Origin of the sequence: Ruegeria sp. Alg231-54 (assembly GCF_900143525.1) — a bacterium.
Classification (GTDB): domain Bacteria; phylum Pseudomonadota; class Alphaproteobacteria; order Rhodobacterales; family Rhodobacteraceae; genus Ruegeria.
Window position 1 is genome coordinate 57672 of the sequence record NZ_FREZ01000004.1, and the last position, 56633, is coordinate 114304.

Annotated in this window: 55 protein-coding genes (2 of these 55 cut by a window edge); 34 read left to right on the top strand and 21 right to left on the bottom strand. The window is 59.0% G+C overall.

All coding sequences use genetic code 11. The annotated features are described in order from the left end of the window. From DHN12_RS09415 to DHN12_RS09440, 6 genes are all read left to right on the top strand, one after another. Positions 1-84, top strand: the final stretch of a protein-coding gene (locus tag DHN12_RS09415) for a hypothetical protein (protein ID WP_234416604.1). Its footprint begins 351 nt before the window's first position; the window shows 84 of its 435 coding nt (coding positions 352-435); the start codon falls outside the window, past its left edge; its stop codon occupies positions 82-84. Beyond that, the gene (locus DHN12_RS09420; protein ID WP_108859969.1) at positions 81-746 is read left to right on the top strand and encodes a MotA/TolQ/ExbB proton channel family protein; all 666 of its coding nucleotides are present in this window, start codon (positions 81-83) and stop codon (positions 744-746) included. The genes DHN12_RS09415 and DHN12_RS09420 overlap by 4 nt, the downstream gene beginning before the upstream one ends. Then, positions 739-1104: a biopolymer transporter ExbD gene (locus tag DHN12_RS09425; protein WP_234416605.1), complete on the top strand. Its 366-nt coding sequence runs from the start codon at positions 739-741 to the stop codon at positions 1102-1104. Before DHN12_RS09420 ends, DHN12_RS09425 begins: the two co-directional genes overlap by 8 nt. Next, entirely contained in the window at positions 1101-1478 is a 378-nt protein-coding gene (locus tag DHN12_RS09430) for a biopolymer transporter ExbD (protein WP_108859970.1), read from the top strand. The genes DHN12_RS09425 and DHN12_RS09430 overlap by 4 nt, the downstream gene beginning before the upstream one ends. After that, positions 1475-2611, top strand: a complete 1137-nt coding sequence (locus DHN12_RS09435; RefSeq protein ID WP_108859971.1) for an energy transducer TonB — start codon at positions 1475-1477, stop codon at positions 2609-2611. The genes DHN12_RS09430 and DHN12_RS09435 overlap by 4 nt, the downstream gene beginning before the upstream one ends. A gap of 378 nt (positions 2612-2989) precedes the next feature. Then, positions 2990-4018, top strand: a complete 1029-nt coding sequence (locus DHN12_RS09440) for a porin (RefSeq protein ID WP_058272854.1) — start codon at positions 2990-2992, stop codon at positions 4016-4018. A 64-nt stretch (positions 4019-4082) separates the two neighbouring features. Here the strand turns inward: DHN12_RS09440 and DHN12_RS09445 are convergent, their stop codons facing one another. Genes DHN12_RS09445 through DHN12_RS09465 form a run of 5 tightly spaced genes read right to left on the bottom strand, consistent with a single transcriptional unit; the run spans position 4083 to position 8289 of the window. Then, on the bottom strand, positions 4083-4625 hold the full coding sequence (locus DHN12_RS09445; RefSeq protein WP_108859972.1) for a DUF3833 family protein: 543 nt from the start codon (positions 4623-4625) through the stop codon (positions 4083-4085). Beyond that, positions 4622-5239 carry a DUF3833 domain-containing protein gene (locus tag DHN12_RS09450; protein WP_108859973.1) on the bottom strand — a complete coding sequence of 206 codons (618 nt, stop codon included), beginning with the start codon at positions 5237-5239 and terminating at the stop codon, positions 4622-4624. The genes DHN12_RS09445 and DHN12_RS09450 overlap by 4 nt, the downstream gene beginning before the upstream one ends. Then, positions 5236-6459: an MFS transporter gene (locus DHN12_RS09455; protein ID WP_108859974.1), complete on the bottom strand. Its 1224-nt coding sequence runs from the start codon at positions 6457-6459 to the stop codon at positions 5236-5238. The genes DHN12_RS09450 and DHN12_RS09455 overlap by 4 nt, the downstream gene beginning before the upstream one ends. Continuing rightward, positions 6459-7004: a hypothetical protein gene (locus DHN12_RS09460; protein ID WP_234416606.1), complete on the bottom strand. Its 546-nt coding sequence runs from the start codon at positions 7002-7004 to the stop codon at positions 6459-6461. The genes DHN12_RS09455 and DHN12_RS09460 overlap by 1 nt, the downstream gene beginning before the upstream one ends. Next, positions 6958-8289: an NAD(P)/FAD-dependent oxidoreductase gene (locus DHN12_RS09465; RefSeq protein WP_108859976.1), complete on the bottom strand. Its 1332-nt coding sequence runs from the start codon at positions 8287-8289 to the stop codon at positions 6958-6960. Before DHN12_RS09465 ends, DHN12_RS09460 begins: the two co-directional genes overlap by 47 nt. Before the next feature lie 228 nt (positions 8290-8517). Between DHN12_RS09465 and DHN12_RS09470 the strand changes: the two genes are divergently transcribed. Further along, complete coding sequence (locus DHN12_RS09470) at positions 8518-9243, top strand: SDR family oxidoreductase (RefSeq protein ID WP_108859977.1); 726 nt, start codon at positions 8518-8520, stop codon at positions 9241-9243. Between the two features lie 16 nt (positions 9244-9259). Here DHN12_RS09470 and DHN12_RS09475 read toward each other — a convergent pair whose 3' ends face one another. After that, positions 9260-10912, bottom strand: a complete 1653-nt coding sequence (locus DHN12_RS09475; protein ID WP_108859978.1) for a DUF6504 family protein — start codon at positions 10910-10912, stop codon at positions 9260-9262. Between the two features lie 61 nt (positions 10913-10973). Continuing rightward, the gene (locus tag DHN12_RS09480) at positions 10974-11258 is read right to left on the bottom strand and encodes an I78 family peptidase inhibitor (RefSeq protein WP_108859979.1); all 285 of its coding nucleotides are present in this window, start codon (positions 11256-11258) and stop codon (positions 10974-10976) included. A gap of 130 nt (positions 11259-11388) precedes the next feature. On the opposite strand from DHN12_RS09480, the gene DHN12_RS09485 reads away from it, so the two are divergent. Next, positions 11389-12501 (top strand): S-(hydroxymethyl)glutathione dehydrogenase/class III alcohol dehydrogenase, encoded by a 1113-nt coding sequence (locus tag DHN12_RS09485; RefSeq protein WP_058272862.1) that lies wholly within the window; start codon positions 11389-11391, stop codon positions 12499-12501. Positions 12502-12578: 77 nt separating this feature from the next. Here DHN12_RS09485 and DHN12_RS09490 read toward each other — a convergent pair whose 3' ends face one another. The 3 genes from DHN12_RS09490 to DHN12_RS09500 all read right to left on the bottom strand — a co-directional run bounded on the left by DHN12_RS09490 (position 12579) and on the right by DHN12_RS09500 (position 17048). Next, the gene (locus DHN12_RS09490; RefSeq protein WP_108859980.1) at positions 12579-13517 is read right to left on the bottom strand and encodes a DMT family transporter; all 939 of its coding nucleotides are present in this window, start codon (positions 13515-13517) and stop codon (positions 12579-12581) included. A gap of 148 nt (positions 13518-13665) precedes the next feature. Beyond that, complete coding sequence (locus DHN12_RS09495) at positions 13666-14079, bottom strand: group III truncated hemoglobin (RefSeq protein WP_108859981.1); 414 nt, start codon at positions 14077-14079, stop codon at positions 13666-13668. A gap of 50 nt (positions 14080-14129) precedes the next feature. After that, a complete protein-coding gene (locus DHN12_RS09500) occupies positions 14130-17048 on the bottom strand; it encodes an error-prone DNA polymerase (protein WP_108859982.1) in 2919 nt (972 codons plus the stop codon). Between the two features lie 109 nt (positions 17049-17157). Between DHN12_RS09500 and DHN12_RS09505 the strand changes: the two genes are divergently transcribed. Then, positions 17158-17622, top strand: coding sequence for a DUF1203 domain-containing protein (locus DHN12_RS09505; protein WP_108859983.1), 465 nt, complete (start codon positions 17158-17160; stop codon positions 17620-17622). On the opposite strand, the gene DHN12_RS09510 is transcribed toward DHN12_RS09505, so the two are convergent. After that, complete coding sequence (locus DHN12_RS09510) at positions 17619-18611, bottom strand: ABC transporter ATP-binding protein (RefSeq protein WP_108859984.1); 993 nt, start codon at positions 18609-18611, stop codon at positions 17619-17621. The two genes, DHN12_RS09505 and DHN12_RS09510, sit on opposite strands and share 4 nt — an antisense overlap. An 87-nt stretch (positions 18612-18698) precedes the next feature. Here DHN12_RS09510 and DHN12_RS09515 point away from each other — a divergent pair, with 87 nt between their 5' ends. The 3 genes from DHN12_RS09515 to polA all read left to right on the top strand — a co-directional run bounded on the left by DHN12_RS09515 (position 18699) and on the right by polA (position 22474). After that, a complete protein-coding gene (locus DHN12_RS09515) occupies positions 18699-18875 on the top strand; it encodes a zinc-finger domain-containing protein (protein ID WP_108859985.1) in 177 nt (58 codons plus the stop codon). 13 nt (positions 18876-18888) lie between these two features. Then, positions 18889-19551, top strand: a complete 663-nt coding sequence (locus DHN12_RS09520) for a YrbL family protein (protein WP_108859986.1) — start codon at positions 18889-18891, stop codon at positions 19549-19551. Positions 19552-19675: 124 nt separating this feature from the next. Beyond that, complete coding sequence (gene polA / locus DHN12_RS09525) at positions 19676-22474, top strand: DNA polymerase I (protein ID WP_108859987.1); 2799 nt, start codon at positions 19676-19678, stop codon at positions 22472-22474. Between the two features lie 58 nt (positions 22475-22532). Here the strand turns inward: polA and DHN12_RS09530 are convergent, their stop codons facing one another. Together DHN12_RS09530 and DHN12_RS09535 are read right to left on the bottom strand one after the other, a co-directional pair. Next, positions 22533-22763 (bottom strand): DUF2798 domain-containing protein, encoded by a 231-nt coding sequence (locus DHN12_RS09530; RefSeq protein ID WP_108859988.1) that lies wholly within the window; start codon positions 22761-22763, stop codon positions 22533-22535. A gap of 79 nt (positions 22764-22842) precedes the next feature. Then, positions 22843-23592, bottom strand: a complete 750-nt coding sequence (locus tag DHN12_RS09535; protein WP_108859989.1) for a hydroxypyruvate isomerase family protein — start codon at positions 23590-23592, stop codon at positions 22843-22845. A gap of 175 nt (positions 23593-23767) precedes the next feature. On the opposite strand from DHN12_RS09535, the gene DHN12_RS09540 reads away from it, so the two are divergent. Further along, the gene (locus DHN12_RS09540; RefSeq protein WP_234416607.1) at positions 23768-24712 is read left to right on the top strand and encodes a DMT family transporter; all 945 of its coding nucleotides are present in this window, start codon (positions 23768-23770) and stop codon (positions 24710-24712) included. On the opposite strand, the gene DHN12_RS09545 is transcribed toward DHN12_RS09540, so the two are convergent. Next, entirely contained in the window at positions 24709-25287 is a 579-nt protein-coding gene (locus DHN12_RS09545) for a DUF1285 domain-containing protein (RefSeq protein WP_199913491.1), read from the bottom strand. The two genes, DHN12_RS09540 and DHN12_RS09545, sit on opposite strands and share 4 nt — an antisense overlap. Positions 25288-25351: 64 nt before the next feature. On the opposite strand from DHN12_RS09545, the gene DHN12_RS09550 reads away from it, so the two are divergent. Genes DHN12_RS09550 through DHN12_RS09565 form a run of 4 tightly spaced genes read left to right on the top strand, consistent with a single transcriptional unit; the run spans position 25352 to position 32026 of the window. After that, on the top strand, positions 25352-26359 hold the full coding sequence (locus tag DHN12_RS09550) for a MoxR family ATPase (protein ID WP_108859991.1): 1008 nt from the start codon (positions 25352-25354) through the stop codon (positions 26357-26359). Continuing rightward, the gene (locus DHN12_RS09555) at positions 26356-27231 is read left to right on the top strand and encodes a DUF58 domain-containing protein (protein ID WP_108859992.1); all 876 of its coding nucleotides are present in this window, start codon (positions 26356-26358) and stop codon (positions 27229-27231) included. Before DHN12_RS09550 ends, DHN12_RS09555 begins: the two co-directional genes overlap by 4 nt. After that, positions 27228-29990, top strand: a complete 2763-nt coding sequence (locus tag DHN12_RS09560) for a DUF4159 domain-containing protein (protein ID WP_108859993.1) — start codon at positions 27228-27230, stop codon at positions 29988-29990. Before DHN12_RS09555 ends, DHN12_RS09560 begins: the two co-directional genes overlap by 4 nt. Continuing rightward, positions 29987-32026 carry a hypothetical protein gene (locus DHN12_RS09565; RefSeq protein WP_108859994.1) on the top strand — a complete coding sequence of 680 codons (2040 nt, stop codon included), beginning with the start codon at positions 29987-29989 and terminating at the stop codon, positions 32024-32026. The genes DHN12_RS09560 and DHN12_RS09565 overlap by 4 nt, the downstream gene beginning before the upstream one ends. Before the next feature lie 4 nt (positions 32027-32030). Here DHN12_RS09565 and DHN12_RS09570 read toward each other — a convergent pair whose 3' ends face one another. Then, positions 32031-32876 carry a 2-keto-4-pentenoate hydratase gene (locus DHN12_RS09570; protein WP_108859995.1) on the bottom strand — a complete coding sequence of 282 codons (846 nt, stop codon included), beginning with the start codon at positions 32874-32876 and terminating at the stop codon, positions 32031-32033. Between the two features lie 115 nt (positions 32877-32991). Here DHN12_RS09570 and DHN12_RS09575 point away from each other — a divergent pair, with 115 nt between their 5' ends. Beyond that, on the top strand, positions 32992-35208 hold the full coding sequence (locus DHN12_RS09575) for a response regulator (RefSeq protein ID WP_108859996.1): 2217 nt from the start codon (positions 32992-32994) through the stop codon (positions 35206-35208). Positions 35209-35217: 9 nt separating this feature from the next. Next, complete coding sequence (locus DHN12_RS09580; protein WP_108859997.1) at positions 35218-35679, top strand: VOC family protein; 462 nt, start codon at positions 35218-35220, stop codon at positions 35677-35679. Here DHN12_RS09580 and yaaA read toward each other — a convergent pair. The 3 genes from yaaA to DHN12_RS09595 form a co-directional block, all read right to left on the bottom strand. Then, the gene (yaaA, locus tag DHN12_RS09585; RefSeq protein WP_108859998.1) at positions 35670-36440 is read right to left on the bottom strand and encodes a peroxide stress protein YaaA; all 771 of its coding nucleotides are present in this window, start codon (positions 36438-36440) and stop codon (positions 35670-35672) included. The two genes, DHN12_RS09580 and yaaA, sit on opposite strands and share 10 nt — an antisense overlap. 35 nt (positions 36441-36475) lie before the next feature. Further along, positions 36476-38515, bottom strand: a complete 2040-nt coding sequence (gene recQ / locus DHN12_RS09590; protein ID WP_108859999.1) for a DNA helicase RecQ — start codon at positions 38513-38515, stop codon at positions 36476-36478. An 86-nt stretch (positions 38516-38601) separates the two neighbouring features. Beyond that, positions 38602-38892: a YggT family protein gene (locus DHN12_RS09595; protein ID WP_108860000.1), complete on the bottom strand. Its 291-nt coding sequence runs from the start codon at positions 38890-38892 to the stop codon at positions 38602-38604. 132 nt (positions 38893-39024) lie between these two features. Between DHN12_RS09595 and DHN12_RS09600 the strand changes: the two genes are divergently transcribed. The 10 genes from DHN12_RS09600 to smpB all read left to right on the top strand — a co-directional run bounded on the left by DHN12_RS09600 (position 39025) and on the right by smpB (position 47232). Continuing rightward, entirely contained in the window at positions 39025-40392 is a 1368-nt protein-coding gene (locus tag DHN12_RS09600) for an MFS transporter (RefSeq protein WP_108860001.1), read from the top strand. Continuing rightward, complete coding sequence (mepA, locus tag DHN12_RS09605; RefSeq protein ID WP_108860002.1) at positions 40389-41252, top strand: penicillin-insensitive murein endopeptidase; 864 nt, start codon at positions 40389-40391, stop codon at positions 41250-41252. The genes DHN12_RS09600 and mepA overlap by 4 nt, the downstream gene beginning before the upstream one ends. Next, entirely contained in the window at positions 41225-42109 is an 885-nt protein-coding gene (locus tag DHN12_RS09610; RefSeq protein WP_108860003.1) for an esterase-like activity of phytase family protein, read from the top strand. The genes mepA and DHN12_RS09610 overlap by 28 nt, the downstream gene beginning before the upstream one ends. Positions 42110-42200: 91 nt before the next feature. Next, positions 42201-42845, top strand: coding sequence for a queuosine precursor transporter (locus tag DHN12_RS09615; protein ID WP_108860004.1), 645 nt, complete (start codon positions 42201-42203; stop codon positions 42843-42845). Positions 42846-43108: 263 nt separating this feature from the next. After that, positions 43109-43528, top strand: coding sequence for an alternative ribosome rescue aminoacyl-tRNA hydrolase ArfB (gene arfB, locus DHN12_RS09620; protein ID WP_108860005.1), 420 nt, complete (start codon positions 43109-43111; stop codon positions 43526-43528). A gap of 60 nt (positions 43529-43588) precedes the next feature. Continuing rightward, on the top strand, positions 43589-44335 hold the full coding sequence (locus DHN12_RS09625) for an SDR family oxidoreductase (protein ID WP_058279346.1): 747 nt from the start codon (positions 43589-43591) through the stop codon (positions 44333-44335). Positions 44336-44416: 81 nt separating this feature from the next. Next, complete coding sequence (locus DHN12_RS09630; RefSeq protein WP_108860006.1) at positions 44417-45430, top strand: P1 family peptidase; 1014 nt, start codon at positions 44417-44419, stop codon at positions 45428-45430. Positions 45431-45543: 113 nt separating this feature from the next. Next, positions 45544-45957, top strand: coding sequence for a cytochrome c family protein (locus DHN12_RS09635; RefSeq protein ID WP_058272885.1), 414 nt, complete (start codon positions 45544-45546; stop codon positions 45955-45957). 208 nt (positions 45958-46165) lie between these two features. Continuing rightward, positions 46166-46708, top strand: coding sequence for an isopentenyl-diphosphate Delta-isomerase (idi, locus tag DHN12_RS09640; protein WP_058272886.1), 543 nt, complete (start codon positions 46166-46168; stop codon positions 46706-46708). A 47-nt stretch (positions 46709-46755) separates the two neighbouring features. After that, positions 46756-47232, top strand: a complete 477-nt coding sequence (smpB, locus tag DHN12_RS09645) for an SsrA-binding protein SmpB (RefSeq protein ID WP_058272887.1) — start codon at positions 46756-46758, stop codon at positions 47230-47232. A 13-nt stretch (positions 47233-47245) separates the two neighbouring features. Here the strand turns inward: smpB and glpK are convergent, their stop codons facing one another. The 3 genes from glpK to panB form a co-directional block, all read right to left on the bottom strand. Further along, positions 47246-48724, bottom strand: coding sequence for a glycerol kinase GlpK (glpK, locus tag DHN12_RS09650; protein WP_108860007.1), 1479 nt, complete (start codon positions 48722-48724; stop codon positions 47246-47248). Between the two features lie 67 nt (positions 48725-48791). Beyond that, complete coding sequence (panC, locus tag DHN12_RS09655; protein ID WP_108860008.1) at positions 48792-49634, bottom strand: pantoate--beta-alanine ligase; 843 nt, start codon at positions 49632-49634, stop codon at positions 48792-48794. Continuing rightward, positions 49631-50470, bottom strand: coding sequence for a 3-methyl-2-oxobutanoate hydroxymethyltransferase (gene panB, locus DHN12_RS09660; RefSeq protein WP_108860009.1), 840 nt, complete (start codon positions 50468-50470; stop codon positions 49631-49633). The genes panC and panB overlap by 4 nt, the downstream gene beginning before the upstream one ends. Before the next feature lie 169 nt (positions 50471-50639). Here panB and DHN12_RS09665 point away from each other — a divergent pair, with 169 nt between their 5' ends. The 5 genes in view from DHN12_RS09665 to DHN12_RS09685 are tightly spaced (at most 60 nt apart) and all read left to right on the top strand, a layout consistent with a single transcriptional unit that may run on beyond the window. After that, positions 50640-52127, top strand: coding sequence for an ABC transporter substrate-binding protein (locus DHN12_RS09665; protein ID WP_108860010.1), 1488 nt, complete (start codon positions 50640-50642; stop codon positions 52125-52127). A 60-nt stretch (positions 52128-52187) separates the two neighbouring features. After that, positions 52188-53258 (top strand): hypothetical protein, encoded by a 1071-nt coding sequence (locus tag DHN12_RS09670; protein WP_108860011.1) that lies wholly within the window; start codon positions 52188-52190, stop codon positions 53256-53258. Positions 53259-53298: 40 nt separating this feature from the next. After that, on the top strand, positions 53299-54246 hold the full coding sequence (locus tag DHN12_RS09675) for an ABC transporter permease (protein ID WP_108860012.1): 948 nt from the start codon (positions 53299-53301) through the stop codon (positions 54244-54246). Further along, positions 54243-55058 carry an ABC transporter permease gene (locus DHN12_RS09680; RefSeq protein WP_108860013.1) on the top strand — a complete coding sequence of 272 codons (816 nt, stop codon included), beginning with the start codon at positions 54243-54245 and terminating at the stop codon, positions 55056-55058. The genes DHN12_RS09675 and DHN12_RS09680 overlap by 4 nt, the downstream gene beginning before the upstream one ends. Then, positions 55055-56633: the 5' portion of an ABC transporter ATP-binding protein gene (locus DHN12_RS09685; RefSeq protein WP_108860014.1), read on the top strand. 20 nt of this gene lie beyond the right edge of the window; the window shows 1579 of its 1599 coding nt (coding positions 1-1579); it begins with the start codon at positions 55055-55057; its stop codon lies beyond the right edge, outside the window. Before DHN12_RS09680 ends, DHN12_RS09685 begins: the two co-directional genes overlap by 4 nt.

Sequence of the window (56633 nt, forward strand, 5' to 3'; positions counted from 1 at the left end):
TGCAAGGTGGCCGGGGCGGAGAGTTCGATATGTGAAGACGGGCTGAAACTGCAAAGCCGAACAGATGTGGAGTTGATTGGATGAGCCCCTTTGAAGCATTGCGCGAAATCCTTGATCTGGGCGGGCCTGTTGTTGCGATCCTGATCGCGATGTCGGTGGTGACTGTTGCGGTCACGCTTTACAAGCTTTGGCAATTCGCAGCATCTGGGGTCGGGCGTCACCGGGTGTTGTCCGAGGCGTTGGCTGCCTGGGATGCGGGCGATCCGCAAACCGCCCACGCCCGTCTGGACAAAAGCCGCAGTTACCTTGCCCCTCTGGTACGGGTCGCGATGAATGCCTCAGATACGCCGGGTCTGGAACAACGGCTGGATGCAGAGGCCGGTCTGGCGCTTGCCGGGCTTGAACGCGGCTTCCGACTGTTGGACACCGTGGCGCAGCTTGCGCCGCTGCTGGGTCTGTTTGGCACGGTCCTGGGGATGATTGAGGCATTCCGCAGCCTGCAATCCGCCGGGTCGTCGGTCGACCCATCATTGCTTGCCGGTGGCATCTGGGTTGCCCTGCTGACAACGGCAGTGGGGCTTGCCGTGGCGATGCCGACCTCGATGCTGTTGTCCTGGTTCGAAAGTCGCACAGCGCGTGAACGGGTCTTTGCGGACAAGGCGCTGCGCACAATTCTGGTGCCGGGGCAGGCCGTTCCGCAGGCCGACGATGTGCGGGCTGTGGCGACCGCCCCCGGACATGCGTAACACCGCACCCTTCGTACGGCGTCCCATGTCGATGACTCCGCTCATCGACGTGATTTTCCTGCTGTTGCTGTTCTTCATGTTGACCTCGACCTTTGCCAAATATGGCGAGATCGAGCTGAGCAATGCATTGGCCGGCAGCGCGACATCGGATGCACCGACCGAGCGGTTGTTCCTGCAGTTGGGGTCAGAGCGGCTGGTGCTGAACGGGCAATCGGTCTCTCTTAGTGATCTGGAAACGCAATTGGAGGCCGGGCAGGTTCTGGTCAGTTTGGACCCGGATACAACGGCGCAGCGCGTCATCGACGTTCTGGTCCGGCTGCGCGGGCGTGACGGGTTAAGCGTTCTGGTGCTGGAATGATCAAGTACAGGCGCCCCAAACGCAAACGCGACTCGACAATTGCGCTGATCAACGTCGTTTTCCTGATGCTGATCTTTTTCCTCCTCACCGGCACATTGGCTCCGCCGCTTGATCCGGATCTCGAGCTGGTGAACACCGCAGACCTTGAAGGGCGCGAGCCACCCGATGCGCTGATCCTGCACGCCGACGGCACGCTTAGCTATCGTGGAATTCCAACCGACCCTGAAACGCATATGCGTGACCAAGGGGCCGAGGCCGTGCGCATCGTCCCCGACCGAAACGCACCGGGCCCGCGTCTGATCGAGGTGACCGGCGCGCTACGCCGTCTGGGCGCGTCATCCGTCTTTGTTGTGACCGAGAAGGCGCTGGAATGATCCGCCGGTCTGTTATGATCGCGGCGGCAGCCATTCTGGTGTCGCTGTTTTTGCACCTGATAGGGTTAAGCGTCACTGGGCAGCGGCTTGCAGAAGACGCGCCAGGCGGCCAAGCGACTGAATCAATTGAGCTAAGCACGACATTCGAGGATCTTGCCGAGGTTGTCGCCGAGCCGGTTGAACCCGAACCGGCCGAGGCACCAGAGCCACCGGTTGAAACGCTGCCTGAGGAACCGGAAATCCCGGTCAGTGAGGCGCTTGTGGCGTCGGAAAACCCGCAGGAGGTTTACGCGCCTGATATCGGCGAAGCCGAAGTGGTCCAGCCGACTGCCACGGAACCGGTTGAGCCTGATGTGGCAGAGACCGAAAACACATCCGAAGGCGATGCCGCCGCCAGCGAAGATGTCAATGAAACTCCGCCGGTTGAGGCGGAAACAGCAACCGATGTGCCCGAAGAAATCCCCGAGGCAGTCGCGGTCGAGCCAGAGGTCGCGACCGAAGTCCAGCCCGTATCACCCCAACCGCAAGAGCTGGCGGCGCTGCCGGTCACCCCGTCGCCCGAGGCCGCGATTCCCGTTGTCCCGTTGGAGACCGAGGCGATTGAGCCGGATGATCCGGTTGAACCGACCGACCAGGATGCGACGGAGGACGTGACAGAACTGGCCGTGACGTCTTCGATCCGACCGCAGCGCCCCGACCGGCAACCAACGCCCGAAAGGCGGGGCACCCTGAACGGCGCGCGCGACTTTAGCGAGTTGCAGTTCCCGTCAGAGGTGGTTGAATCGCCCCTTTACGCCTACAGGCGCGAAGGGCTGGATGCCTTCACGTCTGGCAGCAGTGGCAGCCGTTCGGGCGGGCGTGGCCCCGGCAATTCGGACACCACCAATTATGCGGGTGAAGTCTTGGTCCACCTGAACCGCGCGCCCCCGGTATTTGTTGCTGCCCGGGGATTTGCCAAGGTATTTTTCGAAATCAATCCCGATGGTACGCTGGCCTGGGTCGATGTCATCGACAGTTCTGGGTCGTCCGATGTTGACCGGGCCGCAAGGGCGCAAGTGCAGGCGGCCTCGCCCTTTCCGCTGCCGCCGGGTGGGGTCAGCCGCAAGCTGTCCTTCTTCTACACCAGCAATTGATTGGCAGGATTGAGTCCCTCACCCGTGCAATACAGAACCAGTTTTGGGCGGGATTTCGCCCGAATCCACCATTTCCGATGTGCGGGCACACGACACAGGAAGTCTCATTTGCAAACCTGAATTATTTTTGCCATTTAAAGAGGTGTCGCCGCATTTCTGTGATCAAATCTTTGTAACGAAGTACGACTGAATACGAAAACACACGTAAATGCTCGGGAAATTGGACTGTCGGCATTTTCTGCATTTGCAAAGATGCAACAAGTGCCCAGTGCGCGCCACGAGAAATGCTGCGAATTCGTTGCGTGTGCTCGGAAATTGTTCGAATAGGCCAACAGTCGCTTTGGCGGCTACACTCCTCTCAAATCTTATGGGTTTACCATGAAAAATCTCCTCATTGCATCGACCGCGTTGATCGCAACCGCAAGCGTTGCTGCCGCGGATGTTAAATTCAGCGGCTACGGCCGTTTTGGTATTGGATATCAGGAAGACCGTACCGGTACTGTTGACAACTTCACCGTTGATCCGGCAACCGGCGCAGTTACCAGCGCCGGCACCGCGACCGTCGACACCGACAACACCATCCTGGTCTCGCGCTTCCGTCTGAACATCGACGGCACCGCAGAAACCGATGGCGGCGTTGAGTTCCAGGCACGTGTTCGTCTGCAGGCTGATGACGATTCCGGCAACGGCGAACAGAACAGCGCGGGCCTGAACGGCGCACGCTTCTCTGTCATCTACGGTGGTCTGCGTGTTGACGCCGGCAACGTTGCGGGTTCCTTTGACAATCTGGCAAACTACTTCGGTAACGAACCGGGCCTGGAAGAGTTTCTGGGTCAGTATTCGGGCGTGAACTATAGCTTCCTAGAGTACACCTCGACCGGTTCGGGCGCGAATGCCGTGTTCTTCCAGTACGCAGTTGGCGATTTCGCATTTGGCGCGTCATATGACCAGGCAACTGTTGCTCTGGACGGTGTTCCGCAAGACGCAGACCGTTGGGACATCAGCGCAACCTACACCTTCAACAACATCACTGCCGCTCTGGCTTATGGTCAGACCAAGGCGAACGTGAACAGCAGCAGCGAAAAGCAGTCGCTGACCGTTCTGACCCTGGGTGCAGAATTCGGTGACTTCTCGGGTACTCTGTTTGTTGCGGACGATGACGTTGTTGATGATGCCGAGAACGGTACCGCATACGGTCTGTCGCTGGCATACAACCTCGGCGCCGCAACCACCCTGCAGTTTGCTTACGGTGACGGTTCGGCTGACAACGATACCCGCAATATCGGTATTGGCGCCATCTACGACCTGGGCGGCGGTGCATCGCTGCGTGGTGGTATCGGCGAAATCAAAACGGGTGACGAAGACGGGCGCATCCGCGCTGACTTCGGTGCTCAGTTCAACTTCTAAGTTGAGCTAAACCACAAAGTTTAAGGGCAGGTCTTCGGAGCTGCCCTTATCTTTTGCTGCTGGTCTATTTCTTCTCAAAAAACAGAATGACCTCGCCCAACCGGACGCCATAGCGCGACACATAGGCTCGGTTCAGCAGACGGTCATCGTCCAGCAGCCACATCCAGTCGTCAAAGTTGACCCGCATGGTGCCCTCTTTGACCGGCAGGTCGATCTTGTATGTCCAATTGAATGTATCGCCGCGCTCGACCCCGGTGGCGGTTCCCAAAACGCCGGGCGCCGTGCCGGTCCAGGTGTCCTCGCCCGTTTTGGTCAGCGTCCAGACACGCTGCTCGGTGGCGCTGTCATCATAGACAAAATCCTCAACCAGAGTCAGGGTTTCACCATCCCACGTTCCGTCGATATCCACCGTAAAGCGGCGCGGGATATTGCCCAGAACATCCTGAAATTGGCCATAGGCGACGGTCTTGCCCTCAAAAAACTCTTCAAGGTTCAACTGCCGATCAGACAGAAAGGTCTTGGGAACGCGCGGTTTAGCCGAACAGGCAGTCAGAACGGCCAGTCCGGCGACTGCCAGGCCCGCAACAAGGACCCGACGCGAGATCATTGCAGCGGCCTTTGTTCTGCGTCCGCATCATAGCCGTTTGAACTGGGGACATGTGCGGATTTAGCCTCGGGCGCAGGGCGCATCGTGGCAATCAGCTCTGCGACCTTGATGCCGAATTTGCGCATCTCGGACCGGTTCATGATTACACCGTTTTCAGTCAGGTACATCCAGTCGGTGACGTCTAAAGTGTGCCCGCCGGCATCCTCAGGCAAAATGATCCGGTAGGTCAGTTTGACCGTCGAACCCGAAATCGTGCCTTTGCCTTCACCGACGATGTCATCCGCCGTGGCGATGAACGTATTGCCGGTGCCCAGCGTCAGATACCATTTACGTGTCATCTGTTTGCCGTTGGAATAGGTGAAATGCTCGGACAACGTGCCGGTGTTGCCATCCCAGTTCCCAACCATACGGGCGACAAAGCTGTTCGACATCTTGCCGTTCGGCCCATAGATCAGCCCTTCGGACAGGATCTCTCCGTTCAGAACCTCTTTCATTTTGAATGCAGGCCCAGTGCCGGTGTAGTCGGCCGGTGTTTGTGACCGGAAGCTCAGGAACCGGTTCTTGGCTATAAACAAAGCGAGAGCGGCGAACAGTAAAACAACAAGCGTTTTCATTTGGCTGAGACCTCCGTGGGCAACGTCAGGACCATGCCAAACGCGCCAAGTTTCAGGATGCAGGGTAGTACCGCATAAGCCAGATTGAGTGTTTCCAGGGCTTGGGCGGAATTCGATTGGCCAGGTGAAAAGCCGCTGCGTTCCAGCAGGGGCAATGTAAAGAAGGCGGCAAGCGCGAGGCCCAGTTTGCCCGCAAAGGACCAGATGCCGAACGCGGCTGAGGCGTTCAGGCCGGCGCGGGTCAAAACGACCGAGAACATGGCCGGCAGGACCACCATATCGGCCCCAAGTGCCGCACCCGAGGCAAGGCAGATCAGAGCAAAGCCCAAAAGCTCACCCGCCGGCAACATCGCAGCCCCAATAAAGCCGGCTATGGACAGCGGCATTGCGATGATCAGTGTCTGTTTCGGACCAATGCGATTGCTGAGCTTGGCCCAAAGCGGCACACTGGCGCCGGCGCTGAGGAAAAACAGGATCAACAAGGGACCCGCCTTGCCCGGCAATTGCAGCCTGTCTTCGACGAAGAACAGAAACAGGGTTGAGGTGATGGCTACCGGCAAACTGTTTACCAACGCCAGCGCCAATAGTCGCAATGCCCCGGCCTGACCCAGCCCTGCGAAAGACAGGCCCTCGCCAGTAATCGGCGTGCGCCGCCACATCGGGAATGTCAGCGCGATGGTTACAATCGACAGGACGCCCAGAAACAACCCAAAGGCGGGGTATCCCTGTGCGCTCGCCCCTAAAGCGACGAACAGGGCGGGTGCGCTGGCAGCAATGACAACCCCCGCCAATTGTCCACCTTCACGGAAGGCTGCCAGCGACATCAGCTCTTTTGAGTCTGGTGTTTTGGCCAGCGTGGCGCTGCGCCCGTAAAGCAGGATGGTCCCGAGGCTGTAGGCCGAGAACAGCAGGATCAGGATCAAGATCAGCGATGTCACGCTTGCGCCCTGTGGCAAGGCAAAGAGCAGCGGAAAGCCAACCGCCAGCCCAACGGCGGCCATAGCGGCGAACGCCAACTGACCCTTCGGCCATCGGTCAATCGCCCAGCCTATCAGCGGGTCTTGCACAAGATCCACAAGCCGGATCAACAGCAGTACCGTTCCAATCACCCCAAGGCTAATCCCAAGGTTAACCGCAGCAAAACGCGGCAGGTGGATGTAGAGGGGAATACCCGCCGCTGCGAGCATCAGCGCATAGAGGCTGACCCGGGGATACAGCATCACTGTCCCTTCAACTGGCGTGTAAAACTTGCGGATCTGGTATTGTCTCCCAGAAAGATCGACATGAATGTCTTTTTGACGCCTGGCCCGGACAGGGTGCAGGTTTTGCGCCCGTTCCGCCAGAAACCAACCTTGTTCGGCCCTTCCGAGATGGCCAGATAGCTGTCGCCTTTGCTGACAGCCTGAAAGCACTGTTCAAGCTGGACTTGTGTCAGCCCGCTGTTTCCTTGCCGTGTCATCTCATCCAGCGTGGATTCAACCAGAGCCTTCTGCTTGAGGTTTTTTCGGTAGGTCAACTGCAACCCGAAATCGTCGCTCCAACTGAACGGGGCACCGCCGGGCGTGAACAGCTTTGCGATATAGATGGGAAGGCCCAGATACCGGAAAGTCGCGGATCCGCGCAGTTCGGCATTCGGCAATTCGTTCGACACAGGTGGCGCTGCCAGCCCGGCTGGGGCCAGCAAGGTCAGCGACAGCAGAGCGACGCACCAGACCGAGCTATTCGGCCGCGACAGGGATGACCGGGTCATTTTTGGCAACGCCATTGTCAGCTCCGATGGTTTGCGGGGTGCCATTCAACTGCGCGACAACATGCATCGCGCTGGCAATCCCGTCTTCGTGAAAACCATGCCGGTTATATGCACCGGCAAACCACGTTTTGTTCTGTCCCTGCATGTCGCGAATTTGCCCCTGGGCCTTCAATGCGGCTTGATCGAAAACCGGATGGGCGAATTCTACTACGTCATAGATTTTGTCCGCGGGAATGTCCGCCGCAACATTGAGCGTTACAAACATCGGATCACTGTCGGGGATGTTCTGCAACCGGTTCATCCAGTAGGTGACGCCGACATTTCCGGCCTGTGAACGATAGGTCCAGCTGGACCAGCAGGCCCGTCTTTTGGGCATTTGGCCGGGATCGCAATGCAAAACAGCCTTGTTGGGCTGGTACTTTATCGCGCTAAGGGCAGCAATTTCTTCGGGTGTGGCGCTGTCACCCAAAATGGCCAGCGACTGGTCCGAGTGTGTGGCGAGAATGATCTCATCATAAAGGTCAACCTGACCTTCGCTGAGTACGGTTACGCCCAGTTCGTTCCGCTGGACGTGCTGTACAGGCGACGCGACGCGGATTTCGCAACCGCGGGCGCGCAATGCAGCCTCGATCCGGCGGACATATTCAATGCTGCCACCTTTGACCGTCCACCACTGATGCTGCTTTGACCGATCACCGGCCAGCAAGGCATGGTTTTGGAAGAACTGTACCAGCGAACGTGCGGGAAAGCGGTCAATGAATTCGACGGGGGTGGACCAGATCGCCCCGCACATGGGCATCAGATAGTTGTGGCGGAACCAGTGGCCCAAACGCAGTTCGTCGATCAGCTCACCGATCGTAGTGTCATTGTTCTTGGCGGCCTCAGGAGCCTGTTTGCCAAAGCGTAGGATGTCCGAAATCATCTTGTAATAGGCTGGGCGCATCAGGTTGCGCTTTTGAGCCGTCAAGGTGCGCAGATTGTTCAGACCGTATTCAAGGCGGCCATTGTCGATCGTTGCCCCAAAGCTCATCTCGCTTTTGGTGACCGGGACGTTCAGTTCGTCGAACAGTTTGGTCAGGTTGGGGTAAGTGGCATAGTTGAACACGATGAACCCGGTGTCGACCGGTTGATCGCCGTTTTTGCCCGCCATCACCGTTCGGGCATGGCCTCCCAATCTGGGCTCGGCCTCATAGATCGTTACATCATTGTCTTCTGATAGATAGTAAGCTGCGGATAGGCCTGAGATTCCTGCACCTACAATTGCGATTTTCTTGCGTGCGCCCCTTGGTTCGTCGAACATGTGATCCTCTTAGTTCGGCAATTTAAAAGGATTACGCATCAGATGCGGGTACGGATCAATCACGTTGGACTTTTTTTGAACGTGCGTTACATCATGAAGTCTTTCCCGGTTTTTGGCGCGTTCACGTGATCCAACTTTGTCGCTGATCCGTAAAATCCCTAACATGTCTGAATCAACACGAAACCAATGTCCGGGCCATGTGTACCTGACAGTCCGGATGGCCCAAGCATGAGCAGTTTTGACGGAAAAACCTATTGGATCGTTGGTGCCAGTGAGGGGCTAGGCCGATCTTTGGCCCAGGCGCTCAGCCGCCAGGGCGCAAAACTGATCCTGTCGGCACGCAATGCGGCGCGGCTGGCCGAGATCTGCAAGACCCTTCCGAACGCGCGGGCGGTGCCGTTTGATGTGACCGACTTGAAGGCCGTGCGCCGCGCCGTGGCAGAGGTCGGGGATGTGGATGGGCTGGTTTACAATGCCGGCGCCTATGAGCCTATGAAATCGGCCGATTGGGATACAGAAGCTGTTCTGTCTATGACAGACGTGAACTATCTAGGCGCGCTGCGCGTATTGGGTGAGACGGTGCCCGGGTTTGTGCGCGCAGGTCAGGGCGATATCACGCTGATCGGGTCTTTGTCTGGCTATCGCGGGCTTCCGGCTGCGGTCGGATACGCGGCCAGCAAAGCTGCGCTTATCTCGCTGGCGGAAACGATGCGATTTGATCTGGCATGCACGGGGGTAACTGTTCGGATCGTCAATCCAGGTTTCATTAAGACCCGCCTGACCGAAAAGAACACGTTCAAGATGCCGATGCTGATGACGCCCGAGGACGCGGCGGACCGGGTGGTCAGGGCGATGTCGCGCCGCCGGTTCCGCACCGATTTCCCGGCACCGTTCTCTTGGGTGATCCGTTTGCTGGATTACCTGCCGGATTGGCTGATTTACCGCGGGAAATAGACTCTAATCAGGCGTTTTAACCAAACTGCCCCTGACAGAACCAGCCTGCCGACATCGTGCCGCCATGGCCGTAAAACAGCCACAGCCGCTCACCTTGTTCGGTGACCACCACCCAATAGTCACGCACGCCGCTGCGCCAGTTGGGGTCATCCAGCCACCATTCGGGTGCGATCCGTTCCGGGCCGGTGGCCTGGGCCAACTGCCAGTCGCGCCCGCGCCAGCGAAAGGCGGCTGGAACATCCGGGGCTTCAGCGGCCATCACCGGCTCGGGCTGCCACATCTGCAACGGACGCGGGCGCGACGGGGCGGGCCAGTCACGGGCGGGTTCCGACCACGCCGCCGCCAACGTCTGCGCGGTTTTTTCGGGGATATGTGAGGCTGCCGGGTGCCGCCGGGTGATCACGTCCAACCCGACCCGGGCGCCCAGTTTGCCGATCAGGTCATCCACGGCTGTATTGCCCTCCAGCCGCGCGCGGGCCACACGGCGCGCCTCGGCGTGACCGGCCACGGTGCGGGCATGGATGGGCTCGGTCTGGATCGCCTCAAGCCGCAGCATGTCGATGCCATAGCCTGCGTCTATTTTATCGATTTTCATCTCTAACAAAGGGCGAATGCGGTGTTTGTCATAGGTTGGGCGGGCCAGACCAACCTCGATGATCTCGGCCGCCTGATCGGCGCGATGCGCCTCGAGCCGTAGGGTACGAACGCCGCGCGCCTTCTCTTCCAGCTTCGTGCACAGCGTGGGCAACACCCGGTCGATGGCGGCCATCACATCCTCGATCAACCCGATCGGATTGGGCAGGGTCATCCGCACCGCAAAGTGATGCGGCGGACGCGCGGGGGATACCGGTTCGGGCGCGCTGCCCATCGCTTGGTCCAGTCTCATCACCAGCCCGCGCCCGAACCGTCGGGCGAGAGAAGCCCGGGGTTGGCCCAAAAGATCGCCGATCCGGCGTAGGCCCAGCCGGTTCAGTTGTGCCACAACCTGATCTTCCAGCCGCAGCGCCGCAATCGGCAGAGGGCTGAGCGCGCCATAAGATTGCCCTGGTGCTGCGATCCGCGCGCCACCGCCCAGAGCCATCACTTGCGGCGCGGCCCCGCCCTTGGTCCAGTGCCGCCGTTTCCCTGCGCGCGCGCGGGTGGCGCGTGCCTCTTGGCTTATGGCGTCGCCGTTGCGGTCAGACGTGGCCTCTTGCCCCGCATAACGCGCCAGCGCCCAGGCTGCGCCCAACGTGTCGGCAATACCCATCTGAACGCTCAGCCCCATATCGGCGCAATCGGTTTCAATGACGCTCAGCAGCGCCTCCTCCCCGCCGAACAGATGCGTGCAGCCCGACAGGTCGACGATCAGACCATCGGGGATCTCTTCAGCCACCCATGGGCTGAACTTGCCGGCCCAGCGGCGCAGCGCGGTCAGAAACGCGGCCTCGGCCGGGGCGTTGCGGTGTCGCGTGATCAGGGCCGAGCACATGGCATGGGCATCACGCACGGGCTGGCCCACACGCAGACCTGCGGCCTGCGCTTCTGCGTTCAATGAGGTGATCACCTGCATGTTCGACTGTTCCGCAACCACCGCCAAAGGGCCAACATGCAGCCCCCGCGCGGCACGGATCAGCCGTTCAGCCCCCAGACGGGGGAACCACAGTGAGAGTATTCGGCGTTTTGGCATTGGCAGACATCAAAATGTTCCCATTTTGTTCTTACCGTAGAATCATGCCTCGAGTCCACGCTTACCCGCAGGTCAGGCGCTGAATGATTCCGGCTCCGTTCACGAAAACATTCAGCCGGTCGATGCGATAATCCTGTGTGGCAATGTCATCGGGACCCAGAACACGCGACCGCTCGGGCAACTGGGCTTGAATAGTCGAAACCGGTTGGCCGATGGAATCGGAAAAATCGTCGCCCAGGCAAAAGGCCAGATCAACCGGCGCGTCCGTTGAGGCGGGTGTTTCCACAGGTGCAGTCGTCTCGGCACAGCCTGCCAGCAGGACCAGCGCGGGAATAAATCGGTGCATTGGCGTTTCTCCTTCTGACAATGTCGTTACTGCAATATCAAACATTTAGCCAACCTGCCACCAAAGCGCAGTTGAAAACACCCTGCAATTGACGCAGGGTCGGGGCAAATAAGACAGGGAGACAACGATCATGCGCACCCGTGCCGCCGTCGCCATTCAGGCGGGCAAACCTTTGGAAGTGATGGATGTGAACCTCGAAGGCCCCAAGGCGGGCGAGGTTCTGGTCGAAATCAAGGCCACCGGCCTTTGCCACACCGACGAATTCACCCGGTCGGGTGCTGACCCCGAAGGCCTGTTCCCGGCCATTCTGGGCCACGAGGGCGCGGGTGTGGTTGTCGATGTCGGTCCGGGCGTCACCAGCCTGAAGCCGGGCGATCACGTGATCCCGCTCTACACCCCTGAATGTCGTGAGTGCGAATACTGTCTGCACCCCAAGACCAACCTGTGTCAGGCGATCCGCGAAACCCAGGGCCGGGGCCTGATGCCCGACGGAACCTCGCGGTTTACGACTTTGGATGGTGACCCGATCCTGCACTACATGGGCTGCTCGACCTTTGCCAACCACACGGTTCTGCCCGAGATCGCGCTGGCCAAAGTGCGCGAGGACGCGCCTTTCGACAAGATCTGCTACATCGGTTGTGGCGTGACCACCGGCATCGGTGCCGTCATCAACACCGCCAAGGTCGAGATTGGCAGCCGTGCCATCGTGTTCGGTCTGGGCGGCATTGGCCTGAATGTCATTCAGGGCCTACGTCTGGCCGGAGCGGACCAGATAGTTGGCGTCGACCTGAACCCTTCAAAGGTCGAAATGGCGACCAGGTTCGGCATGACCGATTTCGTCAACCCATCCGAAGTTGAGGGCGACTTGGTGCCCTATCTGGTGAACCTGACCAAAGGCGGCGCGGATTACACATTTGACGCCACGGGTAATGTCGGCGTGATGCGCACGGCTCTGGAAGCGGCGCACAAAGGCTGGGGTGAATCGATCATCATCGGCGTGGCACCTGCGGGGGCCGAAATCTCGACCCGCCCATTCCAGCTGGTCACCGGTCGTTCGTGGCGCGGCACCGCCTTTGGCGGCGCGCGGGGTCGGACCGATGTGCCCAAGATCGTCGACTGGTACATGGACGGCAAGATCGAGATCGACCCGATGATCACCCACACCATGGGTCTGGACGATATCAATCACGGCTTCGACCTGATGCATAAAGGCGAAAGCATTCGGTCGGTCGTCGTTTACTAAGACTCTAATACGAGACAATCCGCGTAATGCGGTTGAAAACGGCGCGCGGAATAGTGCGCCGTTTTTTAGTTTGACGTTTACTCCCCTGGCCGTGACGCCCCGGTATCCGACCGAGGTGACCGCACCCGCAGAACCGGTGTGTTGGCTGAGGTCGTGTTTGTCCGGCTTTCGCGCCACACCACGTAGACGCCGGATGCGATAATGACGCTTGCACCGACTGCAACCCAGACGTCCGGGCGTTCGCCAAAGAAAGCCATGCCGAAAATCGTGGCCCAGATGATCTGGCTATATTGACTGGGGGCAATAACCCCGGCGGGTGCCGCACGATAGGCCAGAATGATCAGGTGCTGGGCGATGACCGAGAAAACGCCTACCAATGCCATCATTGCAAGATGCAGCAGGGATGGTGGTTGATAGACGGCAGGCTGTGCAAGGCTCATCACCGCGATGGCCAACAACATGGGGTACAGGATCAGCACGGCCGATCGTTCCTCATTCCCGATCTTGCGCACCAACACGGATGCAAAGGCGCTGCAGAACGCCGCCGTCAATGCAGCCAGATGGCCTAGGGTGATGTCGGTCGCCCCCGGACGAAGGACAATCAGCACACCGATCAGACCAACACCGACTGCGGCCCAGCGCTGGGCGCGGACTACCTCGCCAAGGATGGGGATCGACAGGACTGTCACGATCAGCGGGAAGGAGAACAGCAGCGAATAAACCTCGGCCAGCGGCAAAACCGAAAACGCATAGAACGCGCAGGACATCGCGGTGACCATCAGGCCAGATCGCAGCAACACCAGCCATGGGTGATGGGGCAGAAAGTTCCCGGTTGTCCGGTCGGTCAGAATCGTGACGGCCATCGGCACAAACGAGAACAGCGTGGCGAAAAAGATGATCTGCATCACCGAGTAGACGCCGCCAAGCGCTTTGATCAATGCATCATGGCTGGCAAAGACCGCAAAGCCCAAAAACGCATAGCCAAGTCCCCGAAGGGTGGAGTTCTGAGTGCTCATCGTTGTGGCCTCGGGTGATGTTTCGGTGTTGTGACTGTGCCATCACACCGCGTATGTTGCGGGTGGCTTGCCTTTGAGTAAACCCATTTTGGTGGCGCGCATAGCCCTTAATTTACCGCTAACATTGCATGGCCGCTATGACGCGGGATCACCGCAGGATCGGGGGTGCATCCTTGGGTTGACGTGCGGATTGAACACCGGCCTTCATTCCCACACCAATGCGGCGCGCCAGCGCGACCCACGGTATCGCGGTTTCAGGGGGCAGCGTCTGCGTCGCGACCTCTTCGAACAGATCCAGCCAATGGGCGAAGAACTCGGGCTTTACGTCGGGACGTTCGATATGAACCCGCTGCGGATTGCCGTCATAACTGCGCTCGAACAAAATCGCGTTGCGCCAGAAGGCGGCGATCTTTTCCTCATGGGCGGGCCAGTTGTGGACATGTTTGTTGAAGACAGGTCCCAGTACCGTGTCCTCGCGCACGCGGGCGTAAAAGGCGCGGACCTGCGCGTTGATCTGGTCCGGCGTTGCAGGAAAGCGTGGGGGCAGGGTGGGTCTGGTCATTGGGATGGTCCGATTTCGACTCTGTTCTGCGGCAATATCCCGTTCTGCGGTCATGCGACAGGCGTGGTTTTGTCGCGCGGGTCCGGTGTCAGAATATGCCGCAACAGGGCCACCGGATGCGCCCGTAGGCTGAGGCGGGTGGCGACGTAGTCCTCGACCACCTGCTCGCCCAAGGTCATTTTCGGCAGGTAGGCCTCGGGTTCATCCAGCGCCTCCCCCTCCAGATCTTGCGAAAACAGCGGCAGGGGTTTGGCTGTGGCGATCGCTTTGGCCTGCCACAATGCCTCGCGCCGTGTCAGGTCGCAGGCGGCGAAGGCATCCGCCTCGGCCAGCCGTTCGATCACCGATGGTCCCAAACCGGCACGGCGCCAGACATCGTCGACCTGATGGTAGCCATTGCCGCGCGCCGCTGTCAGCCAGCTGGCATCTTCCTCGCTGAGGCCCTTGATCTGGCGGAAGCCCAGCCGCAGCGCCAGCCCGCCCTGACCGTCAGGTTCCATCACATTGTCCCAAAAGCTGGCATTGATGCAGACCGGGCGCACTTGAACCTCATGCTCGCGCGCATCACGGACGATCTGGGCGGGGGCATAGAACCCCATTGGCTGCGAATTCAGCAGGGCGCAGGCAAATATCCCCGGATGGTGGCATTTGATCCAGGCCGAGGCATAGACCAGCAGCGCAAAGCTGGCCGCGTGGCTTTCGGGGAAGCCGTAAGAGCCGAAGCCTTCGATCTGCGAAAAACAGCGTTCGGCGAAGTCCTGTTCATACCCGTTGCGTTTCATCCCGCGCAGGAACAGCGCGCGGAATTCGCTGACATTGCCGTGCTTCTTGAAGGTTGCCAGAGACCGGCGTAGCCGGTCGGCCTGTTCCGGGGTAAAGCCTGCGCCGACAATGGCAATCTGCATCGCCTGTTCCTGAAACAGCGGCACGCCCAGCGTTTTGCCCAGCACCTCGCCCAACTCGTCCGAGGGGAAGCTGACCTCCTCCTCTCCGTTCCGGCGGCGGATATAGGGGTGGACCATGTCGCCCTGAATGGGGCCGGGGCGGATGATGGCGACCTCAATCACCAGATCATAGAAATTGCGGGGCCGCATCCGGGGCAGAAAGTTCATCTGTGCTCGTGATTCCACCTGAAACACGCCAATCGAGTCCGCCTTGCACAGCATGTCGTAGACGACAGGGTCCTCGGGCGGCAGGGTGGCGAGTGTATAGCTGGTCTGATGGTGCTGACCGATCAGGTCAAAGGCCTTGCGAATGCAGGTCAGCATCCCGAGGCTGAGGACATCGACCTTGAGGATGCCCAGCGTGTCGATATCGTCCTTGTCCCAGCAGATGACCGTGCGGTCCTCCATCGTGGCGTTCTCGATAGGAACAAGCTCGTCCAGACGCCCCTCGGTGATGATGAAGCCGCCGACATGCTGAGACAGGTGACGGGGGAACCCGTCGATCTCATATACCAGCATTAGAGTCTGTTTTAGACGGCGATCTTCGGGGTCGAGGCCAATCTCGCGCATCCGTTCCGCCTCAAGCCCCGCGGCGGAGAAGAAGCCCCAAAGCTGAGATGAGAGCGCTGAGATCGTATCTTCGGTCAGGCCCATCGCGCGGCCAACCTCGCGGATGGCGCGTTTGCCGCGATAATGCACGACCGTTGCGCAAAGGCCGGCGCGATGGCGGCCATAGCGGTCATAGATGTGCTGGATCACCTCTTCGCGGCGCTCATGTTCGAAATCGACGTCGATATCGGGGGGCTCATCCCGCGCCTCGGAGACAAAGCGTTCGAAGACCATCGTGCCCATCTCAGGGCTGACCTCGGTGATGCCGAGGCAGAAGCAGACCACCGAATTGGCCGCCGAGCCGCGTCCCTGGCAGAGGATGTCGCGCGAGCGGGCGAAATGAACGATATCGCGGACTGTCAGAAAGTAGGGTTCGTATTTCAGCTTGCCGATCAGGGCGAGCTCATGCGCCAGCATCTTTTTCGCCTTCTCGGACGCGCCTGCCGGATAGCGCCATTGCAACCCTTCATGCGCCAGACGATGCAGGCGTTGGGTCGGGGTTTCCTGCTCGCTGCCCTCGCTGGGGTACTCATAACGCAGCTCGTCCAGCGAGAATGTGAGCTGTTCGCTGAGTTCATGCGCGCGGGCGACAGTCCCCTCATAGCCTTTGAAGATGCGCAGCATCTCACCCTCGGACCGCAGGCGTTGTTCGCCATTTGCAAGTGCGTCTCGACCCAGCTCATCAACCTTGCGGCGCAGGCGGATGGCGGTCAACACATCCCCCAGCTTGCGACGCGTGCCGTGATGCATCATCGGCGTGGAACTGGCGAGGGTGGGGATGTCGAGTTGCCTTGATTCAGTCTCTAATAAAGAGAAATATACACCATCTGCGCCGTCATACCGGGGGTGCATTAACAGATGTATCCGCCCGGCAAAGCGGCGCGACAGCTGTTGCGCTTGTGTCCGCCAGCCGTCCGCGCCGCCCTGAGACCGGGCCGTTTGTGGCCACAGCAGCAGGTGGAGACCGTCGTAAAACTCCAGCAGGTCGGACAGGTGCAGGATGCAGTCGCCCTTTTCGGCGCGCAGACGGCCCTTGGACAGAATGCGGCACAGATTGGCCCAGCCCTGCCGGTTCAGGGGCAGGGCGGTAACCGTGGGCGCATCGGTAAAGATCAGCCGTGCCGCCGGTATCAGGCGGGGCACCGCGTGGATCGGGTACGAGGGCGGTTTGGGGATGTGATCGGGGCAGGGTGGGCCTATAGAGGTGTTCTGCGCCTCCCACTCCAGCCGTTCGCGCACCTTGCGGGTAATCTCGCGCGCCTGCGTATGGGCGCGGACGATCCCGGCGACCGAGTTGTCATCAGCGATGGCGATGGCGGGCAGGCCCAGGGTGACGGCACGCTCCATATACTCCTCGGGGTGGGACGCCCCGGTGAGGAAGGTGAAATTCGACGTGATCGACAGTTCGGCATACATTACGATTCCGTATTATATTCACGTTTTGTTCTTTTTCGAGTCCTTTGCGCAGGAAACGGGTCGATTGGGTTTGATCCGATGGGCAGTGTCGGAAAAAAGGAGACCCGAAATGTTCAAAATCACCGCATTGCCCACCGACGAGGTACGCGCCCTTCAGGCCGGTCACCCGGATTCCTATGGCGCAACACCAGAACGGGCCGTTTCAACGGGTGCTGGTAACCCGTGTCGCCATTGTTTGCAGAACATTCCCGAGGGCGAAGAAATGCTGATCTTGGCCCACAGACCGTTTTTAGAGACACATCCATATGCCGAAACCGGGCCGATCTTTCTATGTGCTGCACCCTGTGAGCGATACGAGGGGCAAGACCTGCCCGAGGTTCTGACCTCGTCGCCCGACTACCTTATTAAGGGCTATGGCACAGATGACCGCATCGTCTATGGCACCGGAGTGATCACGCCCACGGATCAGATCGGAGCAAAAGTCAGAGATATCTTTGCCCGACCAGATGTGGCCTATATCCACGTCCGATCCGCGCGAAACAACTGCTATCAGGCCCGAATCGACCGAGACTAAAGCTTGACCCTATGCATTCCCCGGCGCGGCTGATCCGGATCAGCCGCCGGGGCGTCCTCGGAGCGGCTGGATGTCAGGGCGAGGAACACATCCTCTAGATCAGCCTCTTCAGTGCGGACGTCGCGGATGCGGATATTGGCTGCGCGGACAGCTTCAAGAACCTGTTCGGCGTTGGTCTGGGCGCTGCGATATTGCAGCACAAGGTTGCCATCGTCGCGCAAGGCGGCCTCGACCCCTTCGGTTGAGGGTAGATCGACGACCGGGCTGTCGGGCACGATGACCATGGTACGGCTGTCCATTCGGCCCAGCAGGTTGGCGGTGCTGTCCTGCGCAATTTTCTCACCGTGATTGATGATTGCAATCTCGTCACACATTTCCTGTGCTTCTTCCAGGTAATGCGTGGTCAGGATGATGGTCATGCCCTGTTCGTTCAGCTTGCGCACATTAGCCCACAGCATCTGGCGCAGTTCGATATCCACGCCTGCCGTTGGTTCGTCCAGCACCAGAATCTTGGGGTGATGCACCAGCGCCTTTGCCAGCAGCAACCGCCGCCGCATGCCACCCGACAGGGTGCGGGCGTAGGATTCGGCCTTGTCGCTGAGGCCGACCAGTTCAAGGATCTCATCGCTGCGGCGTTGGGCCTTGGGTACGCCGTACAAACCGGCCTGCACCTCTAGCGCGCCGCGGGGCGTGAAAAACGGGTCAAGGTTCAGCTCTTGGGGCATCACGCCAATCGCGGCGCGGGACTGGCGCGGGTTGCGGTCCTGATCGTACCCCCAAATCGACACGGAACCCGCAGACTTCACCACCAGACCGGCCAGAATGTTGATCAGGGTCGATTTACCGGCCCCGTTCGGACCCAGCAGGCCAAACACCGACCCCCGTGGAATGCTCAGGTCTATGCCCTTCAGTGCCTGTTTCGCGGGCTGGCCCTTGCCGCCGCGATAGGTCTTACGCAGTCCATCGATCCTGATTGCCGCATCGGTCATGAGACCCTTGCCCCCGGTTTGCTCATCGCTCATAAACGCACCTAATGCATGCCCGCGAGGCCGACAACCAATGAAGGATCGCCAGCCGTGACACTTGATGCACCGGAAACCAAATTCGTCGAAACCGCACGTGTTGCCTGTGACGGCGGTGAAGGCGCGTTGGGCCACCCGCGTGTCTGGTTGCAGATCCCCGAAGATACCGGCTGGGTCGAGTGCCCGTATTGCGATTGCAAATACGTACTGTCGGAGCACGACGCGCAATAAATTCGGAGGCCGGATGCTTTTTGCAGTGCAGCTTTTGCAGGTGTCCGATCAGGACCCGATTGCCAGTGGCGGGCATCGAGACGTGTATGCCTGTCCGGGGCAATCCCACTTATTGGTAAAGGTGACGCGCCCGCGCAAACGGCCCAACCGATCTTTTGCAAAACGGTTGATCCGGCGGCTTCTGCCCGATTCTGTATTCCGCAATGCGCTGAAGGAAATCGAGGGTGAGATGAAGGCGGCGTTGAAAAGCGGCACCGACATCGAGCAACTGCCCTTGGCGCGGTGTTTTGGCATAGCGCAAACCGACATTGGCCCGGCGATCGTTGTGGAGCGGATCGAATCCGATGACGGACAGCTCGCACATCCCCTTGCGAAGTTGTGCGAGGATGGAGCGCTGAGCGATGATGTTCTGAATGAATTGAACAGTTTTGCCAAAAAACTGTTTAAGCTTCAAATTGTTGCCCGCGATATTCACGAGACCAACATTGTCTACGGGCTGCGCAACGAAACCCGGATGTTTCTGCTGATCGACGGGTATGGAGAACGCAATCTTGTTCCCTTGCGCACATTGAGCCGCAGGTTGAACGACCGGTCGCTGCACAAGCAGATGAACGGCATCGCCGAGCGTGTGGGGCTGATCTGGGATAGAACCGGGCAGGAATTCCGCGTCGCGTGATTGACGGCCTGCGTTAACGTTCCGGCACAGTTTTCCGGCCTCTTGTGTGGATTGACTACCTTCTTTGCTGGCCACCCGCGCGGGCCTGTGGCAGAACCGTTTCCAACCAGAACGGAGCGCGCGCATGAGCAATTTCGGAAAAGGGTGTCACCTGCATCTGATTGACGGATCGGCCTTTATTTTCAGGGCCTATCACGCGCTGCCGCCACTCACGCGAAAGTCGGACGGGCTGCCGATTGGCGCGGTTTCTGGCTTTTGCAACATGTTGCAGAAATATGTCGAAGGGAACGCTGGCCCGGACGCACCGACCCATGTGGCGGTGATCTTCGACAAAGGCTCGCACACGTTCCGCAACGATATGTATGACCTCTACAAGGCCAACCGCGAAGCGATGCCCGAGGACCTGCGCCCGCAAATGCCCCTGACACGCGAAGCGACGAAAGCCTTTAACATCGCTTGCAAAGAGTTGGAGGGATACGAGGCCGACGACATCATCGCGACGCTTGCTGTGCAGGCGCGTGAGGCGGGCGGGCGTGTGACAATCGTAAGCTCGGACAAGGACCTGATGCAGCTGGTTGGCGGCGGTGTCGAAATGCTGGATGCGATGAAGAACAAGCGCATCGACCGCGATGGCGTGATTGAGAAATTCGGCGTTGGCCCTGAACGGGTGGTCGATGTGCAGGCGTTGGCGGGCGACAGCGTCGATAACGTGCCTGGGGCTCCAGGCATTGGGGTCAAGACGGCCGCCCTGCTGATCAACGAATACGGTGATCTGGAAACGCTGCTGGACCGCGCCGAAGAGATCAAGCAGCCCAAGCGCCGCCAGACCCTGATCGAAAAGCGCGACCAGATCGAGCTGTCGAAGAAACTGGTGCAACTGGACGAAAACACACCGCTGGATTTCACGCTGGACGATCTTGAGGTGAAAGATCCCGAACCTGACACCTTGCTGGGTTTTCTGGCAGATATGGAGTTTCGCACGCTCACCAAGCGGATCGCGGACAAGCTGGGTGCCGAAGCGCCAGCGATTGCCGATGCGCCTGCGCCGGCTGCTGAGGTGGTCGAAGCTGAAGCTATCCCCTTTGATGCGTCAAAATATGAATGCGTACGGGATGCGGGTGCGCTGCAAAAATGGATCGATCAGGCGTATGAGCGCGGCTGGATCGCGGTGGACACGGAAACCACTGGCCTGAATGAAATGATAGCTGATCTTGTCGGCATCTCTCTGTCGGTTGAGCCGGGCGAGGCGTGTTACATTCCGCTGATCCATCGCGAAAGCGCCAGCGACGATCTGTTCGGCTCAGACGCACTGGCCGAGGGGCAAATACCCGTAAATGAGGCTCTGAAGCTGCTGAAACCGATGCTAGAGGATCCGTCGATCCTGAAGATCGGGCAGAACATGAAGTATGACGCCAAGATCTTCGTCCGCTACGGCGTGAACGTGGCGCCAATCGATGACACGATGCTGATGTCCTATGCAATGCATGGCGGCGAGCATGGGCATGGGATGGACACGCTGTCCGAACGCTATTTGAACCACACGCCGATCCCGATCAAACCGCTGCTGGGTTCGGGTAAATCGGCGATCACTTTCGACAAGGTGCCGATTGATGAGGCGACCGCCTATGCGGCCGAAGATGCCGATATAACTCTGCGCCTGTGGAAGCTGTTCAAACCGCAACTGCATCAGGTGCAGGTGACAACGGTATATGAGACGCTCGAACGTCCATTGGTGCCGGTTTTGGCCGAGATGGAAATGCACGGCATCAAGGTTGACCGCGATGTGCTGAGCCGGATGTCCAACGCATTTGCCCAGAAAATGGCCGGATTAGAGGCTGAAATCCACGAGTTGGCGGGCGAGAACTTTAACGTCGGTTCCCCCGCTCAACTGGGCGAGATCCTGTTTGACAAGATGGGTCTGGAAGGCGGCAAAAAGGGTAAGACCGGTAAGTATTCGACCGGGGCTGACATTCTCGAAGACCTCGCGACCGAGCATGAATTGCCGCGCCGAGTACTGGACTGGCGGCAACTGAGCAAGCTGAAATCGACCTACACCGACGCGCTGCAGACCCATATCAATCCAGATACGGGCCGGGTGCATACGTCTTATTCGATCACTGGAGCCAACACCGGGCGTTTGGCCTCGACCGATCCGAACCTGCAGAACATCCCCGTGCGCACCGAGGAAGGCCGCCGTATTCGCGAGGCGTTTATCGCCGAGCCGGGCAATGTGCTGGTCAGCTTTGACTACAGCCAAATCGAGCTGCGAATTCTGGCCCATATCGCGGATATTTCGGCCCTGAAACAGGCGTTTTCCGACGGGCTGGACATTCACGCCATGACCGCGTCCGAGATGTTCGATGTGCCGCTGGACGAGATGACGCCGGATATCCGCCGTCAGGCCAAGGCGATCAACTTTGGTGTGATCTACGGCATTTCAGGCTTTGGGTTGGCGCGCAATCTGCGCATCCCGCGTGCCGAGGCACAGGGGTTCATCGACCGCTATTTTGAACGCTTTCCGGGTATTCGTCGCTACATGGACGACACCGTCGCCTTCGCCAAAGAACATGGCTATGTGCAGACCTTGTTCGGGCGCAAAATTCATACGCCCGAGATCAATGCCAAGGGGCCGCATGCGGGGTTCTCGCGCCGGGCGGCTATCAATGCGCCGATTCAGGGAACGGCGGCGGATGTGATCCGGCGCGCGATGGTGCGGATGCCGGATGCGATCAACGGGTTGCCTGCAAAAATGCTGCTGCAGGTGCACGACGAACTGCTGTTCGAAGTGGCCGAGGATGCTGTGGACCCACTGATCGAGGTGGCGCGCGACGTGATGGAAGGCGCATCTGATCCGGCTGTAAAGCTGGACGTCAAGCTGAGCGTGGATGCCGGACAGGGTGCCAACTGGGCCGAGGCACACTAGCCGCAAAAAATGGGTGCGGCGCTGCTCATTAGGCCCGGCGGGCCCTCTTTGCAGCGGGTCAGCCCTGCGGTCTGACCCAGCCCTCGACCATGCGTTTCACTGTTGGGCCAAGGGTGAGGATAACAGCGAAGGCAATCGGCCAGCAAAAAGCCCAGGACGCCATCCAGTCGCCAAATGTGGATGGTCCGAATCCCACGGCTTTGGCCGTGGCGATGCAGGTGACGATACAGGACATGAGGCCGGACATGATCAGTCCGAACACAGCGTGGGCAAAGCGGGCAGGGATCATTTCGGGAATCCTTAAGGTCGCGATGCCCCGGTTTTAGGTATTTTCGCCCTGATTGCCAGACGGAATAGGGAGTCTGCCGTCACATCCAGCCCAGTGAATGCACGGTTCTGGATGTTGACGGGGTGTATTCGGCACTAACCCAGCCGGAATATCCCGATGACGTCATAGCATTAAAAAGCTGAGCGAAGTCCGTCGGACCGCGTCCCGGTTCAGAGCGGTCCGGGGCGGCTCCGACCTGGGCATGTACGACCCTTGGATGAAACTGTTCCCAAACCTGCAGCGCATCTCCGTGGATCATATGGGCGTGAAAGCTGTCATATTGCAGGCCGACATTTGGACGGCTTACACGATCCAGGATATCAGCAGCCAGGTTGTAATCATTGAGGAAGTAATCGGGCTGAGACACGGGGTTGAGCGGTTCGATCGTAAACTGTTGTTGCGGTGCAAGGTCGGCCGCCCATTGCAGGTTGTGCACCATGCATTCAAACGCGTCCGGTCCCGAGGAATAGCCTGACATGATGTGGATCAGCCCCGGGCGGAGAACCTGAGCATAGCGCAAAACGCGGCGGATATCCGACTGGAACCGGCCTTCACCACCGGGAACAGCGGCATAACCGGGATCACCTCCGGTGTAATTGGGCGGGGGCGCATTGATCAGCACCAGATCCAAACCGTTGGCCAGCAACGCGCGGTGTGTCTCTTTGGCGGCCAGGTCGTAGGGAAACAGAATCTCGACCGCCTTGAACCCAGCCTCTGCTGCGGCCTGAAACCGGTCCAGGTAGGGAAGTTCGGCAAAGAGCAGAGAGATATTGGCTGCGAATTTTGGCATCGGAGGCCTCTGGTTAGCTGGTGCGCTGACTTTATCCGCGAGGCGATTTCAACGAAAGAGACTGAAAACGACAGTTTGTCGAAATTCGACCAGATCGGGCTGACTTTATCCGCGAGGGTCGGGGCAACGCGGCGAATCATTTCAGAACGCCGTGCCAACAAAAGGTTCGAACAATATGGCGATGAGCCCAGACCCCGCGCGCGGGAACGCCCTTTCTGCGTCTGCCGGGCAAAATTTGGCCTTGTCCGGCAACGGCTTGGCAGTGGCGTCCATGCTGACGTGGGCGGCTGGGTTTCCGGCGGCCGAGGTGTTGTTGCAGACATGGCCGCCAGTTGCGCTGTTGGTCGCGCGCATGGCCATGGCTGTTGCGTTTCTACTCCCGATTTGGGTCATGATAGATGGCCCGGAACGGGTTCTGCGCGCCCGTTGGGGACATGCGTTTGTTGTCGGCGGGTTTGGTATCGGTCTGGGGATGTTCCTGCTGATCGTGGCGCAAAAACTGACTGACCCGGTCACAACGGCCATCATTGCCTCATGCGCGCCATTGATTGCAACACTGTTGGAACTTGCGTCTGGTACTCGGCGACTCAAGTGGAATTTTGCTGTTGGGGTTCTAATCTCGGTAGTGGGCGGATTGATCGCCACCAGCGCGGTAGCCCCGGCACAGTTGGGTTTGGGCGCTGCCTGTGCCGTTGCGGCGACAGCCCTGTTTTGCTGGGGAAGCCAGGCAACCTCGCGAGATTTCCCCGAATTAAGCCAAACCGGGCGCGCAGCGGTTACTTTTGTTGGCGGATTCTTCATGGCAACCATCCTGATGACCGGAGCACATCATCTGGGCATGGATATCGTGCCGTCCATTTCTATAGACTCGCGCCAAATTGGAATGCTGGCGATCTATTCGCTGATTTCCATGGCGCTCAGCCAGATCCTGTTTGTTGCGTCGATTGGCAAACTGGGCGTCGCGCTTACGTCCTTTCACATCAATGTCGCCCCCTTCTACGTGATGCTGATCATGCTGCTGCTGGGCGAAGAGTGGAACTGGACCCGTGCGCTGGGCGCAGGGGTTGTCGCGATGGCTGTTGTTCTGGCACAGGACCGTCGGGTCGAAAAACCGGCCTAGTCGGTCAGGCTGTCCGACCGGACAAGCGGGAAAAACTGCCCACCGGACCAGACGCCAAACCAGCCATCTTTGTGCGTTGCGATGTCCACAAGGCGATAAAAGCTTTTGCGATCTATGCGCGCCTCAAGATTTGCGCGAACCAATACGTAAGGTGACGGCTCGTCTGTTTCGGGATCGATGACAATCCGGATCGGGTGATCAGGACCAGCTATCGCGGTATCACCAACACGGGTCGTAAATGTCAGTACTTGGGCCTGACCCTCGCCTGTCGCGTCAAAATCCACGGCCACAAAGGGCGCATCCTCGACAGTGATTCCCACCTTTTCCACCGGGGTCACAAGGTAGTATTTCCCGTCTTCTTTCTTAAGAATTGAGGAAAAAAGCTTCACAAGCTCGAACCGGTTGATCGGCGACCCTAAATAAGTCCAAGACCCATCTTTTGCGATATGGATGTCCAGATCGCCGCAAAACGGAGGATTCCACAGGTGAACAGGGGGTAAACCCCTGGTTTTGGCCGCTTTGACCGAGGCCGCCAGCCCGTCCGGAGAGGGGGTCACAGGTTTTTGTCCGCTCATTGCTTTTGCCATTTCCTTTTCGCGCGATACACTTCAACCATAATAGTCCACGGAAGGGAAAGTCATGACCGAACCTGCCGACCTCGTGTCCGAGATCGAAGCGCTGGAAATCAAACTGCAAGAGGCCAAGGCCTCGATCACCCGTCGCTTTATCGGACAGGAAAGGGTCGTGGACCTGACGCTGACCGCCCTGTTGTGCGGTGGCCACGCCCTGCTGATCGGCCTGCCTGGGCTTGGCAAGACGCGGCTGGTTGAAACGCTGTCGACCGTGATGGGTCTGCACGGCAACCGCATCCAGTTCACACCCGACCTGATGCCCGCCGATATTCTGGGGTCCGAGGTTCTGGACACAGCCGAGGATGGCAGCCGCCACTTTCGCTTTATTTCCGGTCCGATCTTCTGTCAGCTGCTGATGGCGGACGAAATCAACCGGGCCAGCCCCCGGACTCAGTCAGCGCTTTTGCAGGCGATGCAGGAACGCACTGTGACTGTGGCTGGCGAAGACCGCGATCTGGGTGAACCATTCCACGTATTGGCGACGCAAAACCCGATCGAGCAAGAGGGTACTTATCCACTGCCCGAGGCGCAGCTGGACCGTTTCTTGGTTCGAATTGACGTGGATTATCCCGATCGCCAGACCGAGCGCGATATTCTTTTGGCCACGACTGGCGTGGAAGAGGACGAAGCGCACGAGATTTTCAGCAAGGAAGAGCTGTTGGCCGCTCAGACCCTGTTGCGCCGTATGCCGGTCGGGGACTCTGTTGTGGAACTGATCCTCGATCTTGTCCGCGCCTTCCGCCCCGAAGAGGCGGGTGTTTCCGAACGGGTGGCTGAAACCGTCGCCTGGGGCCCTGGCCCCCGTGCGGCGCAGGCACTCATGATGACGGTGCGCGCCCGGGCAATGCTGCAGGGGCGTTTGGCCCCAAATTCCGAGGATGTGCTGGATATGGCGCGCCCGGTGCTCAGCCACCGGATGGCGTTGAACTTTGCGGCGCGGGCGCGCGGTGACAGTTTGGCTGACCTGATCGACTCGATTGCCGCTGGTCTTGTCCGCACCGAGGCTGCGGCGTGAATGCGGCGCTGACCCTTCGAGAAAGATCTGAGGCCGAGGCGTCCCGGCTGCCGCCGTTGTTGGCACGGGCTGAGCAATTGGCCGGAACCGTTCTGCTGGGCGACCACGGCCGCCGCCGCGCGGGGCTTGGTGATGACTTCTGGCAATATCGCCCTGCTCAGATCGGCGACAGCCGCCGGATGATCGACCATCGGCGCTCAGCCCGCGGCGATCAGCAATTTGTGCGCGAACGCGAGTGGCAGATTGCGCAATCGGTAATGCTGTGGGTCGATCAGGGCGCGTCGATGCGGTTTGCGTCCGACAAGAACCTGTCCACCAAGGCCGACCGCGCTCGTCTGCTGGGGTTGGCAACCGCGATCCTGCTGGTGCGCGGGGGTGAGCGCGTCGGCCTGACCGGCACGACCCTGCCGCCACGGCGCGGCAACGCGCAGGTCATCCGACTGGCAGAAGCGTGGTCCGAGGATGCTGAGTCCGACTATGCGCCACCCGAACACCGCGCCATGATCCCGCATGCCCGCGCCGTTTTCATTTCCGATTTCCTTGGTCCGCTGGATGAGGTTGAACTGGCCCTCACCAAAGCCGCCGACCGTGGGGTGCGAGGCTTGGTGCTGCAGGTTCTTGATCCCGGAGAAGAGACCTTTCCATATCGCGGTCGTACGATCTTTGAAAGCGTCGGCGGTTCCGTTCGCCATGAAACCCTAAAGGCCGGAGATCTGCGTGAGCGGTATCTGGAACGGCTTGCCAAGCGTAAGGATGCGCTGACACGGCTGTGCCGTGCGACGGGGTGGCAACTGGGGCTGCATCACACCGATGACAGTGCGCAAGCAGCTTTGTTGTGGCTCTATCGTGCGCTGGATGGGGGTACGGGATGACTGTTCTGGCGGGCATTGGCTTTACCGCACCGTGGGTGTTGATGGGTCTTTTGACCCTGCCGATCCTGTGGCTGATCTTGCGTGCCGTGCCACCCGCGCCGATCCGTCGGTTGTTCCCGGCCGTGACACTTCTGCTGGGGTTGAGGGATGACGAAAGCGTTTCTGACCGCACCCCATGGTGGCTGCTGTTGCTGCGCATGCTGGCGGCGGCGGCGATTATCATTGGATTGGCCGGACCGGTCCTGAACCCCTCGCGCGATCAGGCAGGCTCGGGTCCGTTGCTGCTGGTGCTGGATGCCAGCTGGGCCGGGGCGACCCGCTGGTCAACGACGCTGGATCAGATCAATGTGCAGCTGACCGAGGCCGGGCGCGCGGGTCGCACCGTGGCTATCCTGCGCCTGACCGAACCTGAAGCCCCCGTTTTCCAAGCCGCCGAAGCATGGCGCGGCCGTTTACCCGGGCTGACCCCGACACCGTGGCAACCGACCCGGGCGCAAGTCGATATGGCGCTGGCTGCCATGGGTCAGGTGGACGGAGGGTTTGACACCCATTGGTTCAGTGATCGCCTTACCTACGAGGGGCACGAGGCGATCCTGTCTGCCCTGCGCGCGCGCGGTGATGTGACAGTCTATCAGGCCCCGTCGCCTGCGGTTGCGATTCTGCCTGCTACATATCAGGACGGGGTTATTCAATTGTCCGCGCAACGGGCGGAACCCGGTCCTGCAGATCGCATCACGATTCTGGCTCAGGGGCGTGACCCCGCCGGTGCAATGCGTGTTCTGCAATCGGCCGAGATGGAGTTTGCCAGCGGTGAGACGCAGGCGCAGGTAGAACTGTCGCTGCCTTCAGAACTGCGCGCGCGCATCACCCGGTTTGAGATTCAGGGTGAGCGTTCGGCAGGGGCCGTCACGCTGACCGATGACAGCTTGCGGCGGCGCGAAGTCGCCCTGATCGCCGGATTGCTGAATCGCGAAGGGTTAGAGCTGTTGTCGCCGTTGCATTACCTGACGCAAGTTCTGACCCCTACGGCGGACTTTGTCGATGGCGGATTGCTGGAAGTCCTGCCCGCCAATCCCGATGTGATCGTGCTGGCCGATGTGGCGAAACTGGCCGGGTCCGAACAAGCGGCGCTGGTCGAATGGGTGGAACAGGGTGGTTTGCTGCTGCGTTTTGCTGGTCCGCGGATGGCGGCCAGCGATCTTGGCCGGGATACCGAGGATACCCTGTTGCCGGTGCGTCTGCGCAGCGGTGGACGCTCGGTCGGTGGCGCGATGAGTTGGGGCGAAGCCAAAGGGCTGGCACCTTTCCCGGAGAACTCGCCTTTCTACGGGTTAAAGGTGCCTGAAGATGTCACAGTGACCACGCAAGTTATGGCACAACCAGACCCTAATTTGGCGGATCGGGTGATTGCCTCACTTTCGGATGGCACGCCCTTGGTGACCCGCAAAGCGTTGGGTTTGGGGCAGGTGGTACTGTTCCATGTCACAGCGGATGCGGAATGGTCCAGCCTTCCCTTGTCTGGGCTTTTTGTTGAAATGCTGGACCGGCTGGCGGTGTCATCAGCGGCGAAATCGCGGCAGGAGTCACAGTTGCAAGGCACCACGTGGGAACCGATTCAGGTTATGGATGGCTTTGGTGTTCTGTCTGATGCCGGAAATCTACCGGGCGTCAATGGTGTTGAGCTTGTGACCGGTCAGATCGGTCCCGATCTGCGACCCGGCCTTTACGAAAGCGGCAAAAAGAAATTGGCACGTAATGTTCTGACCGATGAAACGGTTCTCAGCCCAGCGGTCTGGTCGTCGGATGTTCCGATCAAGGGGCAGGAAGTCAGCACCGAAACTCCCATTGGGGGCATCCTGCTGAGCCTTGCATTGCTATTACTGACGATCGACGTCATCGCCTCGCTGGCGTTGTCCGGTCGTCTGGGTCTGGCCAGGGCTGCGGCTGTCGCTCTGGGGGCGATTTTGCTGGTGCCCGAAGTACAGGCGCAAACGCCCGAAAGTACAGATTTCGCGTTGAGCGCCACACAGGAACTGGTTCTGGCGCATGTTCTGACGGGTGATCAACAGGTTGACGAAATTGCGGCTGCAGGAATGCGCGGATTGGCTCAGACGTTGTTTTTCCGAACCTCGGTAGAGCCTGCTGAACCCATTGGCGTGGATCTGGAACGGGACGAGTTGGCGTTTTTCCCGTTGCTTTATTGGCCGATCTCACCCGACCAGCCGCAACCGTCGGCTGAGGCTTATGCCAAGCTCAACGCTTACCTGCGTTCGGGCGGAATGATCCTGTTCGACACGCGAGACGCGGATGTGGCGCGCTTCGGGGCCGCCAGCCCTAATGGGCGCAAGCTGCAACAGATCGCGGCCCCGCTGAATATCCCTTCGTTAGAGCCTGTTCCGCGTGATCATGTCCTGACCCGTGCCTTCTATCTTTTGCAGGATTTCCCGGGTCGCTACGCGGGCACCGAAGTTTGGGTCGAGGCGGCACCTATGGATGCCGAGCAGATCGAAGGCATGCCGTTCCGCAACCTCAATGATAACGTGACGCCAGTGGTGATCGGCGGCAATGACTGGGGCGCGGCCTGGGCCATTGATCGCAACGGTCAGGCACTGCTGCCGGTTGGCCGCGGCTATGCGGGTGAGCGGCAGCGCGAACTGGCAAACCGCTTTGGTGTCAATCTGGTGATGCATGTGCTGACCGGGAACTACAAATCAGATCAGGTACACGTGCCTGCCTTGCTGGACAGGTTGGGACAATGACAGGAACCGTCATCTTCGATCCGCTGATCCCTTGGCCCATTCTCGCCATCGTGGTGGCGATTGCTGTCGCTGGGGTTGTTCTGGCCCTGTGGCGCGGTCTGTCTGGCTGGGCTTTGCGCGGTTTGGCGGCGCTGGTTGTGATTGCTGCGCTGTCAGGTCCGGTGTACCAGGTCGAAGATCGCGCGCCGTTGACCGATATCGTTCTGATGATCGAGGATGAAAGCGCCAGTCAGACCCTTTCGGACCGGGCGGATCAGACCACGCAGGCCACAAAGGAATTGGCGGCCGAGATTGAATCCCGTGACAATACGGAACTACGCCGCATTCGCGTAGGTGACGGAAACGGGGACGAAGGCACCCAAGTTATGGCGGCCCTGAACGAAGCGTTGGCCGAAGAACCACGCGCGCGGATCGCGGGCATTTTGGTGGTGTCGGACGGCATCGTGCATGATGCCGATCAGGCCCCCGACCTGCCCGCGCCCATGCATCTTTTGCAAACAGGGCGTACAACGGATTGGGATCGCCGTCTGATCGTCCGCAATGCGCCTGCCTTTGCCATTATTGATGAACCCGTCACCTTGACCCTAAGGGTTGAGGATAGCGGTGCAGCGCCCGCTGGGGCCTCGACCGCGCCGCTCGAAATTTCGGTCGACGGGGCCGAAGCCGAACAATTCACGATTCCCATTGGCGTTGATGTTGAACTGCCGATCACGCTGCCCCATGGCGGGCGCAATGTGATTCAGTTCACCGTGCCAGAGGCTGAGGGCGAACTGACCGATCGCAACAACACCGCGCTGATCCAGATGAACGGGGTCCGTGACCGGCTGCGCGTGTTGCTGGTTTCGGGTGAGCCGCATCCGGGCGGGCGAACATGGCGCAACCTGCTAAAATCTGACAGTTCTGTGGATCTGGTGCATTTCACCATTCTGCGCCCCCCTGAAAAGCAGGACGGGGTGCCGGTGGATGAACTTTCGCTGATCGCCTTCCCGACGCGCGAGCTGTTTCTGGAAAAGATCAACGATTTCGACCTGATCATCTTTGACCGCTACAAGCGGCGCGGCATCCTACCGGCGATCTATCTGGACAACGTCACCAACTATATCAACGAAGGCGGTGCCGTTCTTGTTGCTGCCGGGCCGGATTTTGCCAGCGCCGACAGTATCTTCCGCTCGCCTTTGGCACCAATCCTGCCTGCGCAACCCACCGCGCGGGTGATCGAGGAGCGCTATGTGCCGATGGTCACCGACTTGGGGCATCGCCATCCGGTCACGACTGACCTTGGCGACTCGGATAATTGGGGTGCTTGGCTGCGCCAGATCGACGTCAATCACCGCACGGGTGAGGTGTTGATGACAGGCGTGGATGACCGGCCTCTGTTGGTGCTCAACCGTGTTGGCGAAGGGCGCGTGGCGCTGCTGGCTTCGGACCATGCCTGGTTGTGGAGCCGGGGATTCGAAGGTGGCGGACCGCAGCTGGAATTGCTGCGCCGGTTGGCGCATTGGATGATGAAAGAGCCCGAGCTTGAGGAAGAGGCCTTGTGGGCCGAGGCCAATGGTCAGGTGATGCGCATCATCCGTCAGACGCTGGGGGATGAGGTCGGGCCGGTAACCGTAACCCGCCCGAACGGCGAAACGGTCGAGATTACCTTGGATGAGGTCTCGCCGGGGCGGTTCGAAGCACAGTATTTCGGGCCAGAAATCGGCCTCTATCGCCTTCAGGAAGGGGAACAATCCACCGTCATCGGACTTGGCCCCGCGGCACCCAAGGAATTCGAACGTACGATCGCAACGGCCGAGGTACTGGAACCTGTGATGGCGGAATTGCGCGGCGGTACGGTGCGTTTGGAGGAGGGTTTGCCGTCGATCCGCAACGTACGTGCCGGGCGTCCCGCATCAGGGCGCGGATGGATCGGTCTGACCCCGCGCAACGCCTATGAAACACGTGACGTGACGCAGGCCGGGCTATTGCCACCTTGGCTTGTACTACTGCTGGCGGGCGGGTTCCTTCTGGCGGGCTGGCTGCGCGAGGGGCGGTGACAGGTCAGTCAAACACCACGCTGACTGTGGGATTGCCGGGCAAGCCGTTGTAAGACACTGATGCCCCGCCTTTACCCTTTGCAGGCGGGAATAACGGCCCGAATGATCCGACGGAAATCAGGTCCCCCGGTTGAAATTCAATCCCTTTGGACATTAACCAAAGGGCGGCATTGGCCGGATGCCCCAGTACCGCTGTGCCCGGTACTTGCGCCAGAATCTCGTCATCTGCGGCGCGGAGGGTGACGGTCATATCAGCCAAGGCCTGCACCATAGCTGCCGGATCGGACACAGGAATTTCTGCACCCAAAACGCCCAGTTTCGGAGCAACGCCAATTGCTGTCAGGGTGACCGGGGTAATCGGTTCACCCTCGGCAAAGGTCAGGTCCGGCAGTTCGATAAACGGGCGGATGGCCGAGACGTGTTGCAGCACCTCCTCTGGCGACGTGGCCTGATTGATATCCGCGTCGCCAACAACCAGCACCAGATCGGCCTCAAACACCGGTCGCGCACCCCAGTCTGATGGAACGGTCGCGCCGTCATCCAGCATCATGTCGCGGAACAATACGCCCTGAACCGGTTCAGATGCGCCAAATCTTTCTTGTGCCGGCGCGCTGGTCAGACCGGCCTTGTAGCCGATGACCGGCCCCAAATGTGGCTCTAATGCGAAAACTATGCGCGCTTGCGTGCACAGCGCGTCCTTCATTGTGCCATCAGGCGAAAGGGCAGATGTGGGCGTAGCTGAGAGGTAATCCGCGACGAACCGATCGATCTGACCATCCGTTGCGCAGCCCGCCGCCACAGGATGAGCAAACACGCCACAGGCCAACAAAGCGCCGAAGAAACCCCGCATATCACACCTCCGTTTTGGCAAGAGTGGCACGAGGTTCGATCATTGGGCAACGGCTTAAACAGTTCTTCACTCTCTGCCCGGATGCTGGACACAGATTGCCACGGAAACACCAAAGATGAGTCTTGCAGGAAAACTGTCACAGGAACGGCGCGCACGTCTGGCGGCCGAGCGGTTGTTGGAAATGAAGCAGGCAGAACTGTCGGCTGCGAACCGCAAACTGGGCCTGCATGCGATGGCATTGACCAAGCGGATCGGTGAAACCCAGGCCGAGGTTGAAACGGTCCGGGGTGAGAATGAAAAGGTTAAATCCGATTTGACGGTCGCCCACGCCAAAATCGAGGTGGCCGAGCGCCGCCTCTGGCATTCAATCCAAACCATTCAGGATGGATTCGCGTTCTTCGACGAGGAAAGTCGCCTGATCGGGGCAAACGCGGCTTACTTAAGCGTCTTTGACGGGCTGGAAGAGGTTGCGCCGGGTGTGACCTATCCGAGGATTTTGGATATTCTGACGACTGAGGGGCTGATTGACCTCGGGTCCGAGCCGACGCCCGGCTGGCGCGATAGAATGCTGCAGAGATGGGCGATGCCACACCCCCAGCCCGAGGTTATCCGGCTGTGGAACGGCCATTACATTAAGCTGATCGACCAGCGCGGTCATGGTGGCGATGTGGTGAGCTTGGCCCTGAATATCTCCGCATCCGTGCGCCATGAGGCCGAATTGACCGCTGCTCGTGAACGGGCCGAGTCGGCAAACCGCTCCAAATCGGCCTTTCTGGCCAATATGAGCCATGAAATCCGCACCCCGATGAACGGCATCGTGGGCATGACCGAATTGCTGACCGAAACACCTTTGGATGAAGAACAACGGCTGTATTTGAACACCATCCGCAACTCGGGCGAGGCGCTTTTGGTGATTATCAACGACGTCATGGACTATTCCAAGATCGAGGCGGACAAGCTGACCTTGCACCCGGAGCAATTCGACTTTGAACGCTGCATTATTGAGGTCGCGATGCTGCTGCAACCCAGCGTGCGCGATAAAGGTCTGACGCTATTGGTGGATTACGATCTGTTCCTGCCCACATTGTTTGTTGGCGTTCCGGGGCGGGTCCGGCAGGTTTTGACCAATCTCGTCGGCAATGCGGTCAAGTTCACGTCCGAGGGCCATGTCCTGATCCGGGTCACCGGCGTGCCGAACCCGGATGCCCAATCCTGCGACGTGCATGTTGCAATCGAAGATACCGGCATCGGCATCGACGAAGACAAGATCGGGCACATTTTTGGCGAATTCAATCAGGTCGAAGACGAACGGAACCGGGCCTTTGAAGGAACCGGTCTGGGACTGGCAATAACGAAACGGCTGATAACATTGATGGGCGGGTCGATCTGGGTGGATAGCGAGCCGGGGCAGGGGTCCTGCTTTGGCTTTCGGGTCTCACTGCCGACCGCTGAAGGCCCGCAACCTGCCCCGCCCGATCTTGACGGGCGCCTGCGCCATGTGATGATCGTCGAGGATTTGGCCGCCAACTGCGCGATCCTGTCCAAACAGCTAGGGCGGCTAGGGGTTCAGGTCACCGTTTGCACGTCGGGGCGAGAGGCGCTGACGGCGCTGAACGACAGTGTGGACCTTCTGCTGTGCGATCATGACCTGCCCGACATGGACGGGCTTGAGCTGGCTGTCCTGCTGAAAGACCGGGGGTGGGGCGCTCTGCCGATTGTCGTGATGTCGGCCAATCCCGGTGTCATTCACGCCCACCCCGCGCGCCACCTGATCGAAGGCGTTCTACAAAAGCCGATCCCCAGGGCTGAGCTATACGCGCGCCTGAAAGCGCTTGGCCACCCACAGCGCGTTGAGTCGCTTTCGGAGACCGCACCGATCAATCAGGCACCTAACCAACCCGCATGTGAAGGAACGCAGCGTATCATGCGTGTTCTGGCGGCCGAAGATAACCGGACCAACCAACTGATCCTCAAAAAGATGGTCAAAGATCTGCACATCGACCTGCGCTTTGCCAGCAACGGGATCGAAGCGGTGCAGGAGTATCAGGAGTTTGACCCCGACCTTATCTTTATGGATATCTCGATGCCTAAAATGGACGGCAAACAGGCCACAGCCGAAATCCGGCGCCGCGAGATTGAGACCGGCCGACATGTTCCTATTGTCGCTCTGACGGCTCATGCGATGGCTGGTGACGATCAGGGAATCTTATCTGCCGGGCTGGATCACTACCTGACCAAACCGCTGCAAAAGCAGACGATTCACCAGATGGTTCGGACCCATAGGCCGGATGAATGTTGCCCGGTTGTTGCAGAGGAAATCCGGGCTGACTAGATTGAACCCATGTCTGAAGATCGTGGATTTCAGCCCCGCGCGCTGGGTGAAATTGCCATCCGCTGCGTGGATATGGCCGCCATGGTCGCGTTTTATGAAAACGTGATCGGGTTAGAGCGTCTTAGCGGTGACCACAACAGCGCGATCACCTTCTTCCAAATTGCGCCCGGATATGGTGGCCACACGCAGGTCCTAGCCCTGTTTCACCACACCGCCGCCCCGCGACCAGGCCTGCATCCTATCGGATCGCAAAAACCGGTGACGGGTGGAGCGTCATCCCTGCATCACATCGCATTGTCGCTGCCATTCGACGAACAAGAGGCAGTGATGCAGTGGTATGACCACCTTGGCCAGCCCTACCGGATCGAGCAGTTCGGATGGATCGGCTGGCGCGGTATCTTCACCGAAGACCCCGAAGGCAATACGGTTGAACTCGTCGCCTATGACCCGTCGATGTTAGATCAAGCCTGATAGGGCCGCACAAAGACGGGTTTGTTTTCTTCAGACAAATCGGGGCGGTATTTATAGCCACCTGAGTCAAAGTCCAGCAGTCCTTTGGGGTCGTCCAACCTGTGCTGAATGACATACCGTGCCATCGCACCGCGCGCTTTTTTGGCAAAAAAGCTCACGATCTTAGGCGTGCCTGCTTTGTCTTCCATGAAAACAGGGGTGATAACGCGCAGCTTCAGTGCTTTAAGGTCTACTGCGCCGAAATATTCCTGGCTGGCGCAGTTGACCAGAACGTCCGATCCAACCTCAACACCTTGCGCGTTGAGCGCTTTGCTCAGTTGATCGCGCCAGTATTCATACAGGTTCTTTCCGCGGCGGGTTTTAAGCTTGCTGCCCATCTCAAGCCGATAGGCCTGAATGGAATCCAGCGGGCGCAGCACACCGTAAAGACCGGACAGAATGCGAAGATGATCCTGCGCCCAGGCCATCTCCTCGGCATCCAGCGACGCAGCTTCAAGCCCCTGATAGGTGTCGCCCGCAAAGGCCAGCGCGGCGGGGCGTGTCACATCCGCCTCGGGCGCGTCTGAGAATGCGCGATACCGGTCGCGGTTCAGGCGAGCGAGATCATCGCTTAGGTCCATCAGTTTTTTCAGATCACCCAGTGTCAGATTGCGGGCGGTTTTCGACAGGCGGATGGCATCGTCCTGAAAGTCTGGCTGCGTGACTTCGACATCCCGTTCCGCCCAGTCCAGCCGCTTGGCCGGGGAAATAACTACCAGCATATCCGCTCTCTTTCCTTGCCTGTACTGCGCCGTATCTAGTCCGTCTGTCGCAGCACGTCCAGAAAGGCGGCTCCAAACCTTTCGTGACGGCGGTCACCCAGAACATGTTCGATCGCGCGCGGGTCATCTGACCGCAATTGTGCAACCTTGGCCAGTTGCGAGGCCGAGCAAGTTAGCGGCTTGTCGATCCCCTCCGGACCGCGTGACAGCTGCGACTGCACTTCAAGCAACTGGTCATAGATATCGCCCTGATCCCGGCCAGCCAATTTGCGGCGCGCGGGATGAACGGCTTCAACCTCACCGGCGACGACTTCAAGAAACGTGTCACCATAACGTTCCAGCTTTTTCGCGCCGACCCCGCCAATTCGGGCCATATCGTCCAGAGACAGGGGGCGTTTCTCAGCCATTTCGATTAGCGTGCGGTCAGGGAAGATGACATAGGCCGGTACCCGCGCGGCTTCGGCCAAAGCGCGCCGTTTGGCTTTCAGGGCCGATAGCAGCGGCGCGTCTTCCTCAGACACCATCATTTTGACCGCCGGGCGGCGTCCGGCCTTGCGCAATGTGTCCTTGCGCAGGTTGATCCGGGCCTCACCCTTCAGGATGGGCTTGGCAGCCTCGGTCATTTGCAGTGCGCCGTGGCGTTCGGGGTCCGGGCGGACCAGATCATGCCCCATCATCTGTCGGAAGATGGCCTGCCATTGCGGGCGCGACCACTCTTTGCCGATCCCATAGGTCGACAGTTGGTCATGACGTCGCGCGCGGATCTTGTCGGTTTCATTGCCCAGCAGGATGTCGATCAGGTGGCCGGCGCCGAACCATTCCTCGGTGCGCAGGATCGCGGACAAGGCCATGCGGACGGGCGTGGTCCCATCGAACACTTCGGGCGGGGTGTCACACAGATCGCACTTGCCGCAAGGTTCTGCCTGTTCTCCGAAGTAGCCCAACAGAGTCTGACGGCGGCATTCCAATGCTTCGGCCAGACCCAATAGAGAATTCAGGCGTGCATGGTCGGCCATGCGACGTTCTGGCGGGGCCAACCCTTCGTCGATTTGCGAGCGGCGCAGGCGGATATCGTCGGGGCCGAACAGAGTCAGCGTCTCGGCAGGGCCACCGTCACGGCCCGCACGACCGATTTCCTGATAATAGGCCTCGATGGATTTGGGCAGGTCCGCATGGGCGACCCATCGAATGTCGGGTTTGTCGATGCCCATGCCAAAAGCCACGGTGGCAACCACGATCAACCCGTCTTCGCGGGCAAAGCGGGTTTCGACGATGCGGCGATCATCGGCCTCCATCCCGCCGTGGTAGTGGCAGGCAGAGTGCCCCTCGGCGCGTAAGGCTTGCGCGAGCACCTCGGTTTTGTTGCGGGTGCCGCAATAGACAATGCCCGACTGGCCTTTGCGCGCTTCGGCGAAGTCGAGGATCTGTTTACGGGGGCCATCCTTGGTGCCGAAGGCCAGATGGATGTTGGGGCGGTCGAAGCCGCGTAGGAATTTGTTGGGAGGTGTGCCGTCGAACAGTTTTTCGACAATCTCGTCCTGCGTTTCGGCATCCGCAGTGGCGGTAAAAGCGGCGAGGGGGACGCCCAGCGCGCGCCGCAGCTCACCGATCCGCAGGTAGTCGGGACGGAAATCATGGCCCCACTGGCTGACGCAATGGGCTTCATCCACGGCAATCAGACTGACGTTGATCCGGCGCAGCATCCCCAGCGCCGACCCTGCCGCCAGACGTTCGGGGGCCATGTAAAGCAGCTTGAGCCGCCCGGCCTCCAGCGCTTCCCACACGGCATCTGTTTCTTCGGGTGTGTTGCCTGAGGTCAGAGCACCTGCTTCAACGCCGGCCTCTTGCAACCCGCGCACCTGATCGCGCATCAGGGCGATCAGCGGGGAAATCACCACCGTCACGCCATCCCGCATCAACGCAGGTAGTTGGAAACAAAGGGATTTGCCGCCACCAGTCGGCATGATCGCCAGCACGTTTTCACCTGCGGTCACGGCGTCGACGATCTCTTCCTGCCCGGGGCGGAAGTCATCGAATCCAAAGACATCTCGCAGCATCGGTGCGGCGTCGAACATGTGCGGGGTTGCCCTGTTTTAAGGTTTATCTGCTCTTAAGACAGGACAATCACATACTAAGATTCGGTGAACAAGAGGGATCAGCCTCAGCTCAGGGCCAGAAAGAGTTCCGGCAGGACGTAGCTTCGCAGTGAAATGATGATGATCAACACGACCAAAGGCGTCAGATCGATGCCGCCAAGATCGGGCAGCACTTTGCGAATAGGGCGATAAATCGGCTCCAGAATCCGATTCAACCCGTACCAAATCTGTGCAACGAATTGCTGGTGAAGGTTCAGAACCTGAAAGTTGATCAGCCAGCTCATTATGACCTGAATCAAGACGAACCAATAGGCGATGCTCAATACCAAGTCGATCGGGCCGAAAATTGCCATCATATTCGTATTCTCCAAGTCACGTTTCGCGAGAGGTAGTAGCTAGCGCGGCAAAGAGCAAGTGTGCGCTAACAGAACCCTTGCGAAATAGGCCAAAGACCCGTCTTATAAAAACAACGACAAACAGGGGCAGTCATGGCAGAAATTTCCAAGCGCAAGCGCATTTGGGGTTGGTGGTTTTTCGACTGGGCCAGTCAACCGTATCACACCTTGCTGGTTACATTTGTCTTTGGTCCCTACTTTGCCGGAGTTGCGGCAGAGTATTATCTGACGTCCGGTCTGGATGCCGACGCAGCCGACGCGCGGGCGCAGACGGTGTGGGCGAATTGCATGACCATCATTGGTCTGATCATCGCCTTTGGCGCGCCGTTGATGGGGGCCATGGCCGATGTTTCGGGGCGTCGAATGCCATGGATTTTCGCGTTTTCGGTGATGTACGCGGTTGGCTCTGCCGCGCTTTGGTACACGATGCCGGACGGGTCGAATATGTGGCTGATGCTGTCGGCCTTTGGTTTGGGCTTTGTTGGCGCGGAATATGCGTTGATTTTCATCAATTCGCAGCTGCCCGATTTGGGGGACGAAAATGAGGTTGGTGAGATTTCGGGGTCAGGATTTGCCTTTGGCTATTTTGGTGGGCTGATCTCACTTGCGGTCATGCTGGCGCTGTTCGTCGAGCAGGCCAACGGCAAGACCCTGATCGGGATGGATCCGCTGTTTGGGTTGGATGCCTCAATGCAACAGGGCACACGTTTTGTGGGGCCATTCACGGCGGTTTGGTTCGTTCTGTTCATGATCCCCTACTTCTTGTGGGTCCGGGATGATGCGCCGACTGATAAAAATGGCAATGTGGGCGACGCCCTGCGCCTTCTGGTCAAGTCGATTTCCAATCTGCGCCACCGGGTCAGCCTGGCCACCTACCTTGGATCATCCATGTTCTACCGTGACGCGTTGAACGGGCTTTACACCTTTGGCGGTGTTTATGCGCGGCTGGTGCTGGAATGGGACCTGATCAAGATCGGCGTCTTTGGTATCGTCAGCGTTCTGGCTGCGGCTGCGTTTTCGTGGGTCGGCGGTAAGCTGGACAAAAAATACGGCCCTAAACCGGTGATTTTGGTGGCCATCTGGGTGTTGATCTTTGTTTGTATCACCATCGTGTCGATGGACCGCACACAGATCTTTGGCATGTCTTTACCCGAAGGGTCCGGCCTGCCTGATCTGGTGTTCTTTGGCTGCGGGGTTCTGATCGGCGGAATGGGCGGTATTCTGCAATCCGCCAGCCGTTCGATGATGGTGCGTCACACCGACCCCAAAGCCCCGGTCGAGAGCTTTGGGCTTTATGGTTTGTCGGGTCGTGCCACGGCCTTTGCCGCCCCCTTGCTGATCGGAATAGCCACAACTGTAACCGGCAGTGCAAGACTGGGGGTGTCACCCATCGTTCTGTTGTTTATTCTGGGGCTAATACTGATGCGCTGGGTGAAACCGGAAGGGGATCAGAGCAGATGATTTTATTACGTTTTTTGACGATACTGGCCGCGATTGTTCTGACGAACACTGCTACCGCGCAGCCTCTGGCAAAGCAGTTGTTCGGGGCGCAGAAAGCAAGTTCGCAGCAAAAATCGGCAGCCTTCGGCAGTTATTCGCGTGGATGCGCTGCAGGGTCGGTGCAATTGCCCGAAACGGGACCGACATGGCAGGCGATGCGGCTGTCACGCAATCGCAATTGGGGGCATCCTGAGGCGATCGATTATGTGCAGGACCTCAGCAAGTTCGCGGCAAAGCAGCCCGGGTGGAACGGGCTTTACGTCGGTGATATCAGCCAGCCGCGCGGTGGGCCGATGACATCCGGGCACCGCAGCCATCAGCTGGGTCTGGACATCGATATCTGGATGCTGCCCGGCGACAACATGCGCTTAAGCCGCAAGGCGCGAGAGAATATCTCGTCGATTTCCCTGCGCCGGTCGAATGGCGCGTTTGTCAACGGTAACTGGACGCAACAACACCATGCCGTGTTGCGCCAGGCCGCAAAGGACAAGCGTGTTGCGCGTATTTTCGTCTTTCCCGGTGCCAAGGTGGAAATGTGCAAAAACGAGAAGGGCAATCGTGCCTATTTGCGCAAGATCAGGCCCTGGTGGGGTCATCATTATCATTTCCACGTGCGCCTGAAGTGCCCACGCGGTTCCAAAGGTTGCGTTAATCAAGATTCCCCGCCAAAAGGGGATGGCTGTGCCGAGGCGCAACAATGGGTGAATAATATCCTTAACCCACCCCCACCCGACCCAAATGCCCCAGCGCCCAAGAAACGGCGTGAATTTCGATTGGCCGATCTGCCTCAACAATGCACACAAGTTCTGCAATCCAACTGATCGTCGCGGTATTACTGGCCGGAGCGGCTTGGGCAGTTGATCTCAAGACACCCAACCACCTTGGCAGTTTTACATGGCGTCACACGGCCGAGTGGTTTGGCGGGATTTCTGCCATCCACATCTCGGATGATGGCCGCCATTTGATTGGAATGACCGATCGTTCGACACTGATTGCCGCACGGATCGAGCGTAATGATGACGAAATTACCGACATTCAGATCACTGAAAATTGGCCTCTCATTTCCAGCAGAGGACGCCCTCTGACTGGTGGGGTCGGGGATTCCGAAGGCTTAGCCATTGCCCCTGATGGCGCCCTATTCGTCTCGTTCGAAGGTATCCACCGCGTGGTGTATTACCCCGCGCCAGGGAACAAAGCGCAGGTTCTGCCGCGGCCCAAGGCGTTCGACGGCTTTGAGGTCAACGGCTCGCTTGAGGCGTTGGCCATTGATCAGCGCGGCCACATTTTCACAATGCCCGAGGAAAACCGAACAGCGACGGGTGATATCCCTGTCTATCGGTGGGACGGTCAGGCGTGGTCGACGCCTTTCGTTCTGTCGCAACGGGGGGACTTTCTGCCGGTGGCAGCAGATTTCGGACCGGATGGAAGGCTTTACGTTTTGGAACGGGATGTCGGTTGGATCGGGTTCCGTTCGCGTCTGCGGCGATGGGAGGTGGACGGTGACACCCCAAGCGCCGAAGAGGTTCTGTTCCAAACTGGGACCGGTGCACATGACAACCTCGAAGGTTTGTCTGTCTGGCGCGACGACGAGGGCCGCTTGCGGGCCACAATGGTGTCAGATGATAATTTTCTGGCGCTTCAGCGTACTGAACTGGTCGAGTATGTTCTGCCCGATTGACACGTCCAAAGCAAAGGTCTAGAAGCGCGGCTTGCCTTGGGACGGTCCCTTGGCCAAGTCGCCGCTACCTTGTCAAAACGGGCATCTGAAAATGCAACGCGCTTATATTCCCGGCATCATTGCCATGGCTACCATTGTTGTGGCCTCGAACATTCTGGTCCAGTTTCTTCTGCTGGATGGCCTCCTGACCTGGGGTGCCTTTACCTTCCCTGTGGCCTTTCTGGTCACGGACATCATGAACCGTGTCTACGGCGTGCAGGCTGCCCGCAAGGTGGTATTCGCCGGTTTCGTCACCGGTATCATCTGCTCGCTGATCGGTACGCAGATCATTCTGCAGGGTGATGGGTTCACCTATGCCGCCGTACCGTTGCGGGTTGCGGTTGCGTCGGGCACCGGTTTCCTAATCGCTCAGCTGACCGATGTTGCGGTGTTCAACAAACTGCGCGGCGGTCCCTGGTGGCGTGCGCCGCTGGCCTCGACGCTGGTTGGTTCAGCGCTGGATACGGCGCTGTTTTTCACCATCGCCTTCTCGGCCTCTGTGACAATCTTTGGTGCCGACGCCGACGCGGCAATCAGCTGGGCATGGGAACCCGTTCCCTTCATGCTGACAGGCCCGATGGCACCCCTATGGGTATCGCTGGCCTTTGCGGATTGGCTGGTAAAACTGTCGCTGGCCCTGATCGCGCTGATACCGTTCAAAGTGATCGTGGCGCGACTGACGGCGCAGCCCGCGTAAAAAAGTGCTTTGAGTTTCGTGCAACTCGTGGCACGATTCCGAGTAACGGAAACAGATTGAAAGGAGGTGATCCAATGTCGAGAAAGGGATTGGAGAGAGGTGTTGGAACAACCGGGGGGATCGCCTGTTAAGGCAGCCCTTGGCGGAGCGCTCGCTCCGGCTGGTCGATTGATCTAACCGACCCAACCTCCTGAGCTTTCGAAGGGCCGTCCCACACGGGGCGGCCCTTTTTGTTTTCGGATCAGGCCTGTAAGGTCAGCCTCATGTTGCGCATCACCGACGATATCACCCTGCAAGACTGGGAAATGACCGAGAGCTTTGTTCGCTCATCCGGTCCCGGCGGGCAGAACGTGAACAAGGTGTCCACTGCCGTCGAATTGCGGTTCGAGGCGGCGCGCTCACCTTCGTTGCCTGATCCCGTCAAATCGCGGCTCAAGCGGCTGGCGGGGCGACGCTGGACCAAAGAGGGCGCGATCATCATTCAATGCGACGAAACCCGCAGCCAGGCACGCAACCGCGAAATAGCGCGCAACCGGCTGGCCGAGTTGATCACCCGCGCTATGGTTAAACCCAAGCGCCGTATCGCCACCAAACCCACCTACGGCTCGGTCAAGCGACGTCTGGCTGCCAAAAAGGCACGCTCAGACGTCAAAGCCCTGCGCGGTAAGATACCCGAAGATTGATCTGGTATCTTTGCGGCGCATCGCTACTCTGATTTTGCGCAGCTGCAAAAGGACAAGATCATGAGGTTAGAGGGTAAAACCGCAATCGTGACCGGTAGCGCATCAGGTTTTGGTGCCGGGATCGCACGCAAGTTCTTGTCCGAGGGCGCCCGCGTCATGATCGCCGATATCAACGGTGATGCGGCCGAGGTTCAGGCCAATCAATTGGGCCCGAACGCCTTTGCACATCAGGTCGATCTGGCCAACGGCGCATCGGTTGAGGCGATGGCAGACGCAGCCTTTGATCGACTGGGGCATCTCGATATCCTAGTTAACAACGCCGGCGTCACCCACCTTCCCACCCCGCTGGAGGATGTGAGCGAAGAGGATTTCGACCGCGTTTTCAACGTGAACATGAAATCTGTCTATCTGACGGCCCGTGCATTGGTTCCGCATATGAAATCGCGTGGTACCGGTGCGATTCTAAACGTGGCCTCGACGGCTGGCCTGTCGCCGCGTCCGAATCTCAACTGGTACAACGCCTCCAAGGGGTGGATGATCACCGCGACCAAGACTATGGCGGTCGAACTGGCCCCATCGGGTGTCCGGGTAAACGCCATCTGCCCGGTTGCAGGGGAAACGCCCCTGCTCAAGTCCTTCATGGGCGAGGATACGCCCGAAATTCGCGCCAAGTTTCTGTCGACCATCCCGCTGGGCCGTTTCTCAACACCCGAGGATATGGCCAACGCCGCCTGTTTCTTATGTTCCGACGAGGCCAGCATGATCACCGGCACAGCTTTGGAGGTCGACGGTGGCCGTTGCATCTGATCCGCTCTTCATCTGGCAAGAAATATCCCCGCCGGAGGCAGCACGCTTGCGCGCTCTTCTGTTCCAACATCTGAAGACGCCATGACCTCCGGACCCCGAAACCTGATCACCGATGTTCCCGGCCTTTTGGTTGGAAACGCTCAGGATGATGCGCTCAAATCCGGTGTAACCGTTCTGACGGCCGCTGATCCGTTCACGGCCTCCGTTCACGTAATGGGCGGCGCGCCGGGCACGCGGGAAACCGACCTGTTGGCTCCCGACAAATCCGTATCGCGCGTGGATGCGATCGTATTGTCCGGCGGGTCGGCCTTTGGTCTGGATGCTTGTTCCGGGGTGGCCGACGCCCTGCGCACGCAACACCGCGGTTTTGAGGTTGGCAATGTCGTGGTCCCCATCGTTCCGGGTGCAATCCTGTTTGACCTGCTTAACGGCGGCGACAAAGCGTGGGCAGAGAACCCCTATCGCGCGCTGGGGCGTCTCGCATTCGAGGGAGCGTCCGATCAGTTCGATCTGGGTACTGCTGGCGCAGGGACTGGTGCCTTGGCTGCCATGCAAAAGGGTGGGCTCGGATCCGCCTCGTTTGTGATGGAAAACGGGGTCACGGTTGGCGCATTGGTTGCTGCCAATCCGCTCGGCAGTGTAACCACGCCGGGTGACCGTCATTTCTGGGCCGCTCCGTTTGAAATCGGCGACGAATTCGGAGAATTAGGGCCTGATTCCAACACGGGTCTTGGTCGTGTCTTGACCAGTCGCAAGGCCAAAGCAATGCGACCCGCCCAGCCGGACAAGGCCAACACCACCATCGCAATTGTCGCCACTGACGCGGCGCTGTCCAAACCGCAATGCCACAGGTTGGCAGTGGCTGCCCATGACGGGATCGCGCGGGCGATTGTTCCCGCGCACACACCGGGCGATGGCGATCTGGTGTTCGGCGTCAGCACAGGCAGTCACGACCTTCCAGAGGCTGAACTGGGGCTTCTTGGCCATGTGGCTTCGATCTGTCTGTCGCGGGCCATCGCGCGGGCCGTATATCTTGCCTCGCCGGCGGCGGGGGATCTTTTACCCTGTTGGTCCGGCTTACATGACTTAAGTTAAGGACGGCCTATATGCCGCAGTGGCACAGTGCCCTCGCGCGGCAATCTGCGCGTTGACTCTTTTTTGCGCCGACGGTCCATTCGGTGCAGCCAATTCGTATCGGAGCAAAAGCTATGAATCGCATTCTCGCGACCGCAATCGTCGGCCTTCTGGCCCTTCCCGCATATGCCGAAGGTGACGCCGAAGCCGGAAAGAAGACTTTTAACAAGTGCAAATCCTGTCACCAGATTGCCGATCCTGAGGGTGAAGTCATCGTAAAGGGCGGTAAAACCGGTCCGAACCTGTATGGGATTGCAGGCCGGACCGCAGGCACCGTTGAAGAGTTCAAATATGGTGACAGCATCGTTGCCGCTGGTGAAAACGGTCTGGTCTGGGACGAAACGACATTCGTCGAATATGCAAAGGACCCCAAGGCGTTTCTGAAAGATTATCTGGGTGAAACCTCGGCCAAATCCAAAATGACCTTCAAGCTGAAGAAGGGTGCCGAGGATGTTTACGCCTATATCGTAAGTGTTTCTGGCGAATAAAACCGCAGACCAAACACCGTTTGAGGTTACAAAAGGCCGCAGCCCCTGCGGCCTTTCGTGCGCTTGATAACCGCGTTGAACAGCGCCAATTTGAAAGCGCGCGGTATTTCATGCATTGCACGCATAAATTCGCAGAGCCAAGCCGACCCGGTGGCAGCCAATTTCGAATTTCCGGCCCTTCGGGTGGATCGGCAGCAGGAGACGACAGATGGGAATCATGATCCCGGCCTGGGTTGATGGCGAGTTGACCCCAGTGGACAAGCTTGAGGCGCATGAAAAAGGCCTGCGGCACAAGGCGGTGTCTGTCTTTGTCGTGCGCGGGACCGAAATTTTGATGCAGCGTCGGGCTTTGGGCAAATATCATACCCCTGGCCTTTGGGCGAATACCTGCTGCACCCACCCCGACTGGGGTGAGACACCGTCTGTCTGCGCCGTGCGCAGGCTGCGCGAGGAATTGGGAATTACCGGGCTTTACCCGGAATACCGTCACCGGCTGGAGTATCACGCCGATGTCGGTAACAACATGATCGAGCATGAAGTGGTCGACATCTTTCTGGCCCACGTACGCGGCCCGCTGAAGATTGAGCCCAACCCGGAAGAGGTCATGGAAATTCGCTGGGTTGATTACCACGATCTTCTGGCCGAAGTGCAGCGCTATCCCGAGCGATTTACACCGTGGCTCAAGATCTATTTGCACAATCACGCCGACACTATTTTCGGACCTGATCTGATTATCTCGGCCACCTCCTGACGGCTACGCCTTGCAAGGGCCGCCCAAGCCGCATAGATCAACGCGTCATGGCTAAGCAAAAGACAGACCCGAATTACAAAGTCATCGCCGAAAACCGGCGCGCACGCTTCGATTACGCAATCGAGGACGATCTTGAGTGCGGCATCATGCTGGAAGGGTCCGAGGTCAAATCCCTGCGCGTAGGTGGGACGAACATCGCCGAAAGCTATGCCTCGGTCGATGATGGCGAGCTGTGGCTGGTCAACAGCTATATCGCCCCCTACGAGCAAGCCAAATCGTTCAAGCACGAGGAACGCCGCCGGCGCAAACTGCTGGTGTCACGTAAGGAATTGTCGAACCTGTGGAACGCGACCCAGCGCAAAGGCATGACACTGGTGCCGCTGGTTCTGTATTTCAACCACAAGGGCAAGGCCAAGATCAAAATCGGTATCGCCAAGGGTAAGAAAAACCACGACAAGCGCGAAACCCAGGCCAAGCGTGACTGGTCACGACAAAAGCAGCGGTTGATGAAGGATCATAGCTGATCCTTCATACCTCTCAGAACGCCATCGCAGCTGATACCGCACGTTTCCAGCGGTCATAGGCGGCATCACGCTCTTTGGCAGAGAGTTCCGGTTCGAACCGGCGATCCAGCGCCCAGGTTTCCGCAAATCCCTGTTGATCCGGATAAACGCCTGCGCGCATACCGGCCAGCCAGGCCGCGCCCAATGCGGTGGTTTCCTGCATTACCGGCCGGTCAACCTCGGCACCCAGGTAGTCCGACAATCCCTGCATCGCCCAGTTCGACGCGCTGGCGCCACCGTCGACACGCAGGATAACGTCGGTATCTGCACCCCAGTCGCCCTGCATGGCGTGCCACAGATCGCGCGTCTGGTATGCGATACTTTCCAGCGTGGCCTTGGCAAATTCGGCACGGCCTGAATTCCGGGTCAGACCGAACACCGCGCCACGGCAATCGGGTTTCCAATAGGGCGCGCCGAGGCCGGTAAAGGCGGGCACCAGCACGACATGCTGGTTCGGGTCTGCCTTTTGGGCCAGCTCGCCACTTTCCGGGGCGTTCTCGATGATCTGCAACGCGTCGCGCAGCCATTGCACGGCAGCCCCGGCCACAAAGATTGACCCTTCCAGCGCATAGGTCCGTTTGCCGTCCAATTGATAAGCGATGGTCGTCAACAGGCGGTTCTTAGACTCGACGGGCTTATCCCCTGTGTTCAGCAGAGCAAAACAACCGGTGCCATAGGTGGATTTCATCATGCCGGGTTGGAAGCAGGCCTGACCGATGGTGGCGGCCTGTTGATCACCGGCAACACCAAGAATCGGGATATTTCCCCCAAATAGAGTCGTATTTCCAAAATCCGAGGCGCAATCATGAACCTGGGGCAGCATGTTCATCGGCACGTCCAGCAAATCACAAATCTCGGCGCTCCACTCGCCTTTGTGGATGTCGAACAGAAGCGTGCGCGCCGCGTTGGTGGCATCTGTCGCGTGGCTGCGCCCTTCTGTCAGGCGCCAGATCAGGAAACTGTCGATGGTGCCGAACATCAGCTCTCCGGCCTCGGCCCGGTCCCGCGCACCCGGCACGGCGTCCAGCAACCATTTAACTTTGGTGCCCGAGAAATAGGGGTCCAGCAGCAGCCCGGTCTGGGCGGTCACGTCATCCTCGCACCCGGCCTGCTTGTAGCGCGCGCAGATCTCAGCAGTACGACGGTCCTGCCAGACGATCGCGTTGTGAATTGGCGCACCTGAAGCGCGGTCCCAGACAACAGTTGTTTCTCGCTGGTTGGTGATGCCGATGCCAGCGATCTGATCGGAGGTCACTCCGGTGCTGTCCATAACCTCGCGACACACGCGTAGAACGCTGTTCCAGATTTCCTCGGCATCATGTTCGACCCAGCCTTCCTGCGGGAAGTGCTGAGTGAATTCGTGCTGTGCGGTGCCCGCGCGCTGCATCTCTGCGTCGAACAGAATTGCCCGCGATGATGTGGTGCCCTGATCAATGGCAAGAATGTAAGTCATGCCTGCGCCCCCCGTCGTTTGGTTTTGCGGGACTTTAGCGCAAACAATGACGAACGTGCCAGTGTGTTCAGACAGGAATATTGTCGATCAGCCGCACACCATCCGCCCAGGCTGCTACGAACAGGCGGGCAGGCCGGTTTGCGTGGGTTATTGGGTCCAGCGTTTCGGCACACCGCAGTTGAATATATTCCACCTGCGTGAAGCCCGCGGCCAGCAGATCGATCTCGGCCTGTGCAGCCAAAGGATCAAACTGCGCGCCGTCATTCAGGGCGGCTGCCAATTCCCGCATGATCCGGTTTTTGTGGGCGGCAATATCCAGCCCCTCGGACGACAATCTCAGATTGCGCGATGACATGGCCAGACCCGAAGGCTCGCGCACCGTTGGGCATCCAACAACCTCGGTCGGAATGTCCAGATCGCGGGCCATTCGGGTCACGATCATCAGCTGTTGATAGTCTTTTTCCCCGAAATAGGCCCGATCTGCCTGCGTTTGCAGGAACAGTTTGGCCACAACTGTGGCAACGCCGTCGAAATGTCCGGGACGGAATTCACCTTCCATCACATCGGTCAGGCCCGCGACGGAAACGGTGGTGGCAAAGCCCTGCGGGTAAATCTCTTCGGGTTCCGGCACGTAGATCGCATCAACGCCGTAGGGGGCCAGTTTCTGCGCATCCTCGTTCTCGGTGCGCGGGTACTTTGCCAGATCCTCGGGGTTGTTGAACTGTTTGGGGTTCACAAAGATCGTGACGATCACCCGGTCACAACCTGCCTTTGCGGCCTCGACCAGCGACAGATGCCCCTGATGCAGCGCGCCCATGGTCGGAACCACGCCGATCTCTTCACCCTTCCGCGTCCATTCCGAGGTCAAGGCACGCAGGTCGGCCAGACGGCGAAATATTGGGGCGGTCATGTCTTTGGTCCTTTGCTCGGGGCCTGATCGGAAAAGACGTGTTCGTCCGCTGGAAAGGTTCGTGCGCGCACCTCGGCAGCATATTCGGCAATGGCGGCTTCGGCCAATGGGCCAAGCTCAGCATAGCGTTTGACGAATTTCGGTTTGAAGGCGGTGAAAAAGCCAACCATGTCGTCGACAACCAGAATCTGACCGTCGCACCCCGCCGAGGCTCCGATTCCGATTGTCGGAATCTCGATTTCATCGGTGATCTGGTCGGCCAGTTTCTGCGGCACTTTTTCAAGAACGACCGAGAACGCGCCCGCCTCGGCCACAGCGCGGGCATCTTCCAGTACAGCCTCGGCCTGTTCGTCGCGACCCTGAACCTTATATCCGCCAAGTGTGTTGATCGATTGCGGCGTCAGGCCGATATGCGCCATCACCGGAATCCCACGCTTGACCAGAAATCGGATGGTCTCGGCCATCTCGACGCCGCCTTCCAGCTTAACCGCGCCCGCGCTGGTTTCAGACATCAATTGGGCGGCATTGCGGAAGGCCTCGGCAGGTGAGTGCTCGTAACTGGCGAAGGGCATGTCGATGACCATCATCGCACTTTCCAGACCGCGCGACACGGCCTGACCATGCATCACCATCATCTCCATCGTCACGCCCAGCGTCGATTCCAGCCCGTGCAACACCATGCCGACGCTGTCGCCCACCAAAACGAAATCACAATGATCATCCATCAACCGCGCCATCGGCGTGGTGTAGGCTGTCAGACTGACCAGCGGCTCGCCGCCTTTGCGGGCGCGGATATCCTGTGCATTCGGGGCTTTTTTGCGGGCGGTGGCGCTCATTGTCGCTCCTCCGGTTGTCATGTTGCAGCGCGGCATAACAGATGGGAGCGGGCTATAGAAACCCCGGTTGCGCGAACATTTCCTTGAATGACCTAAGGTTTAAAGGGAAGTTGGGTGCAGTACGGCCCAAAAAAACGCAGGTTTCCATTTTCAGTGGGGAGTAATTTACATGACAAAGCAGACATTTCGGTCCTTTGCTTCGGTGCTGGCGGTTAGCGCCAGCCTGTTTGGTACACAGGTTTTCGCTAAATCCGACATTACCATAGCGTTGCAACTAGAGCCGCCGCATCTGGACCCGACCAGTGCCGCAGCGCAGGCCATCGATTCGGTGGTTTACACCAATATCTTCGAGGGCCTGACCCGCTTTATGGGTGACGGATCGGTGGTTCCTGGTCTGGCTGAAGGCTGGGAAATCTCGGATGATGGCAAGGTCTATACCTTCAAGCTGCACGATGGGGTTACCTTCCACGACGGCACCACGATGGATGCCGAGGACGTCAAGTTCAGCCTAGACCGCGCCCGATCCGAGGATAGCGCAAATGCGCAAAAAGCCCTGTTTGCCGGGATTGAAAACATCGAGGTGGTCGACCCGTTGACCGTCAAGGTGACCCTGTCTGAGCCAAACGGGAATTTCCTGTTCAACCTGGCCTGGGGTGATGCGGTTATTGTCGCGCCCGAAAGCATCGAGGGCATCAAGACCAACCCCGTCGGAACCGGCGCATTTACCTTTGGTGAATGGGTGCAGGGCGACAGTATCACCCTGAACCGCAACCCAGAATATTGGGGCGATCGGCCTGCGTTAGAGACTGCTACGTTCAAGTTTATCTCGGACCCGACGGCGGCTTTTGCGGCCATGATGGCCGAGGATATCGACGTGTTCGACAATTTCCCTGCGCCGGAAAACCTGCCGCAATTTGAGGCTGATCCGCGCTTTCAGGTGCTTGTCGGTTCGACTGAAGGGGAAACCATCCTGTCCACCAATAACAAGATGCCACCCTTCGATGATATCCAAGTGCGTCAGGCATTGGCCCACGCGATTGACCGTCAGGCGATCATCGACGGAGCAATGTTTGGCTACGGTACGCCCATCGGCACCCATTTCGCGCCGCACAATCCGGCTTATGTCGATCTGACTGGGAACTCGGCCTACGACCCCCAAAAGGCTGCTAAGATGTTGGCTGATGCTGGGTATGCCGACGGGTTTGAGACGACGCTGCATTTGCCGCCCCCATCCTATGCCCGGCGCGGGGGCGAAATCGTCGCCGCTCAGTTGGCCGAGGTCGGGATCACGGCCAATATCGTCAACGTCGAATGGGCCCAGTGGCTGGAATCGGTGTTCAAAGGAAAGGACTTTGGTCTAACCATCGTCAGTCATACCGAGCCTATGGATATCGGGATCTATGCGCGCCCTGACTATTACTTCCAGTATGACAGCACCGATTTCCAGGCGCTGATGGACACGCTGAATTCAACGACAGACCCCGAAGAACGCACCCGTCTGCTGGGTGAGGCGCAGCGCCTGATCGCAGACGACTACGTCAACGGGTATCTGTTCCAGCTGGCCAAGCTGGGCGTGGCCAAAGCCGGAGTTCGGGGCCTGTGGGAAAACGCGCCCACGGCCGCAATCGATCTGACGCAGATCAGCTGGTCCGAGTGACTCAAGGCAGGGGCCGCTGGTTCACGGCCCTTGCATTTAATGTTGTCGAGTGAGCCAAGGATGATTTTGTTTCGTGTCCTGTTTCTGGTTTTTGTGACCGTTGCCCTGGCGGCAACGACTGTGGAACCGGTTGTGGCGCAGAACATTCTGGACAGTCGGTTGGATACACCTATCGGGACGCCAGAGAACCCGCTGGATGTTGGCATCGGTATTCGAATCGATCAGATCACCAGCGTTGACCAGAAGGCCGAAAACTACGGTGCCGTGGTTGTGCTGCGTGTTGAGTGGACCGACCCTGCGTTGGCTTTTGACCGGCAAGAGCTGGGGCGCGATTTCCGGGTTTTCAACCCCCCGGCGCTGGCCGATCATGCCGCTGAGATCGGGACGGTGGTACCAGCATTCGTCATTCACAACCAACAATCCAACAAGTGGATTCACGAAGCCGCCGCCTCTCTGCGATATGACGGGCGGGTGTTGTATGTCGAGAAATCCTCGCTGACATTACAGGCCCCACATTTCGATTTTCGGAAATACCCTTTCGACACACAGGAGTTTCATTTCGAGGTCGTTTCGATCTTTCCATCCCAATATGTGTCCTATCATCCGATGAACGAGTTCTCGGGCCTTGGTGACCTGCTGGGCGAAGAAGAGTGGATTCTGGATAATGCGCGACTTAAAACCTCACGGGTCACGGGCCTTTCCGGTCAGGACAGCGATCAGGTTGCGCTGATTTTCGAAGGTCACCGGCATCTGACCTACTATGTCATTCGGGTGTTTCTGCCGATGCTGGTGCTGATCTCGGTTGGCTGGGCACTGTTCTTTCTGGATGAATACCGCAGACGGATCGAAATTGCCGGCGGAAACTTGCTGGTATTTGTGGCTTTCAACTGGGCGATTTCTGCTGATCTGCCAAAGCTTGGATACCTGACATTTCTGGATTTCGTTCTGCAATGCATGTTCCTGATGACCGGGGCATTGATTGTGTTCAATGTCGCCTTGCGCAGGCTCAAAGTCTCGGGTCGCGAATCCGGGGCGCGCAAGCTGGATAACTACGCCATCAAGTGGATTTACCCGCTGGGTTACGCCGCAATCGTTGGCTATGCGGTTTTTGCCTATCTTCTGGTTCCATAGGTGCTGGACCGGCAGCGCGTGCGCCCCTAACGTGGCCTCGATGCTTCGCTATGCCCTCAAACGTCTGATATCGCTGGTGATCAGCCTCGCCGTCGCCTCGGTGGTCATATTTGCCGTGATTGAGGTGGCGCCTGGCGATCCGGCGTCATTCATGCTGGGCGTCAATGCTCAAGAAGATACGCTTGCCGCCCTACGGGCCGAATTGGGTTTGGACGTTTCCAAGCTGCAGCGGTATTTCAATTGGGTTGGCGGGATGATGGTGGGGGATTTCGGAACCTCTTACACCTATCGCACGCCAGTATCGCAGATGATCGCGGATCGGCTGTGGGTCTCGCTGCCTCTGGCGCTGTATGCGCTGACCCTGTCCACCGCGATAGCGTTTCCGGTAGGCATCTACGCCGCCGCGCGCCGGGGCAAACCGGGCGATCTGACGGTGATGGGGGCCACACAGCTGGGCATTGCGGTGCCGAATTTCTGGTTCGCTATGATGCTGGTTCTGGTCTTCGCTATCAACCTGCGCTGGTTCAATGCCGGAGGGTTCGTAGGCTGGGACAAGGGGCTTTGGGCAGGGCTACATTCCCTGACACTGCCGGCCATCGCGCTGGCCCTGCCGCAGGCGGCCATTCTGGCGCGGGTGATGCGGTCGTCTTTGTTGGATATTCTGGGTGAGGATTTCATGCGTACCGCACGTGCCAAGGGGTTGTCGCGGCGTCAGGCGTTGTGGCGGCACGGGGTGCGCAACGCGCTGATCCCGGTCCTGACCATCATCGGGTTACAGTTTTCCTTCCTGCTGGCGGGATCAATCATCATCGAACAAGTTTTTTATCTGCCCGGCCTCGGACGATTGGTGTTTCAGGCAATCTCGGCCCGCGATCTGATTGTGGTGGAATCCGTGGTGATGCTGCTGGTCTTTGCGGTCATCACCGTGAACTTTCTGGTCGATCTTGCCTATGCCGCCGTTGATCCAAGGTTAAGGAGCCGGACATGAGCCGGAGCCTGATCCTTGGGGCTTGTCTGTCCTCGCTGGTGCTGTTGGCGGCGGCGGTTTCATTTGTCTGGACACCCTATGACTACACTGCGCTGAACATCCCCGACAAACTGCAGCCTCCCAACGCGCAGCATTGGTTTGGCACGGATCATTTCGGACGCGACATGTTCTCGATGATCATGGTCGGTGCCCGTACCTCGATTGCCGTGGCTTTGGTGGCGGTGGGGATTGGCATGGCGCTGGGCGTGCCCTTGGGCCTGACAGCGGCTGCGCGCAAAGGGTCGGCGCTGGACGAGCTGATCATGCGCGGCAACGATCTGGTTTTTGCCTTCCCGTCTCTGGTCATCGCCATCCTGATCACTGCTGTGTTTGGTGCTGGTGCGATAAATGCGATCATCGCCATTGGCATTTTCAACATCCCGGTTTTTGCACGCATCACTCGCGGCGCAGCGCTATCTCTATGGGAGCGGGAGTTCATCCTGGCCGCGCGCGTTTCGGGCAAAGGTGCGGCACGGATATCGGCTGAGCATATCCTGCCTAACGTCGCCAACCTTCTGATTGTTCAGGGCACCATCCAGTTCTCGTTGGGAATTCTGGCCGAGGCAGGCCTTTCCTATGTCGGTCTGGGCGCGCAACCGCCCACGCCAAGTTGGGGCCGGATGCTGGCAGATGCGCAGACAATGGTCAGTTTTGCCCCGCATTTGGCTCTGATTCCGGGTCTGGCGATCATTGTCACGGTGCTTGGGTTGAACCTGCTGGGAGATGGGTTGCGCGATTGGCTGGACCCCCGGATCAGGGTGGCGCGCACATGAGTTTACTTGAGATCGAAAACCTGTCGCTGTCCATTCACGGCACGGACATCCTGAAACAGGTCAATCTGTCCATTACGCCCGGTCAGATCGTGGCCGTGACCGGGGAAAGCGGATCGGGCAAATCGATGACCGCGCTCGCGGTGATGCAGCTTTTGCCGGACGGGGCCAAGACGACCGGGGTCATCCGGCTGAACGGCTCAGATCTGCTGGACCGCGACGAAAACGATATGTGTACTCTGCGCGGTGCCGCGATCGGTATGGTGTTCCAAGAACCTATGACCGCACTGAACCCAGTTAGAACCATCGGCGATCAGGTGATGGAGACCATCCTGATACACAAGGCCATGCCGCCCAGACAGGCGCGAGACCGGGCGGAGGAAGTTCTGACCCGTGTTGGCCTGCCGCCGGATCGTTTCCCGCTGTCCCGCTTTCCGCACGAACTGTCCGGCGGGCAGCGTCAGCGTGTCGTGATTGCGATGGCGATCGCGTTGCGTCCCAAGCTGTTGATCGCGGATGAGCCGACCACAGCGCTAGATGTGACAACGCAGGCGCAAATCCTCAAGCTTCTAAAAGGGCTGGTGTCGGAATACGACATGGGGCTGTTGATGATCACCCATGATCTTGCGGTGGTCGCGGATATGGCCGACCAAATTGTTGTTATGCGCCATGGCGAAGTCGTCGAATCCGGGGCCACTGACCACCTGCTACACCACATGCAACATCCATATACCCGTATGCTGTTCAAGGCTTCGGGGTATCAGGTATCCCTGCCCGAACTCGCGCAATCCCGCCCTTTGCTTGAAGTGACAAATGTCATTCGCGACTATCGTCTGCCTCGCAAGGGGCTGTTTGATACGCCGGGGCACCACAGGGCAGTGGACCAAGTCAGCTTTACGCTCAATAGCGGAGAACGTCTGGGCCTGGTCGGCGAGTCGGGGTGCGGAAAATCGACCCTAACAAAGGCGATTCTGGGCCTTGAAGAAGTTCAGGGTGGTGACATTCGTCTGGATGGCCAGCCTGTCTTTTCGGGTCACAAACCCAACCTCGCCGTGCGGCGCAAGATGCAAGTGGTCTTTCAGGACCCCTATGGTAGCTTCAATCCACGTCACCGCGTGGCCCGGCTGATCACTGAACCGTTCCATCTGCTCGATGCTCCTGTAATGGGGTCCGAGAGGCAGGACCGGATCGCTGAAATGTTGACAGCGGTGGGTCTCAGCCCGGATGACGCTGGTAAGTATATCCATGAATTCTCGGGCGGTCAGAGACAGCGCATCGCCATCGCCCGTGCCTTGATCATCCGGCCCGAACTGATCTTGTTTGACGAGGCTGTTTCGGCCCTTGATGTGTCGGTCCGAGCCCAGATTCTCGACCTGTTGGCCGAACTATGTGAGGCCTATGATCTGACTTATCTATTCATCAGCCATGATCTGAGCGTCGTGCGCACCATCACTGACCGCGTTATGGTGATGCGTGCCGGAAAGATCGTCGAAGAAGGCGATACCGAAAGTGTCTTCTCTGACCCACAACACCAATACACAAAAGACCTGATTAATGCCGCGCCAGTGCTGCCAGACA

Bases quoted from the DNA above. Each gene is read 5' to 3' on its own strand.
- DHN12_RS09560 (WP_108859993.1), top strand. From the start codon at position 27,228: ATGACTGTTCTGGCGGGCATTGGCTTTACCGCACCGTGGGTGTTGATG.
- panC (WP_108860008.1), bottom strand. From the start codon at position 49,634: ATGACCGCCCCAATATTTCGCCGTCTGGCCGACCTGCGTGCCTTGACC.
- DHN12_RS09550 (WP_108859991.1), top strand. From the start codon at position 25,352: ATGACCGAACCTGCCGACCTCGTGTCCGAGATCGAAGCGCTGGAAATC.
- DHN12_RS09440 (WP_058272854.1), top strand. From the start codon at position 2,990: ATGAAAAATCTCCTCATTGCATCGACCGCGTTGATCGCAACCGCAAGC.
- DHN12_RS09475 (WP_108859978.1), bottom strand. From the start codon at position 10,912: ATGCCAAAACGCCGAATACTCTCACTGTGGTTCCCCCGTCTGGGGGCT.
- DHN12_RS09665 (WP_108860010.1), top strand. From the start codon at position 50,640: ATGACAAAGCAGACATTTCGGTCCTTTGCTTCGGTGCTGGCGGTTAGC.
- mepA (WP_108860002.1), top strand. From the start codon at position 40,389: ATGATTTTATTACGTTTTTTGACGATACTGGCCGCGATTGTTCTGACG.
- DHN12_RS09430 (WP_108859970.1), top strand. From the start codon at position 1,101: ATGATCAAGTACAGGCGCCCCAAACGCAAACGCGACTCGACAATTGCG.
- panB (WP_108860009.1), bottom strand. From the start codon at position 50,470: ATGAGCGCCACCGCCCGCAAAAAAGCCCCGAATGCACAGGATATCCGC.
- DHN12_RS09465 (WP_108859976.1), bottom strand. From the start codon at position 8,289: ATGTTCGACGAACCAAGGGGCGCACGCAAGAAAATCGCAATTGTAGGT.
- DHN12_RS09600 (WP_108860001.1), top strand. From the start codon at position 39,025: ATGGCAGAAATTTCCAAGCGCAAGCGCATTTGGGGTTGGTGGTTTTTC.
- DHN12_RS09500 (WP_108859982.1), bottom strand. From the start codon at position 17,048: ATGTATGCCGAACTGTCGATCACGTCGAATTTCACCTTCCTCACCGGG.
- DHN12_RS09505 (WP_108859983.1), top strand. From the start codon at position 17,158: ATGTTCAAAATCACCGCATTGCCCACCGACGAGGTACGCGCCCTTCAG.
- arfB (WP_108860005.1), top strand. From the start codon at position 43,109: ATGTTGCGCATCACCGACGATATCACCCTGCAAGACTGGGAAATGACC.
- DHN12_RS09625 (WP_058279346.1), top strand. From the start codon at position 43,589: ATGAGGTTAGAGGGTAAAACCGCAATCGTGACCGGTAGCGCATCAGGT.
- DHN12_RS09485 (WP_058272862.1), top strand. From the start codon at position 11,389: ATGCGCACCCGTGCCGCCGTCGCCATTCAGGCGGGCAAACCTTTGGAA.
- recQ (WP_108859999.1), bottom strand. From the start codon at position 38,515: ATGTTCGACGCCGCACCGATGCTGCGAGATGTCTTTGGATTCGATGAC.
- DHN12_RS09670 (WP_108860011.1), top strand. From the start codon at position 52,188: ATGATTTTGTTTCGTGTCCTGTTTCTGGTTTTTGTGACCGTTGCCCTG.
- DHN12_RS09530 (WP_108859988.1), bottom strand. From the start codon at position 22,763: ATGATCCCTGCCCGCTTTGCCCACGCTGTGTTCGGACTGATCATGTCC.
- DHN12_RS09435 (WP_108859971.1), top strand. From the start codon at position 1,475: ATGATCCGCCGGTCTGTTATGATCGCGGCGGCAGCCATTCTGGTGTCG.
- DHN12_RS09595 (WP_108860000.1), bottom strand. From the start codon at position 38,892: ATGATGGCAATTTTCGGCCCGATCGACTTGGTATTGAGCATCGCCTAT.
- DHN12_RS09535 (WP_108859989.1), bottom strand. From the start codon at position 23,592: ATGCCAAAATTCGCAGCCAATATCTCTCTGCTCTTTGCCGAACTTCCC.
- DHN12_RS09540 (WP_234416607.1), top strand. From the start codon at position 23,768: ATGGCGATGAGCCCAGACCCCGCGCGCGGGAACGCCCTTTCTGCGTCT.
- polA (WP_108859987.1), top strand. From the start codon at position 19,676: ATGAGCAATTTCGGAAAAGGGTGTCACCTGCATCTGATTGACGGATCG.
- smpB (WP_058272887.1), top strand. From the start codon at position 46,756: ATGGCTAAGCAAAAGACAGACCCGAATTACAAAGTCATCGCCGAAAAC.
- DHN12_RS09610 (WP_108860003.1), top strand. From the start codon at position 41,225: ATGCACACAAGTTCTGCAATCCAACTGATCGTCGCGGTATTACTGGCC.
- DHN12_RS09575 (WP_108859996.1), top strand. From the start codon at position 32,992: ATGAGTCTTGCAGGAAAACTGTCACAGGAACGGCGCGCACGTCTGGCG.
- DHN12_RS09615 (WP_108860004.1), top strand. From the start codon at position 42,201: ATGCAACGCGCTTATATTCCCGGCATCATTGCCATGGCTACCATTGTT.
- DHN12_RS09425 (WP_234416605.1), top strand. From the start codon at position 739: ATGCGTAACACCGCACCCTTCGTACGGCGTCCCATGTCGATGACTCCG.
- DHN12_RS09675 (WP_108860012.1), top strand. From the start codon at position 53,299: ATGCTTCGCTATGCCCTCAAACGTCTGATATCGCTGGTGATCAGCCTC.
- DHN12_RS09420 (WP_108859969.1), top strand. From the start codon at position 81: ATGAGCCCCTTTGAAGCATTGCGCGAAATCCTTGATCTGGGCGGGCCT.
- DHN12_RS09630 (WP_108860006.1), top strand. From the start codon at position 44,417: ATGACCTCCGGACCCCGAAACCTGATCACCGATGTTCCCGGCCTTTTG.
- yaaA (WP_108859998.1), bottom strand. From the start codon at position 36,440: ATGCTGGTAGTTATTTCCCCGGCCAAGCGGCTGGACTGGGCGGAACGG.
- DHN12_RS09510 (WP_108859984.1), bottom strand. From the start codon at position 18,611: ATGACCGATGCGGCAATCAGGATCGATGGACTGCGTAAGACCTATCGC.
- idi (WP_058272886.1), top strand. From the start codon at position 46,166: ATGGGAATCATGATCCCGGCCTGGGTTGATGGCGAGTTGACCCCAGTG.
- DHN12_RS09565 (WP_108859994.1), top strand. From the start codon at position 29,987: ATGACAGGAACCGTCATCTTCGATCCGCTGATCCCTTGGCCCATTCTC.
- glpK (WP_108860007.1), bottom strand. From the start codon at position 48,724: ATGACTTACATTCTTGCCATTGATCAGGGCACCACATCATCGCGGGCA.
- DHN12_RS09470 (WP_108859977.1), top strand. From the start codon at position 8,518: ATGAGCAGTTTTGACGGAAAAACCTATTGGATCGTTGGTGCCAGTGAG.
- DHN12_RS09680 (WP_108860013.1), top strand. From the start codon at position 54,243: ATGAGCCGGAGCCTGATCCTTGGGGCTTGTCTGTCCTCGCTGGTGCTG.
- DHN12_RS09445 (WP_108859972.1), bottom strand. From the start codon at position 4,625: ATGATCTCGCGTCGGGTCCTTGTTGCGGGCCTGGCAGTCGCCGGACTG.
- DHN12_RS09635 (WP_058272885.1), top strand. From the start codon at position 45,544: ATGAATCGCATTCTCGCGACCGCAATCGTCGGCCTTCTGGCCCTTCCC.
- DHN12_RS09455 (WP_108859974.1), bottom strand. From the start codon at position 6,459: ATGCTGTATCCCCGGGTCAGCCTCTATGCGCTGATGCTCGCAGCGGCG.
- DHN12_RS09490 (WP_108859980.1), bottom strand. From the start codon at position 13,517: ATGAGCACTCAGAACTCCACCCTTCGGGGACTTGGCTATGCGTTTTTG.
- DHN12_RS09580 (WP_108859997.1), top strand. From the start codon at position 35,218: ATGTCTGAAGATCGTGGATTTCAGCCCCGCGCGCTGGGTGAAATTGCC.
- DHN12_RS09520 (WP_108859986.1), top strand. From the start codon at position 18,889: ATGCTTTTTGCAGTGCAGCTTTTGCAGGTGTCCGATCAGGACCCGATT.
- DHN12_RS09480 (WP_108859979.1), bottom strand. From the start codon at position 11,258: ATGCACCGATTTATTCCCGCGCTGGTCCTGCTGGCAGGCTGTGCCGAG.
- DHN12_RS09460 (WP_234416606.1), bottom strand. From the start codon at position 7,004: ATGGCGTTGCCAAAAATGACCCGGTCATCCCTGTCGCGGCCGAATAGC.
- DHN12_RS09570 (WP_108859995.1), bottom strand. From the start codon at position 32,876: ATGCGGGGTTTCTTCGGCGCTTTGTTGGCCTGTGGCGTGTTTGCTCAT.
- DHN12_RS09545 (WP_199913491.1), bottom strand. From the start codon at position 25,287: ATGAGCGGACAAAAACCTGTGACCCCCTCTCCGGACGGGCTGGCGGCC.
- DHN12_RS09495 (WP_108859981.1), bottom strand. From the start codon at position 14,079: ATGACCAGACCCACCCTGCCCCCACGCTTTCCTGCAACGCCGGACCAG.
- DHN12_RS09450 (WP_108859973.1), bottom strand. From the start codon at position 5,239: ATGAAAACGCTTGTTGTTTTACTGTTCGCCGCTCTCGCTTTGTTTATA.